Origin of the sequence: Mucilaginibacter sp. (assembly GCF_039935595.1) — a bacterium.
Taxonomy (GTDB): Bacteria; Bacteroidota; Bacteroidia; order Sphingobacteriales; family Sphingobacteriaceae; genus Mucilaginibacter.
The window spans coordinates 1-57,671 of record NZ_JBDTJZ010000216.1; the positions used below are offsets into that span (position 1 = coordinate 1).

The 57,671-nt window shown below is 41.3% G+C and carries 49 protein-coding genes, 1 other RNA gene and 1 pseudogene (1 of these 51 running past the window's edge); 23 read left to right on the forward strand and 28 right to left on the reverse strand.

The annotated features are described in order from the left end of the window. The 3 genes and pseudogenes from ABI367_RS15420 to ABI367_RS15430 all read left to right on the forward strand — a co-directional run. Window positions 1-751: pseudogene (locus ABI367_RS15420) on the forward strand (molecular chaperone HtpG); the annotation flags it as partial. 112 nt (window positions 752-863) lie between these two features. Further along, complete coding sequence (locus ABI367_RS15425; protein WP_462227722.1) at window positions 864-1,382, forward strand: DUF4251 domain-containing protein; 519 nt, start codon at window positions 864-866, stop codon at window positions 1,380-1,382. Between the two features lie 75 nt (window positions 1,383-1,457). After that, window positions 1,458-1,736 carry a hypothetical protein gene (locus ABI367_RS15430; RefSeq protein WP_462227724.1) on the forward strand — a complete coding sequence of 93 codons (279 nt, stop codon included), beginning with the start codon at window positions 1,458-1,460 and terminating at the stop codon, window positions 1,734-1,736. On the opposite strand, the gene dinB is transcribed toward ABI367_RS15430, so the two are convergent. After that, the gene (gene dinB, locus ABI367_RS15435; protein WP_462227725.1) at window positions 1,733-2,917 is read right to left on the reverse strand and encodes a DNA polymerase IV; all 1,185 of its coding nucleotides are present in this window, start codon (window positions 2,915-2,917) and stop codon (window positions 1,733-1,735) included. The two genes, ABI367_RS15430 and dinB, sit on opposite strands and share 4 nt — an antisense overlap. A 71-nt stretch (window positions 2,918-2,988) precedes the next feature. On the opposite strand from dinB, the gene ABI367_RS15440 reads away from it, so the two are divergent. The 7 genes from ABI367_RS15440 (at window position 2,989) to ABI367_RS15470 (ending at window position 11,957) form a co-directional block, all read left to right on the forward strand. After that, window positions 2,989-3,618 (forward strand): 2'-5' RNA ligase family protein, encoded by a 630-nt coding sequence (locus tag ABI367_RS15440; protein ID WP_462227726.1) that lies wholly within the window; start codon window positions 2,989-2,991, stop codon window positions 3,616-3,618. 169 nt (window positions 3,619-3,787) lie between these two features. Continuing rightward, window positions 3,788-4,879, forward strand: a complete 1,092-nt coding sequence (gene proB / locus ABI367_RS15445) for a glutamate 5-kinase (RefSeq protein ID WP_462227727.1) — start codon at window positions 3,788-3,790, stop codon at window positions 4,877-4,879. A gap of 5 nt (window positions 4,880-4,884) precedes the next feature. Then, window positions 4,885-6,129, forward strand: a complete 1,245-nt coding sequence (locus ABI367_RS15450; RefSeq protein ID WP_462227728.1) for a glutamate-5-semialdehyde dehydrogenase — start codon at window positions 4,885-4,887, stop codon at window positions 6,127-6,129. A gap of 37 nt (window positions 6,130-6,166) precedes the next feature. Next, a complete protein-coding gene (locus ABI367_RS15455) occupies window positions 6,167-7,534 on the forward strand; it encodes an NAD-dependent succinate-semialdehyde dehydrogenase (protein WP_462227730.1) in 1,368 nt (455 codons plus the stop codon). A 391-nt stretch (window positions 7,535-7,925) separates the two neighbouring features. Then, window positions 7,926-9,014, forward strand: coding sequence for a tRNA 2-thiouridine(34) synthase MnmA (gene mnmA, locus ABI367_RS15460; RefSeq protein WP_462227731.1), 1,089 nt, complete (start codon window positions 7,926-7,928; stop codon window positions 9,012-9,014). A gap of 121 nt (window positions 9,015-9,135) precedes the next feature. Next, window positions 9,136-11,475: a type I DNA topoisomerase gene (gene topA, locus ABI367_RS15465; protein ID WP_462227732.1), complete on the forward strand. Its 2,340-nt coding sequence runs from the start codon at window positions 9,136-9,138 to the stop codon at window positions 11,473-11,475. A 77-nt stretch (window positions 11,476-11,552) separates the two neighbouring features. Then, complete coding sequence (locus tag ABI367_RS15470; protein ID WP_462227733.1) at window positions 11,553-11,957, forward strand: hypothetical protein; 405 nt, start codon at window positions 11,553-11,555, stop codon at window positions 11,955-11,957. Between the two features lie 87 nt (window positions 11,958-12,044). Here ABI367_RS15470 and ABI367_RS15475 read toward each other — a convergent pair whose 3' ends face one another. Beyond that, window positions 12,045-12,764 carry an RluA family pseudouridine synthase gene (locus tag ABI367_RS15475; RefSeq protein WP_462227734.1) on the reverse strand — a complete coding sequence of 240 codons (720 nt, stop codon included), beginning with the start codon at window positions 12,762-12,764 and terminating at the stop codon, window positions 12,045-12,047. 211 nt (window positions 12,765-12,975) lie between these two features. Between ABI367_RS15475 and ABI367_RS15480 the strand changes: the two genes are divergently transcribed. Beyond that, on the forward strand, window positions 12,976-13,419 hold the full coding sequence (locus ABI367_RS15480) for a hypothetical protein (protein WP_462227735.1): 444 nt from the start codon (window positions 12,976-12,978) through the stop codon (window positions 13,417-13,419). Between the two features lie 55 nt (window positions 13,420-13,474). Here the strand turns inward: ABI367_RS15480 and ABI367_RS15485 are convergent, their stop codons facing one another. From ABI367_RS15485 to alaS, 4 genes are all read right to left on the reverse strand, one after another. Further along, complete coding sequence (locus ABI367_RS15485) at window positions 13,475-14,164, reverse strand: response regulator transcription factor (RefSeq protein WP_462227736.1); 690 nt, start codon at window positions 14,162-14,164, stop codon at window positions 13,475-13,477. 95 nt (window positions 14,165-14,259) lie between these two features. Then, on the reverse strand, window positions 14,260-15,381 hold the full coding sequence (locus ABI367_RS15490; RefSeq protein ID WP_462227738.1) for a redoxin domain-containing protein: 1,122 nt from the start codon (window positions 15,379-15,381) through the stop codon (window positions 14,260-14,262). 44 nt (window positions 15,382-15,425) lie between these two features. Further along, window positions 15,426-16,895 carry an Asp-tRNA(Asn)/Glu-tRNA(Gln) amidotransferase subunit GatB gene (gene gatB, locus ABI367_RS15495; protein WP_462227739.1) on the reverse strand — a complete coding sequence of 490 codons (1,470 nt, stop codon included), beginning with the start codon at window positions 16,893-16,895 and terminating at the stop codon, window positions 15,426-15,428. Window positions 16,896-17,704: 809 nt separating this feature from the next. Beyond that, window positions 17,705-20,578 carry an alanine--tRNA ligase gene (gene alaS, locus ABI367_RS15500; RefSeq protein WP_462227740.1) on the reverse strand — a complete coding sequence of 958 codons (2,874 nt, stop codon included), beginning with the start codon at window positions 20,576-20,578 and terminating at the stop codon, window positions 17,705-17,707. A 202-nt stretch (window positions 20,579-20,780) separates the two neighbouring features. Between alaS and ABI367_RS15505 the strand changes: the two genes are divergently transcribed. From ABI367_RS15505 to ABI367_RS15520, 4 genes are all read left to right on the forward strand, one after another. Next, window positions 20,781-21,116 (forward strand): MerR family transcriptional regulator, encoded by a 336-nt coding sequence (locus ABI367_RS15505; RefSeq protein ID WP_462227741.1) that lies wholly within the window; start codon window positions 20,781-20,783, stop codon window positions 21,114-21,116. Between the two features lie 535 nt (window positions 21,117-21,651). Beyond that, a complete protein-coding gene (locus ABI367_RS15510; protein WP_462227744.1) occupies window positions 21,652-23,751 on the forward strand; it encodes a ComEC/Rec2 family competence protein in 2,100 nt (699 codons plus the stop codon). 37 nt (window positions 23,752-23,788) lie between these two features. After that, entirely contained in the window at window positions 23,789-24,433 is a 645-nt protein-coding gene (locus tag ABI367_RS15515) for a hypothetical protein (RefSeq protein WP_462227745.1), read from the forward strand. A gap of 68 nt (window positions 24,434-24,501) precedes the next feature. Further along, window positions 24,502-26,373, forward strand: a complete 1,872-nt coding sequence (locus tag ABI367_RS15520) for an LTA synthase family protein (RefSeq protein ID WP_462227746.1) — start codon at window positions 24,502-24,504, stop codon at window positions 26,371-26,373. 13 nt (window positions 26,374-26,386) lie between these two features. Here the strand turns inward: ABI367_RS15520 and ABI367_RS15525 are convergent, their stop codons facing one another. The 6 genes from ABI367_RS15525 to ABI367_RS15550 all read right to left on the reverse strand — a co-directional run bounded on the left by ABI367_RS15525 (window position 26,387) and on the right by ABI367_RS15550 (window position 33,580). Then, a complete protein-coding gene (locus ABI367_RS15525) occupies window positions 26,387-27,787 on the reverse strand; it encodes an FAD-binding oxidoreductase (RefSeq protein WP_462227747.1) in 1,401 nt (466 codons plus the stop codon). Further along, entirely contained in the window at window positions 27,787-28,146 is a 360-nt protein-coding gene (gene folB / locus ABI367_RS15530) for a dihydroneopterin aldolase (protein ID WP_462227748.1), read from the reverse strand. The genes ABI367_RS15525 and folB overlap by 1 nt, the downstream gene beginning before the upstream one ends. Before the next feature lie 197 nt (window positions 28,147-28,343). After that, complete coding sequence (locus ABI367_RS15535; RefSeq protein ID WP_462227749.1) at window positions 28,344-29,702, reverse strand: GH1 family beta-glucosidase; 1,359 nt, start codon at window positions 29,700-29,702, stop codon at window positions 28,344-28,346. A gap of 229 nt (window positions 29,703-29,931) precedes the next feature. Then, on the reverse strand, window positions 29,932-31,215 hold the full coding sequence (locus tag ABI367_RS15540; protein WP_462227751.1) for a DNA polymerase Y family protein: 1,284 nt from the start codon (window positions 31,213-31,215) through the stop codon (window positions 29,932-29,934). A 62-nt stretch (window positions 31,216-31,277) separates the two neighbouring features. Further along, window positions 31,278-32,075 (reverse strand): hypothetical protein, encoded by a 798-nt coding sequence (locus ABI367_RS15545; protein ID WP_462227752.1) that lies wholly within the window; start codon window positions 32,073-32,075, stop codon window positions 31,278-31,280. Between the two features lie 125 nt (window positions 32,076-32,200). Next, window positions 32,201-33,580 (reverse strand): sigma-54-dependent transcriptional regulator, encoded by a 1,380-nt coding sequence (locus ABI367_RS15550; protein WP_462227753.1) that lies wholly within the window; start codon window positions 33,578-33,580, stop codon window positions 32,201-32,203. A gap of 560 nt (window positions 33,581-34,140) precedes the next feature. Between ABI367_RS15550 and ABI367_RS15555 the strand changes: the two genes are divergently transcribed. Together ABI367_RS15555 and ABI367_RS15560 are read left to right on the forward strand one after the other, a co-directional pair. Next, complete coding sequence (locus ABI367_RS15555; RefSeq protein WP_462227754.1) at window positions 34,141-35,082, forward strand: HamA C-terminal domain-containing protein; 942 nt, start codon at window positions 34,141-34,143, stop codon at window positions 35,080-35,082. Beyond that, complete coding sequence (locus tag ABI367_RS15560) at window positions 35,069-37,657, forward strand: DEAD/DEAH box helicase (protein WP_462227755.1); 2,589 nt, start codon at window positions 35,069-35,071, stop codon at window positions 37,655-37,657. The genes ABI367_RS15555 and ABI367_RS15560 overlap by 14 nt, the downstream gene beginning before the upstream one ends. 609 nt (window positions 37,658-38,266) lie before the next feature. On the opposite strand, the gene ABI367_RS15565 is transcribed toward ABI367_RS15560, so the two are convergent. The 9 genes from ABI367_RS15565 to ABI367_RS15605 all read right to left on the reverse strand — a co-directional run bounded on the left by ABI367_RS15565 (window position 38,267) and on the right by ABI367_RS15605 (window position 42,837). Further along, the gene (locus tag ABI367_RS15565; RefSeq protein ID WP_462227756.1) at window positions 38,267-38,722 is read right to left on the reverse strand and encodes a cold-shock protein; all 456 of its coding nucleotides are present in this window, start codon (window positions 38,720-38,722) and stop codon (window positions 38,267-38,269) included. Window positions 38,723-38,870: 148 nt separating this feature from the next. Continuing rightward, the gene (locus ABI367_RS15570; RefSeq protein ID WP_462227757.1) at window positions 38,871-39,062 is read right to left on the reverse strand and encodes a cold-shock protein; all 192 of its coding nucleotides are present in this window, start codon (window positions 39,060-39,062) and stop codon (window positions 38,871-38,873) included. 296 nt (window positions 39,063-39,358) lie between these two features. Beyond that, window positions 39,359-39,643 (reverse strand): GIY-YIG nuclease family protein, encoded by a 285-nt coding sequence (locus ABI367_RS15575; RefSeq protein ID WP_462227758.1) that lies wholly within the window; start codon window positions 39,641-39,643, stop codon window positions 39,359-39,361. A 145-nt stretch (window positions 39,644-39,788) separates the two neighbouring features. Continuing rightward, an RNA gene (gene rnpB / locus ABI367_RS15580) (RNase P RNA component class A) lies at window positions 39,789-40,175 on the reverse strand. A gap of 151 nt (window positions 40,176-40,326) precedes the next feature. Next, window positions 40,327-40,740 carry a c-type cytochrome gene (locus tag ABI367_RS15585; RefSeq protein ID WP_462227760.1) on the reverse strand — a complete coding sequence of 138 codons (414 nt, stop codon included), beginning with the start codon at window positions 40,738-40,740 and terminating at the stop codon, window positions 40,327-40,329. Next, a complete protein-coding gene (locus tag ABI367_RS15590; protein ID WP_462227761.1) occupies window positions 40,737-41,387 on the reverse strand; it encodes an SCO family protein in 651 nt (216 codons plus the stop codon). The genes ABI367_RS15585 and ABI367_RS15590 overlap by 4 nt, the downstream gene beginning before the upstream one ends. A gap of 1 nt (window position 41,388) precedes the next feature. Next, entirely contained in the window at window positions 41,389-41,796 is a 408-nt protein-coding gene (locus ABI367_RS15595; RefSeq protein WP_462227762.1) for a hypothetical protein, read from the reverse strand. A gap of 55 nt (window positions 41,797-41,851) precedes the next feature. Continuing rightward, window positions 41,852-42,304, reverse strand: coding sequence for a DinB family protein (locus ABI367_RS15600; RefSeq protein WP_462227764.1), 453 nt, complete (start codon window positions 42,302-42,304; stop codon window positions 41,852-41,854). A gap of 44 nt (window positions 42,305-42,348) precedes the next feature. Next, window positions 42,349-42,837 (reverse strand): SHOCT domain-containing protein, encoded by a 489-nt coding sequence (locus ABI367_RS15605; protein ID WP_462227765.1) that lies wholly within the window; start codon window positions 42,835-42,837, stop codon window positions 42,349-42,351. Window positions 42,838-42,984: 147 nt separating this feature from the next. Between ABI367_RS15605 and lepA the strand changes: the two genes are divergently transcribed. The 3 genes from lepA to ABI367_RS15620 all read left to right on the forward strand — a co-directional run bounded on the left by lepA (window position 42,985) and on the right by ABI367_RS15620 (window position 46,094). Then, window positions 42,985-44,772, forward strand: a complete 1,788-nt coding sequence (gene lepA / locus ABI367_RS15610; RefSeq protein WP_462227766.1) for a translation elongation factor 4 — start codon at window positions 42,985-42,987, stop codon at window positions 44,770-44,772. Window positions 44,773-44,850: 78 nt separating this feature from the next. Continuing rightward, window positions 44,851-45,732, forward strand: a complete 882-nt coding sequence (locus ABI367_RS15615) for a bifunctional 5,10-methylenetetrahydrofolate dehydrogenase/5,10-methenyltetrahydrofolate cyclohydrolase (RefSeq protein WP_462227767.1) — start codon at window positions 44,851-44,853, stop codon at window positions 45,730-45,732. Window positions 45,733-45,788: 56 nt separating this feature from the next. Then, the gene (locus ABI367_RS15620) at window positions 45,789-46,094 is read left to right on the forward strand and encodes a GIY-YIG nuclease family protein (RefSeq protein WP_462227768.1); all 306 of its coding nucleotides are present in this window, start codon (window positions 45,789-45,791) and stop codon (window positions 46,092-46,094) included. A gap of 71 nt (window positions 46,095-46,165) precedes the next feature. On the opposite strand, the gene ABI367_RS15625 is transcribed toward ABI367_RS15620, so the two are convergent. The 3 genes from ABI367_RS15625 to ABI367_RS15635 are packed head-to-tail and all read right to left on the reverse strand — an operon-like array spanning window position 46,166 to window position 47,562. Next, entirely contained in the window at window positions 46,166-46,504 is a 339-nt protein-coding gene (locus ABI367_RS15625) for a Rieske (2Fe-2S) protein (RefSeq protein WP_462227769.1), read from the reverse strand. Window positions 46,505-46,510: 6 nt separating this feature from the next. Beyond that, window positions 46,511-47,275, reverse strand: coding sequence for a hypothetical protein (locus ABI367_RS15630; RefSeq protein WP_462227771.1), 765 nt, complete (start codon window positions 47,273-47,275; stop codon window positions 46,511-46,513). 20 nt (window positions 47,276-47,295) lie between these two features. After that, a complete protein-coding gene (locus ABI367_RS15635) occupies window positions 47,296-47,562 on the reverse strand; it encodes a hypothetical protein (protein ID WP_462227772.1) in 267 nt (88 codons plus the stop codon). A gap of 122 nt (window positions 47,563-47,684) precedes the next feature. On the opposite strand from ABI367_RS15635, the gene ABI367_RS15640 reads away from it, so the two are divergent. Both ABI367_RS15640 and ABI367_RS15645 read left to right on the forward strand, forming a co-directional pair. Beyond that, entirely contained in the window at window positions 47,685-48,308 is a 624-nt protein-coding gene (locus ABI367_RS15640) for a 7-carboxy-7-deazaguanine synthase QueE (protein ID WP_462227773.1), read from the forward strand. 40 nt (window positions 48,309-48,348) lie between these two features. Further along, complete coding sequence (locus ABI367_RS15645) at window positions 48,349-50,247, forward strand: OmpA family protein (RefSeq protein WP_462227774.1); 1,899 nt, start codon at window positions 48,349-48,351, stop codon at window positions 50,245-50,247. A gap of 130 nt (window positions 50,248-50,377) precedes the next feature. Here the strand turns inward: ABI367_RS15645 and ABI367_RS15650 are convergent, their stop codons facing one another. After that, window positions 50,378-52,807: a hypothetical protein gene (locus ABI367_RS15650; RefSeq protein ID WP_462227775.1), complete on the reverse strand. Its 2,430-nt coding sequence runs from the start codon at window positions 52,805-52,807 to the stop codon at window positions 50,378-50,380. 39 nt (window positions 52,808-52,846) lie between these two features. Further along, window positions 52,847-55,042 carry a DNA helicase RecQ gene (gene recQ / locus ABI367_RS15655; protein ID WP_462227776.1) on the reverse strand — a complete coding sequence of 732 codons (2,196 nt, stop codon included), beginning with the start codon at window positions 55,040-55,042 and terminating at the stop codon, window positions 52,847-52,849. A gap of 244 nt (window positions 55,043-55,286) precedes the next feature. Between recQ and ABI367_RS15660 the strand changes: the two genes are divergently transcribed. Further along, window positions 55,287-56,372, forward strand: coding sequence for a mannose-1-phosphate guanylyltransferase (locus ABI367_RS15660; RefSeq protein WP_462227780.1), 1,086 nt, complete (start codon window positions 55,287-55,289; stop codon window positions 56,370-56,372). 48 nt (window positions 56,373-56,420) lie between these two features. On the opposite strand, the gene ABI367_RS15665 is transcribed toward ABI367_RS15660, so the two are convergent. Then, the gene (locus tag ABI367_RS15665) at window positions 56,421-56,786 is read right to left on the reverse strand and encodes a DUF5655 domain-containing protein (protein ID WP_462227777.1); all 366 of its coding nucleotides are present in this window, start codon (window positions 56,784-56,786) and stop codon (window positions 56,421-56,423) included. A gap of 119 nt (window positions 56,787-56,905) precedes the next feature. After that, a protein-coding gene (locus ABI367_RS15670; RefSeq protein WP_462227778.1) for a TIGR02757 family protein crosses the window boundary here: on the reverse strand, window positions 56,906-57,671 show its 3' portion. Its footprint extends 107 nt past the window's final position; only the last 766 of its 873 coding nucleotides appear in the window; the start codon falls outside the window, past its right edge — the gene reads right to left on this strand; the stop codon is at window positions 56,906-56,908.

The window sequence follows — 57,671 nt, forward strand, 5'->3', positions numbered from 1 at the left end:
GACCGACATTGGCCTGTTTGTAAAATACGGCATGGTTAGCGAAGACAAGTTTTATGATAAAGCCAAAGATTTTGTACTGGTAACCAATACCGAAAAACAAAACTTTACGCTGGATGAATACAAAGAAAAAGTAGCGCCTACACAAACCGATAAAGACGGGCAGTTAATATATCTGTATACCAACGATCCGTCAAAACAAGACGCATTTATCCAGTCTGCTAATAAAAAGAGTTATGATGTGTTGGTGATGAACTCGCCAATTGATAATCACTTCATCAGTCAGTTGGAGCAAAAGCTGGAAAAAACATCATTAAAACGTGTGGATGCTGATGTAGCTGATAAACTGATCAAAAAAGATGACGCGCCCGAGCATGTATTGACCGAAGAACAGGCCACCAAAGTAAAAGGCATATTTGATAAAGCCATTAATAAACCCGCTTATAAAGTTGAACTGGAAAGCCTTAATCCTGACGAGTTGCCGGTAACAGTAACCATGGACGAATTTATGCGCCGCATGAAAGATATGGCTGCCATGGGTGGCGGTATGAGCTTTTATGGCAGCATGCCTGATAATTACAAAGTTGTAGTGAACGGCAACCATAAACTGATAACCCGCATTTTGCAGGAGGAGAACGAAGATACGCAGGCACAATTATCTAAACAGGCATTTGACTTGGCCCTGCTTTCGCAAGGCTTGTTAACCGGTGCCGAGTTGACCGAATTTGTTAACCGAAGTGTTAATTTGATTTAAGCATTTATACTGAAAAATGTTGAGGCCGTCCTGTTAAACCAGGGCGGCTTTTTTTATATAAATAATTTGCACGAAATTTGATAATACTCCGTTGATAATAAAACCTTTAATTATGAAAAATTATATCAAGCATATAACTATTTTGTTGGTATTTGTTTGCGGTTTATTTACAGCAAATGCACAAAATACCAAAGCCGAAAAAAAAGCCGCTAAATTATCGGATATAAAAAACCTGGTAAACTCACAACGGTTTGTGTTTGTAGCAAATTATGTTTTACCGTTGGGTGGCGGCGGCAGGGCATTAACCAGCCAATATGATCTAACCATAACCAAAGATTCAGTATCGGCATTTTTGCCCTATTTTGGGCGCGCTTACATGGCTGATTTTGGCTCGATAGATGGCGGGATCAAATTTACCTCCACGCATTTTACTTATAAATTGACCGGTAAAAAAAGTAGATGGGAAATACTTATCACTTTTACAGATGCCAATATTATCAACGGCCCTAAAGGTGTAAGGCAAATGCGGTTAAATGTATCTGAAGACGGGTACGGATCATTGCAAATCACCAGTTCAAACCGCGATGCTATTTCGTTTAATGGATATATAGAAGAAATAGGCAAGAAATAGAATTTCTACATCTATTTTAATTTAGCGTAAAACATCTGTTAGCGTAAAACGTTCACTATACATAAAAATCCTACTATGCTACGCATCACAGTACCCCAAAACGGACAAGCCGAACTTACTTTTGCAAAATTTGAAAGCTACGGCCTACCAAAGCCAATCAACGGCGTTGATACAGAAGCCGACAATGTTGTGTTATTGTTTGATGACGAGCAGGATGCTATTGACTATGCAGACAGATTGATTGAATATGTAAACAACATGGACGATGATGTTTCGCCAAAAAGAGTGGCCATAAGCGACGTTATTGTTGCCATTAAAAGCGATGCCTTTGTACAAACTTACCTGGACAATTAGTCTTTTAAAAAAGGGTTGAAATTACGTGTGCCAATAGCCATCCCGGCGGCACGGCACACGGTCTTATCGCCAAATTTAAAGTTTATCTTATCCATAGCCTGGTATAGCCTGATGCGCTCTTCGTTATCTTCAAATAAATTTATCTGGTAGCTGCCGGTAGTAAGTTGGCTCAATCGTACTCCTATTAACCTGATTGGCCTGTGCTGGTTCCATACCTTATTAAGCAGGTTTTTAATGCCGGGTATTAAAATATGCTCGGCAGCGGTAAGGGATATCTTTTCCTGCTGGGTATGGGTCTCAAAATTGGCGTACCGAATTTTAATGGCCAGGCATCCGGCTACCTTATTCTCTTTACGCAGCTTTGCAGACAGTTCCTCGGTCATAGATACCAATACCGTTTCCAGTGTTTTCTTATCAGCCACATCAGTATGGAAGGTATTTTCGGTTGATATGGACTTTCTATCGCTATGCGGCACGATCTCGCTCTCATCAATCCCATTAGCTTTTTCCCAGATGTATCTGCCATGTTTACCAAAAGCTGTTTCTAAAAACCGGAGGTCGGTTTTTTGCAAATCGCCAATTTTTTCAATACCGAACTGGTATAGTTTCTGGCAGGTTTTTTCGCCCAGCATAGGTATTTTACGTATGGATAATGGGGCCATAAATTCGCGCTCCTTGCCATGCGGTATATACAACTGTCCGTTAGGTTTAGCCGCGTTGGTAGCCATTTTAGCCACTGTTTTGCCTGATGCCATGCCAAAAGAAATTGGCAACCCGGTTTCACGTATTACCCGCTGGCGCAGGTCGCCGGCCAATTTATAGCAATCGTAATAGCGGTCCATACCGGTCATATCAATATAAAACTCGTCAATAGATGTTTTTTGATAAAGCGGCACGCTATCATGGATGATCTCGGTAACCTCACGCGATGCCTCCGAATATCGCCCGTGACTGCCGCGTATCACCATAGCATGGGGGCATAAACGCATGGCCTGTTTCATGGGCATGGCCGAGTGGATACCAAATTTACGCGCTTCATAACTACAGGAAGCTACCACGCCACGCTCGGCCGATCCGCCTATTAGTACCGGTTTGCCAATAAGGTCGGGGTTAAACTTGCGCTCAACCGATACAAAAAAAGAATCGAGGTCAATATGTACAATATGACGTTTGAGTTCCATAGTACAAATATGTAAAATTTATTCAATAATACTAAAAATATTAGTAATATTGTTCCGCAATTATTTATGCTATGAAAAATTACGCCGACTTTATAATATTGCTCTCTCCTTCGGATAAAGTAAAGGCACAGGTGCGCGAGCATAAACTGTACGCTGCTGAAATTATTGGTAATTATGAGAGCATGAATTCTATTGCGCATATCTCCATTAAAAAAATGCACCGGCAAAAAAGCTTTTTAACCGAGCCGGCTATAAGGGCATTAACCCCAAAACTGGCTGCAATAGCCCCAATAACTTTAACCATTGATGGGTTTGATTATTTTAATCATGGCGAAGATTTTAAAACCATTTATGCAAAGATCCGCTCCTCGCCCGAAAACACGGCGTGGTTTAAAACACTCAAAAAGCACCTTAACCTCAAGGAGTTTATGGTACCGCATATTACCATAGCCCGCAATATCCCCATAAGTGATTTTAACCGGCTATGGCCGCATTTTAAGGCTATTAAATGGAATGAAACCTTTACCATAAGTGAGTTAACTGTACTTCAAAAAGAAACCTTTGCCCCTTTTGCCAAATGGGAGATATTTACGACATTACCGTTTAATGGTAAACCCTTGGATGTTGTACAACCTAAGCCATCATTAGTAAAACCTTTGCAAAACAGTTCATTACAGGGAAAGCAGATTAGTTTATTTTAGGTCCAGAACATTTTCAATGCATAGAACAAAAATCGTCCACTCATTGCCGCGGACGATGTCATTTCCAAGCATACAGCAATTTGTCATCCCTAAATAATTATCACTCCCAAATACCCTCCTTTCCCCATCATTTTAGTAATATTGAAGTTTTAAACTACTTTTTACTGCAATGGCTTTTAATTACCACCGCATTATTATAAAAATTGGCTCTAATGTTTTTACAGACGAGAAAGGTTTACCTAACCTGCAACGTATTGAACATTTAGTGGGCCAAATAGCGGCTATTAAAAAGCAAGGCATCGAGGTTATCCTGGTATCGTCAGGCGCGGTAGCTTCAGGTCGGAGTTTGATAACCGTTTCCGAAAAATCAGACGCTGTGGCTACCCGGCAGCTTTTAGCATCTATCGGCCAGGTAAAATTGATCAATACTTACGCCACTTTGTTTGAAAAATTTGACATCCTATGTTCGCAGGTGCTGGTTACCAAGGAAGATTTCAGGGACAGCAATTCGGGCGACCGTGCGCATCATTTTAACATGAAAAACTGTTTGGAAACCTTGCTGCATCATCAGGTTTTACCTATTGTAAATGAAAACGACGTGGTATCTATCACCGAGTTAATGTTTACCGATAATGATGAACTGGCCGGGCTAATAGCCTCGATGTTAAATGCCGAAGCGCTGATCATCTTAACCAATGTGGACGGTTTATACAATGGCGACCCCAAACTATCAACCTCAAAAGTGATTGAAGAGGTAAGTACCAATATAGATTTTTCATCCTACGTGCAGGATAGCCGGTCGCAATTTGGCCGCGGCGGTATGATTACCAAATCAAACATGGCGCAAAAAACAGCGCAGTTGGGTATTGCCGTGCACATAGCCAATGGCACCAAAGAAAATATTTTGACCGATGTTTTGGCTGATAAAGTAATACATACCCGTTTTATACCTAACAAAAAGGCATCCGGCAAAAAGAAATGGATTGCACATTCAGAAGGCTCGGCTACGGGTGTGGTGCAGGTTAACGAGGGTGCAAAAAACGCGTTAACATCTAACAAAGCAATCAGCGTACTGCCCGTAGGGGTGGTAAAAGTAATAGCCGATTTTAAAAAAGGCGATATCATTAAACTGGTTGACGAAAACGAAAAATTAATAGGTTTAGGCATAGCCGAGTATAGTGCAGATAAGGCCCGCGAAAGGATAGGGCAAAAAAATCAAAAGCCCCTTGTGCATTATGACTACCTTTATTTACAATACTAATTACAATGGATTACACCCAATATTTTGAAAATGCACAGGCAGCAGGGCGCAAAACTAACCTTACTGCCGATAAAATAAACCTGGTATTACAAGACCTGGCTGAGGCTGCTTTGGCTAATACGGACACCTTACTTGCGGAAAATCAAAAGGATCTGGACCGCATGGATCCGGCCAATCCAAATTTTGATAGGTTAAAGCTTACTCCTGCCCGTATTCAGGATATTGCCAAGGATATTGTAAATGTATCGAAGCTGGAAAATCCGCTGGGGCATATCCTTTCTGAAAAAACCATGCCTAACGGGCTGGAAATTTCAAAGATAACTGTACCACTGGGTGTTGTTGGTGTGATTTATGAAGCCAGGCCAAACGTAACTTTTGATGTATTTGCGCTATGCTTTAAAACAGGCAATATCTGCATATTAAAAGGCGGCAGCGATGCGGAGTTCTCTAACAAAGCTATCATTAAGGTTATTCATGAGGTGTTAGCCAACCATCAGATCGATGTAAATGTAGCTACCCTATTGCCTAAAGAACGCGAGGCTGCCGAAGCTTTGATGCAGGCAGTTGGTTATGTGGATGTGATCATTCCACGTGGCAGCCAGGGCTTAATAAACAGCGTGCGCAAAAACAGTAAAGTACCGGTTATTGAAACCGGCGCGGGCATTGTGCATACCTATTTTGACGAAACTGCCGATCTGGAAAAAGGCACCAACATTATATTTAACTCAAAAACCCGAAGGGTAAGCGTTTGTAACGCGTTGGATTGCGCGCTGATACATGTGGCACGATTAACTGATCTGCCTAAGCTTGCCAGACCATTGGGCGAAGCCGGTGTTGAAATATTTGCAGATGAGCGGGCTTTTGAGGCTTTAAGTGGCGATTATCCTGTGGAATTATTGCACAAAGCCGGTCCTGAACATTTTGGCACCGAGTTTTTATCCATGAAGATGGCGGTTAAAACCGTTGACAGTTTTGAAGCTGCTTTAGAGCATATAGCCGACCATAGCTCCAAACACAGCGAGGCTATAGTTACCGAAGATACGGCCAATATGGAAACCTTTTTAAACCGGGTGGATGCCGCGGCGGTATATGTTAATACCTCTACAGCCTTTACAGACGGCGCGCAATTTGGTTTAGGTGCCGAAATAGGCATCAGCACACAAAAGCTGCATGCACGCGGCCCTATGGGGCTACAGGAGCTTACCAGCTATAAGTGGCTGATTAAAGGTGACGGCCAAACACGTGCATAGCCGCTAAAACATTTTCAACCTTGCTTGTTATTTGGATATGGAAATAGTCTCAATTAACCCCGCAAACGGTAAAGTTTTAAAGAAGTATAAGGCGCATACTGCTTTAAAAGTTGAAAAGAAAATAGCGCAAACCCATAAAGCCTGGTTAAGCTGGAAAGAAACCATCTTTACCGAACGCGCAGTCCTGCTAAATAAACTATCATCAGTACTACAACAACGCAAGAACGAACTGGCGCGGTTAATGGCGCTCGAAATGGGTAAACCCATAGCTCAGGGCATCAGCGAGATAGAAAAATGCGCCGGTGTATGCGAATACTATGCTAAAAACGCCGCCACGCATTTAAAAGAACAGCTCGTGGAAACCGAAGCTTCCAAAAGCTACGTAACCTTTCAACCCATAGGCGTGGTATTAGCCATTATGCCCTGGAACTTCCCTTTTTGGCAAGTGTTTAGATTTTTGGCTCCGGCGCTTGCTGCAGGTAATTGCGGGGTGTTAAAACATGCGTCTAACGTACCCGGATGCGCCTTAGCTATCGAGGATTTGGTGGAGCAGGCCGGTTTCCCGAAAAATGTATTTAAAACGCTGTTGGTAGGTAGCAGCGAGGTAGATAAGATCATTGAGAACCCATATATACAAGCCGTAACCTTAACCGGCAGTACCAATGCAGGTAAAAAAGTTGCTGAAAAGGCAGGATCTGTATTAAAAAAGACCGTATTAGAGTTAGGCGGCAGCGATGCCTATATTGTTTTGGCTGATGCCGATTTGGGACACGCCGCGGAAACTTGTGTAAATAGTCGTTTAATCAATAGCGGGCAAAGTTGTATAGCTGCCAAACGTTTTATTGTGGTTAAAGCTGTCGAGAAAGAGTTTACACGGTTATTTAAAGAAAAGATGCAGCGAAAACCAATGGGCGACCCATTGAGTAATATAACGGCTATAGGCCCGCAGGCACGGGTTGACCTTAGGGATGAGCTGCATGAACAGGTTAAACTATCCATTGCCAAAGGCGCCAAATGTATTTTAGGAGGAGAATTGCCTGCCGGAGATAATGCTTACTATCCGGCTACTATACTCACCCAAGTAAAAAAAGGTATGCCCGCCTACGAAGAAGAACTGTTTGGCCCGGTAGCAGCCATCATATCCGCGAAAGACGAAGCCGATGCCATACGCATTGCTAATGATTCTGTTTTCGGATTGGGCGGGGCCATATTTACCAAAGACAAAAAACGCGGCGAAATGATTGCCGCTACTCAATTAGAAGCAGGCTCATGCTTTGTAAACTCACTGGTAAAGTCGGACCCGAGGCTGCCGTTTGGCGGCATTAAACAGTCAGGCTATGGCCGCGAGTTGGGTCTATTTGGCATACATGAATTTGTAAATATCAAAACGGTGTATATCGCTTAAATATAAAGTTATCATTTATATAAATTTTATAATAAATTGATTAACAATATTATTTTCTTTTAAATTAAATAAAAAATTGTATACTTTTTTAGGTTCCCTCCTGTTCGTCTCTCGCTAAACCGAACATCCTGATCTTGTATTTCAATTCATTGTTGCAATTTGAATGGGCGCCAAAACTTTGGCTAAAGCCATATGAATTAATATTGGTTCCGTCCCATAAATGGGACGGCAATGAATCTATAATATATTACCCCAATCATTGCCGTTGGTTTTAACCAACGGACTAAAAAAGGAAAACAAACTATTGGCTTCAGCCTAAATAGACATTATTACTTCGCTTTGACCAACAATTCCTCAGCATAAAAATCAAAAAAGTATCTTTGCACCTAATATGAGTAAGCACGGAAGGATATTAGTGGCCATGAGTGGTGGGGTTGATAGTTCGGTAGCGGCAGTAATGCTGCATGAGCAGGGCTATGAAGTTATTGGCCTAACCATGAAAACCTGGGACTACGCTTCATCAGGCGGCAGCTCCAAAGAAACAGGCTGCTGTAGCCTGGACAGCATTAACGATGCCCGTGCACTGGCGGTAGGTTATGGCTTCCCTCATTACATCCTGGATATCCGGAGTGAGTTTGGAGATTTTGTGATTGACAACTTTGTTGACGAATACCTTGCCGGCCGTACCCCTAACCCATGTGTGTTATGCAACACCCACATTAAATGGGAAGCATTACTAAAACGCGCTGATAAACTGGATTGTGAATTTATAGCTACCGGCCATTATGCCAATATCCGCTTACAGGACACTGGCCGGTACGTAATATCTAAAGGAAAGGATGAGCATAAGGACCAGTCGTATGTACTTTGGGGTGTATCACAAAAAAATCTGGCGCGTACTAAATTCCCGTTAGGCAATTTTTCCAAACCCGAAATACGACAAATGGCTGTGGAGATGGGCCAAATAGAATTAGCCGGAAAAAGCGAAAGCTACGAGATATGTTTTGTGCCTGATAACGACTACCGTTCGTTTTTAAGAAATAAAGTTGAGGACCTTGAAGAGCGTGTTGGCCCCGGAAATTTTGTTTTTAAAGACGGTAAAGTAGTGGGCAAACATCAGGGATATCCTTTTTATACCATAGGTCAGCGTAAAGGTCTGGGCGTGGCTTTTGGTCACCCCATGTTTGTAACCCGCATAATACCCGAAACCAATACCGTGGTATTAGGTACTGCCGACGAACTGGAACGCAAACAAGCCTGGGTACGTAATGTTAACCTGGTTAAGTACGAAAGTATAGCCGAACCTATTGAGGCCATTACTAAAATACGTTATAAAGACGCCGGCATGCAAAGCACCATTGTGCAAATGGGCGAGCATATACAGGTTGATTTTCACCACAATGTTTCGGGTATTGCACCCGGGCAATCTGCCGTATTTTATGAAGGTAGTGACCTGTTAGGTGGCGGTTTTTTGATGTAGATCTGCCGCATTTTTAATTCCGTAACTTCTCACTAAATCAACCCAATCAACAAATTAAACCTACACCAAAGTTTGCGTTTAGGGTTTCTTTATCTTTTATTTGCAGAAAATACACTTGTTAATGGCTAAGAATTTATTAATAGTTGAATCTCCGGCGAAAGCCAAAACCATAGAAGGATATCTGGGAAAAGACTTTATCGTAAAGTCAAGTTACGGCCACATCCGCGACCTGGTAAAATCAGAAGATGCTATTGATATAGCCCATAACTTTGAACAGAAGTATGAAGTTCCGGCTGATAAGAAACAGGTAGTAAGCGAATTAAAAAAATTAGCCAAAGAATCCGATGTGGTATGGTTAGCGTCCGATGAGGACCGCGAGGGTGAGGCCATATCATGGCATTTGTTTGATACGCTTAATTTAAAAGAAGAAAATACACGCCGTATAGTTTTTCATGAAATAACCAAGCCGGCTATAATGAATGCCATTGAAAACCCGCGAAAAATAGATTACAACCTGGTAAACGCCCAACAAGCGCGCCGGGTGTTGGATAGATTAGTGGGTTTTGAACTTTCGCCCGTTTTGTGGAAAAAGGTTAAACCATCGCTGTCGGCAGGTCGGGTACAATCAGTAGCCGTTAGGTTAATTGTTGACCGCGAACGCGAGATCAATAAATTTACATCAGAAGCGGCCTTTAAAATAATGGCCATATTTGGCACTGGCAAACAAGCCTTTAAAGCCGAATTGCCTGAGCGCTTCGCTCAACAGGGAGATGCCGAAAAGTTTTTAAATGACTGTATTGGCGCTGCCTTCAACGTACGGTCGTTAGAAACCAAACCCGCAAAACGCGCCCCTGCCGCGCCGTTTACCACATCAACGCTGCAACAGGAAGCCAGCCGCAAACTGGGTTATTCAGTTTCGCGTACTATGTCGGTAGCACAAAAGCTGTATGAATTGGGGTATATAACTTATATGCGTACCGATTCGGTTAACTTGTCTGATACCGCTTTGGATGCCGCCGCAAAGGAAATTACATCCGCCTACGGCGAAAAATATCATCAACAAAGAAAATACAAAACCAAAAGCGCGGGCGCTCAAGAAGCACACGAAGCCATACGGCCAACTTATTTTAACCAGCACACCATTGAAGGCGATTCGGGCGAAAAGCGCCTGTATGAGCTTATATGGAAGCGTGCGATAGCTTCGCAGATGAGCGAGGCACAGTTTGAGAAAACTACTGCTAAGATCAGCATATCAACCCGCAAAGAGGATTTGGTAGCCAATGGCGAAGTAATGCGCTTTGACGGCTTCCTTAAAGTTTACCTGGAATCAGACGACGAAGAGGAAGATACCCAGCAAGATGGCGAAAATACCATGCTGCCGCCTTTAACAAAAGACCAGTTACTTGACCTGCAGGAAATGCTGGCTATCGAACGTTTTTCGCGCCCATCGGCACGTTATACAGAAGCAAGTTTGGTAAAAAAGTTGGAAGAGTTGGGTATTGGCCGTCCGTCAACCTATGCCCCTACTATATCCACTATTCAAAACCGCGGCTATGTGGTTAAAGAAGAGCGTGAAGGCAAGCAACGCAAATTCAGGGTATTAACATTAAAAGGCGGTAGCGTTACCAAAGAAGAAAGAACCGAAAATACAGGCGCCGAGCGCAATAAGCTTTTTCCTACAGATATTGGCGCGGTAGTGAATGATTTTTTAGTACAGCATTTTAAAGGGATTGTTGATTTTAACTTTACCGCCAGTGTTGAAAAACAGTTTGACGAGATAGCACAGGGTTTAAAAGAGTGGACAGCTATGCTGCACGATTTTTATAAGCCTTTTCATAATGATGTACAAAGCACTATTGAAACTGCTGACAAAGCAACCGGCGAGCGCGACCTGGGAATACATCCCGAAAATGGCAGCAAGGTATCAGTACGTATAGGTCGTTACGGCCCATTTGTGCAAGTTGGCGAAAATGCCAGCGATGATAATAAAGACTACAAGCCTTTGTACGCAAGCTTACGCACCGGCCAAAGTATTGAAACCATTACGTTAGAAGAAGCACTTGAACTATTTAAACTGCCTAAAGTTGTTGGTGAGTTTGAAGGCAAACCTATGAAGGTTGCTATTGGCCGCTTTGGGCCATATATAAGCCATAACAGTGCTTTTGTATCCTTACCGAAAGAGATAGACCCACTGGATGTAACCGAAGAACAGGCTATTGAACTGATTGAAGCCAAACGCAAAAAAGATGCAGAAAAGCTAATTAAAGCTTTTGATGAGGACCCAACAGTTAAGGTATTGAACGGTCGCTGGGGACCATATATTGAGTTTGGCAAACAAAATGTTAAAATACCAAAGGATAAAGACCCTTTGACCCTCACCTTTGCCGAGTGTAAAACCTTAGCAGACGCTGATGCAAAAGCACCTAAAAAAGGTGGAAAGAAGTTTGCTAAGAAGAAGTAATTTAGTGAGTGGTGAATAGAGAATGGTGAGTGGTTGCTCACAATTAACTCACCACTGACAACTCACTACTCACCACTATGATCAAAGACCTCCCCGAAAATAATGTACAGGATATTGCTATCGCGGTAGCTTTAGAAAAAGAGAACGCTGAGCATAAAACATGGTATGTGTATCTTATCAACCTAAAAAAAGAACCTATTGAAACTGTACTGATCACCTCAAAAGGTTATGGCGAGAAAGATGGCGAACTGGTAAAAACCTCTACCCTACGCCATATGTTCCCGATGGTTGATGCCGGAAGTTTTAAAATTATTGAACCCATAGCCGAGGAAACTTTTGGTTTAAATAACGAATACTGGTTAAGCTATTATATAGGCACCCAGATATTTGATAAGAAATTTATATTCCTGCCTGAAAGTATTGTTGAGGGCAATTTCATTAAACTACCAGTAGTTAATAAACCGGGGGTAATGATAAAGTAGTTTGCAGTGGGCAGTTATCAGTGGGCAGTTGATTGCTCATTATATACTATATACTGCAAACTGCTAACTAAAAACTGCCAACTAAAATCAACTATCAAACTTTTCCAGCAACTTCAATAACGTTTCAAAATCTTTAGGATATGGGGCATGGATGGTGATATCGTTACCATCCATCAGCTTAAAGGTAACTTCATAAGCATGCAGGGCGAAGCGTTTCATAATAGGAAGCTCCTCCTGATCTTTGCCTAAATGGTATTTACGCTTAATCTCTGACAAAAAAACGGGTTTGCCCTTGTACATCTCATCCCCGGCAATGGAGGCCCGCTGTGTGGCTAAATGGATGCGTATCTGGTGCATGCGCCCGGTAACCGGTCGGCACTCTACCAAGGTATAATGCTTAAAGTATTTTAATGATTGAAACCAGGTTTCGGCGCGCTTGCCCTCCTGCCTGCTTATGGTAACGTTGCCTTTGCCAACATTTAAGATAGGCAGATCAATCAACAATTCATCAAACACATGTGTACCTTCAATAATAGCGTGGTACACTTTTTTAACTTTTCTTTTTTCAAACTGCATAGATACCGAGCGGTACGCCTCCGGGTTTTTAGCAATGATCAACGCGCCGGATGTTTCCTTATCCAAACGGTGGCATATCTGCGCGTCGTCGGCATAGTTTTTAGCTAATCTCAACATATTGATCTCTCCGCCCTCGCGCTCATCAAGGGAACTTATAAAGGCGGGTTTATTAACAACAATAATGTCATCGTCTTCAAATAATATAAGATCAGTAAACTTTGGAACTTTCATGTATGAGTTTAATAGGCGTCAAAAATACGGTTTTAATTTAAGTGTGTTGTTTTACAAAATGTCATTTCGACGAGGTACGAGGAGAAATCTATACACATGGCCGGGCAAGTGTATAGATTTCTCTCTATGTTCGAAATAACAGATGTCTAACATTTCAATTGGAACGGTTATTGTATTTGAAAAACAAAATACATCTAACTAAAAAACAATTATGAGTGATAAATCAACCCAACCTGTCGAAAAGGGATTTTTTGAAAAGGTTAAAGAAACAATTGAAGAATTTTGGGAAGGCACCAAAGATACGGCTGAAGACGTAAAGGATGCCGCCGAAGATACGATAGATGATATTAAGAGATCGGCCCCGGTTAAAAAGATTGCGGCGGCTGTTAAAAGTTCGCCAAAGAAAACCGCCGCTGCTGTAACTAAAGCTAAAACTGCTGCAACAAAAGTTAAAAAGGAAGCGGTAGCAAAAGCAAAAGAGGTTACCACAAAAGCCAAAAAAGAAGCCTCGGAAATAAAAGCTAAAGCTACCACCAAAGCAAAAGCGGTAACTGAAAAAGCTAAAAAAGAAGTAGCTGACAATAAAAAATCGGTCGCTTCAAAAACTGCTAAAGCTGCAACTGCAGTAAAGAAAAAAGCTGTAGCGGCTAAATAACTAACCGCATTTAATAACAAACAAAAGGGGCGGTTAATTAACTGCCCCTTTTGTTTTATCCTTCAAATTTATAGCCTACCCCTTTTACGGTCGACACACAATCGTCGCCCAGCTTTTCGCGGAGCTTGCGTACGTGTACATCAATGGTTCGGTTGGTAACTACTACAGAGTCTTCCCAAATATTTTTTAATATTACCTCGCGGGTATAAACTTTACCAGGTTTGGAGGCTAATAGATATAAAAGTTCAAATTCCTTTTTTGCTAAAACTACTTTAACACCGGCTTTATACACCAGGTAAGCTTCGCGGTCAATAACCAGGTCGCCTATTTCAAGTTTATTATCAGTAAAATCTTCGGGTGGCGCGTTTCTGCGTAGTATGGCGTTTATACGACTAACTAAAGCGCGCGGCTTTATGGGTTTAGCTATATAATCATCGGCACCAACGTTAAAGCCGGCAATTTCAGAATACTCTTCGCTGCGGGCGGTTAAAAAAACCATGAAGGTGTTTTTAAACTCGGGCATGGTACGCATAATGCGGCAAGCCTCAATACCATCCATTTTAGGCATCATAATATCCAAAACGATCAGATCAGGTAACGACCGTTTGGCCTCAGTTACTGCCTCCTGGCCGTTACGGGCTAAAAATACCTGGTAGCCTTCTTTTTTTAAATTATACTCAATCAGCTCTAAAATATCGGGCTCGTCATCAACAATAAGTATCTTTTGTTTTGTAGCGTTGCTCATCACAAATTTATTTTTGCATAAATGTATGTGCTTAAAAGAAGTAAACGGTTAAGTTAATATTAACAAATTGTTAATAGTTACTTTATTTTAACTTTCTATTGAGGACCGCTAAACGTTTTGTTTAAAAAATCTTCAAGTGATTTTCCGGTTATATTTTTGGCAATTATAACTCCTTGAGGGTCAATTATAAAATTTGATGGTATGGCATCTATTCTATACAAGCTTTCGGTAGGCCCTTCAAAGCGTTTAAGGTCCGACCCATGTTGCCATGTTAACTTATCTGCATTAATAGCCTGCTGCCAGTCTTCTTTCTTTTCATCAAGGGATATACCTAAAATATTAAACCCTTTTGAATGGAACTTAGCGTATTGCTTAACTACATTGGGGTTTTCCTGCCTGCACGGCGCGCACCATGATGCCCAAAAATCAAGCATTACATATTTTCCTTTATAGTCTGATAATTTAATGGGCTTGCCGTCAATACCGGCAATGGTGAAATCAGGTGCTTTATGGCCCAATGACACAGGTTTTACCAGCTCGATCTGGCGGATAAAATGCTGCACAGCCGGATTATCTTTAAAATCATCTTTTATAGCATCGGCATAAGCCACCATTTGCTGTTCATATTGTATCGGATCTAAACTTGTCATAGCGTAAAATGCAGCTAATGACTTTTTGTTATTGTTTATAAATGTTAAAACTTCCCCATTTGATGCATCAATATTTTTTTGAAACAACGGGCGGTATATATTGGTCAACGAATCCGTTTCATGACCAATAGCCTCTACCTTAGCCTGGTACTCATTAACCAACAGGCCATTTTTATCGCCATAAAAATTAATTATCTTATTATAATCCTTAATTTTTTCAGATTCGGGGGAACCGGTGATATCATAGGGGTGCTTCTCGTCTTTTAAGTCGGTTGTAAACTTAATGTCTTCACCATTTTTTGCAATAATATCAAATACGGCACCACCAATACGCAGCTTATACAAGTTAGCATAAGGCGCCCGGTGTTTAAAGCTGAATTCGCCGTCTTTAACCTGGGTTGAGTCCACCACATTGATGCTGCTGCTGTCGGCCTCAAGCAGGTAAGCCATTTTAAGATTTCCTGGATTTTTTAGCGTAGCCGAAATTGTAAAAGCTGCTTTATCAATACAAGAATATACAAGCACTGATAACGCTGCAAGTGCCAAAAGCGTAAAACGGTTTTTCATTTTGGTGGATTTATTAGCTATACGACAAATATAAGCGTATCCGCTTATTTTGACTCTAATTCTTTAATTAAAAGCTGGTTAGTTTTCTGTGGGTCGATCTTCCCTTTAGACAGTTTCATGATCTCGCCCATAAACAACCCTACAACGCCTTTTTTGCCTTTCTGGTATTCTTTAACCTTATCCGGAAATTTGGCTATGGCGGCGCTGATGTATTCATCAACCTCGTTGGTATTGGTACTGATGAGCAAATTAAGCTCGGCAGCCAGTTGTTCGGCAGTTTTACCGGGCGATTTTAATAGTGCATGGAACAACTTGTGGTATGCTACGGTATTATTAACCAATCCATCATCAACCAGTCTAATTAAACCGGCAAGATATTTGGGCTGCACATTAATATCAGTAATATGGGCCGAATGTTCGTTAAGGTATGATTTTACCGGACCCATTAATAAATGTACCGCGGCTTTATGGTTGGCGGTATGTTTTATCAGTTCTTCAAAAAACATGGCCAGTTCCTTATCGGCGGTAATTACCCCGGCATCGTAATCAGACAAACCTAACTGGGTAGTATATTTTTGATAAAGTTGCGCAGGCAATGCAGGCATAGCCTGTTTAACCCGATTTACATAAGCTTCATCCAAAACTATGGGCATCAAATCGGGCTCCGGGAAATAGCGGTAATCATTTGCCATCTCTTTTGACCGCAGCACCGATGTTTCGCCGGTATCGGCATTAAAGTTCAGGGTGTTTTGGTCAATATATTCACCTTTTTCAATCAGGTTGATTTGCCTTACAAATTCATGCTCAATAGCCCGCTGAACGTTGCGTATAGAGTTCAAATTTTTCACCTCGCAGCGGTTACCATAAGTAGTTTGGCCTTTTAGCCTAACGGATATATTGGCGTCACAGCGCATACTACCCTCTTCCATATTACCGTCGCAAATATCAAGGTAACGCAGGGTTTTACGTATCTCGGTTAAAAACTGCCCGGCTTCTTCGGCACTGCGCATATCCGGTTCAGATACGATCTCCAGTAACGGCACCCCTGCCCTGTTCAGATCAATAAACGAGTCGTCACACTGGCTGTCGTGCATACTTTTGCCGGCATCTTCTTCCATGTGGATATGATGGATGGCCAATTTTTTGGATGACCCATCGGCCAGTTTTACGGTGATATGGCCGCCCAGGCATACCGGGTGCTGATCCTGCGTTATCTGGTAACCTTTAGGCAGGTCAGCATAAAAATAATTTTTACGGGCAAAGGTATTTTGCATATTGATAGTGCAATTACAGGCCAGTCCCATTTTTACCGCATATTCTACCGCGGTTTTATTAATGCGCGGCAAAGTACCGGGATGCCCCAATGATATGGCGCTGATATGGTGGTTAGGCTCGGCACCAAAGGCAGCCGAATCTGAAGAAAACATTTTGCTTAAAGTTGATAGCTGCGCGTGAACCTCTAACCCAACAACTAACTCATACTTTTGCCCTATTTCTTCTGCAAGAATTGTCATAAATTATAATACAAGCTATATTTAGCCCGATGATTAAAGGTCAAATATAATATTTTAGTAACAACCTGCTAAAGTAAGTGTTAAAAGTATTGTTTTAATCGCGATTTATGTCTCTACAAACTGCTTACGTTAGTTGTCTGTTAGGACAAATATAACAGAATGCGTTTTTGGTAAAATGGTTTACAAAGGTTTACATAATTAGAATAATTAATATATTAATTAACTGATAATCAATATATTAATTATTTTATTTTCAAAAAGTGTAAACCCTAAATACACCTATATTTTTATGGTTAAATTACTTATTGGTCTAACTTCAGCACTACTTAACTTAGTTATCGTAATGTATTAGTTTTCAGCTTAATATGCGAACGTAATACTTGCCGCTTCACCGTGGTCTCACCTCCGAAGCGGTCCTACGGACCGGTCATCGCTTCGCTCTACCATCCTCTCATATCTTTTGACTATCTATGTCCCGTTAGGGACTACCTGTTTGTAGTCAAAAAAGGAGAAAAAAAATTGAGCCATCGGCTCTACCCTAAACTGCCAGGTGGGCAATTACGTTCAAAAAAGGGTAGCCACTACGTGGCACAAGCAAAAACTCAAGCTATTTTCTACAAATAGGTAGTCCCTAACGGGACATATAATCGCTTTTTTTTATTAGAAAAATAGCGTGCAGGGAGGGGTTTAGCAAAATATCAAACCCCTTCCTCCTCCTTCCCCAGGGAAGGAATCGCGCATTCCAGCGCTTTCATCGCTCTATCTAAAAGACTTACGAAGTTTTAAAAACTTCGTAAGTCTAAATGTCGTTACTTAATAAAAGTTCTCGCTTTCACCAACACATTATCCAACCCGCTCACATCACTACCACCCGCGGTAGCAAAAAACGGCTGACCACCACCGCCGCCTTTAACCTCTTTAGCCAGTTCTTTTACAATATTGCCGGCGTGTAAACCTTTTTCTTTCACCAGGTTCTCGGCAATCATTACGGTTATATTAGGTTTACCGTCGATATTGGCAGCTAAAACCAAAAACAGATCACTTACAATATCTTTTAATTGATAAGCCAGGTTTTTAATAGCATCGGCATTGGGTAACTCTACTTTTTGGGCGATGAAGTTAACACCATTTATCTGCTCGGCTTTTTGGGCCAATTCAGTTTTTAAGCCTGACGATTTTTCTAAAATAGTTTTCTCTATTTCCTTTTTAAGACGAGTATTCTCATCCAGCAAACTTTCGATACTTTTTGAAATATCCTGAGGGTTCTTTAATAACTCTTTAACCTGGTTAACCAAACGTACCTGGTTATTAATATATAACTCGGCAGCTATACCGGTAATGGCCTCAATACGCCTTACACCTGCGGCAACGGCGCTTTCGGCAATAATTTTGAAGAAGCCAATATGACCGGTAGCGGGAATATGCGTACCACCGCAAAGCTCTTTCGAGAACTTTTCATCGAAAGTGATCACCCGTACAAAATCACCATATTTTTCGCCGAACAGGGCGGTAACACCGCTGCTGATGGCTACGTCATAGGCTACATCGCGTTCCTCTTTTAAAGGGATATTCTCGCGCACTTTTTCGTTAACTATAGACTCTATCTGTGCCAGTTCCTCGTCGGTTACTTTGGCGAAGTGCGAAAAATCGAACCTTAAATACTCGGCATTAACCAATGATCCTTTTTGGTTTACATGGCTGCCCAATACCTGTTTCATAGCGGCGTGCAGCAAATGCGTAGCACTATGGTTGTTCATTATATTTTCGCGCCTTTGCCTATCAACAATGGCGGTTAGGGCATCATCAATATCATCAGGCAGTTTATCTACAAAGTGAACAATAAGTCCGTTCTCTTTCTTGGTATCTGTTACATCAATCACCTCTCCATCCGGGAAAACCAACTCACCGGTATCACCTACCTGGCCGCCGCTTTCGGCGTAGAAAGGCGTTTTATCCAGTACCACCTGGTATTGCTCCTTGCCTTTAGCGGTTACCTTGCGGTATTTAACTATATGGGCAATGGTTTCGGTTTCGTCATAGCCGGTAAACTCTACCGTTTCATCGTCTTTTAAAACTACCCAATCCTGGGTATCAATAGCAGATGCAGCGCGGGAACGGGTTTTTTGAGCTTGGAGTTCAACTTCAAAGCTTTCCATATCAATGGTAAAACCATTTTCCCGAGCAATAAGGTCTGTTAAGTCAATTGGAAATCCTGACGTATCATATAATTCAAAAGCTATATCACCAGGGATAGTTTTAAAAAATTTGAATAGGGACGCAAAGGCTTCTTCGCTGCTAGTCTTTCCATTTAATATCTCGACAATATCATTTTTATTAAAATTAATTAGGTCATTTTCGTTTTGTTCCAAAGCTAGCATAGCTACTGCATAAGCATGGTCATTTATTTTAAATCCCTCTTTGGACGGTCTGACCCATTCTTTGGCAGAAAATAGATCCTTATTATTATAAGCATTTAAAACATAATCATAGTATTTAGTCAACCCAATAATAATATCGTTTAATGTTATTAGTCCTCGATCAAGCGTCCTTAAAAAAGAAACCTCTTCTTCAAAAACAACTCTCTGCACAAAATCCTTTTGGTTATATAACTCATCAAACACCCCTTTAAACTGCTCGGCCAGTAAAGGCACCAACTGATTTATAAATGGTTCTTTAAATTCTAAGTATTGGTATGAATACCTAACCGCCCTGCGCAAAATACGGCGAATAACATAACCGGCTTTATTGTTTGATGGCAATTGCCCATCGGCAATGGCAAAGCTTACCGCGCGGATATGGTCGGCCAGTACGCGCATGGCTACGGCCACGTTCCAATCCACATCACCGGGAACGGCGGCGGCATTGTACTTTTTACCTGATTTTTGTGCGATGAAATCGATGGTATTCGAAAACACATCGCTATCATAATTACTCTGTTTACCCTGTATCACCCGCACCAAACGCTCAAAACCCATACCTGTATCCACATGCTGCGCAGGCAATGGCTGTAACGAACCATTTTTTAAGCGGTTAAACTGCATGAACACGTTGTTCCATATCTCAATAACCTGCGGGTCATCGGCATTCACCAGAGTAGCACCGCTAACTTTGGAGCGTTCGGCATCGCTCCTATTATCGTAATGTATCTCGGAACACGGACCACAGGGACCGGTTTCGCCCATTTCCCAAAAGTTATCCTTTTTGTTTCCCAAAAGAATATGATCTTCGGGTACAACTAATTTCCAAAAGTCGTACGCTTCCTGGTCTTTAGGCAGGCCCTCTTTTTCGTCACCCTCAAAAATGGTAACGTATAAGCGGCTTTTATCTATTTTATATACTTCGGTCAGCAGTTCCCAACTCCAGGCTATAGCTTCTTTTTTAAAGTAGTCGCCAAAGCTCCAGTTGCCCAGCATCTCGAACATGGTATGGTGATAGGTATCAATACCCACCTCTTCCAGGTCGTTATGCTTGCCAGATACACGTAAACAACGCTGCGTATCGGCCACGCGTGGCGATTTGGCCGGGGCCTCGCCCAAAAAAATATCTTTAAACTGGTTCATCCCCGCGTTGGTGAACATCAGTGTAGGGTCGTTTTTAACAATAATAGGTGCCGAAGGGACAATGGTATGTCCCTTACTGGCAAAAAAATCTAAAAAAGCCTGGCGTATTTGGTTAGCAGTCATGGGGCAAAGTTAATTAATAGTCGGAAAGTCCGAAAGACGGAAAGTGGGAAAGTTTGGATTATTGGATCGAAAGTCCGAAAGTCCGAAAGACGGGAAGTCCGGGAAGACCGGGAAGTCGGAAAGCTAGAACTATTTTTTTAAAGTATCTTTCGGACTTTTCGGACTTGCGGACTTCCCGACTAAATCATACATTTGAAGTATTATGCCTTACAAAGAACGCGAGATCAGTAAACTATACTACACCATGGGTGAAGTTGCGGCTATGTTTGATGTAAATACATCACTCATCAGGTTTTATGAAAAAGAGTTTGATGTACTTAAACCCAAAAAGAATAAAAAAGGCAATCGCCTGTTTACCCCCGAGGACCTGGAAAACCTGCGCATAATTTTCCACCTGATACGCGATAAAGGTTATACCCTAAACGGCGCTAAAGAACACCTTAAAAACAACCTGGGCGGTACCAAAGACAACCAACGCGTTATTGACTCGTTAGAAAACCTTAAAAAGTTTTTGTTAGAGGTTAGAGATCAGCTATAATTCTTTGAGCGTCATTGCGAGCGATAGCGTGAACAACCGACCGTAGGGAGCTCATTGATGCCATTAAAAACAATTAACTCATCAATAATCTCTGCATAGCTAAGCACAATATTATGTGGTAAATAACAACATCGTCCGCTCAATTGCCGCGGAGGCTGTTACTTTTGGCTTGATCCAAAAGTAACCAAAAGATCAAGTCAGCAAAAAGGCTTCTTTGCCGCACTTGCCTTTACCCTGCATTTCAGTCAGAACCACGGGCTGCAATCTTTTTGCCCTACTTCGTTCGCTCATTGCCTGCACTTCAGCAAAAAGTTGCCATGCCCCTCCCTTCGCACAATCCACCACATTCTGACTGCTCTCACCCGAAGCTGCTTTGCTGACGTTTTCTCCACAAACGTTCATTTCACACCAAATACTACCTAAGCTTTTTTTCGGAATTACTTCCCCCGTTCATATCCTGCAAATCCGTTCTTAATGACATGCTGATTTTGTGGATTAATTTGTAATTTGGTTTTGTTAAACCAACCCTGTCACCATGCTTGCCAATCATAAAGGCGAAATTCCTTTTGTAGTATTGATCATTCCTTTTTTATTGGGAATTACTATTGGCTTAAATTTTTCTTCAGGGGTTTATACTACCCTTCTTACTACTGCATTTGCTGTTTTAAGTGTGGTTTTTATCGCTTTAAACATCAGCTATAACAAACTTAATTTATATAAATTAAAATGGATTGGTGGCTTGCTGATGGCGCTGATATTACTATTAGCCGGATGGATAAGCGTTGTAAACTATAACGAACTGAACAGCAAAAATCATTTCGCAAAAACTCCCTCACAATATCTGATAGTCAATATTAATAACGAGCCCGTTTTAAAAAATGAGTTGGTACGCTTTACCGCAAAAGTTGAACAAGAAGTGGCTAACCAACAAGCAACAAATACCACCGGTACTTTACTCATAGCTATAAAAGATAGTGCAGCCACCCGGCTTAGCTATGGTGATGAATTGCTTATCCCCGCCAAATACAACGCGGTTGAACCACCCTTTAACCCGGCTGAGTTTAATTATAAGAAATACCTGGCGCATCAAAACATTTATTACCAGTCGTTTCTATATCCTAAACAATATGCGGTACTAAGCAAAAACAAAGGTAATCCCATTGTGGCTTTTGCTTTAAACTTACGGCAAACATTGGTACAAAAATTAAAAACCAATATGCACGATACCACGGCTATAGCCGTAGCATCAACACTGATATTAGGTTATAAGGCGGATTTGAGTGAGGATGTGCTGCAAGCCTATTCCAAAACAGGTACTATACATGTACTTTCGGTATCGGGTGCGCATGTGGCTATTTTATACCTGCTGCTGAATTTTGTTTTGATCTTTTTAGATGGGCGCAAATATGGAAAGCTGGTTAAAGCAATGATCATTATAGCGGCTATAAACTACTATGCTTTATTAAGCGGCTTCTCTCCTGCTGTTTGCCGGGCAGCGGTCATGTTATCGCTTATTATTATTGGTAAAACTTATAGCCGGTATATTAATACGCTTAATATATTGGCTATATCGGCATTTGTATTACTGCTATACAACCCGCTTTTTATAACCGATGTAGGCTTTCAGCTCTCGTACCTGGCGGTTGGCGGACTGGTGGTATTTCAACCCATTATTTACAAACTGCTGGAGTTTAAAAACAAATGGGCCGATAAATTATGGATGCTATGCTCTATATCCGTAGCAGCACAGGTAATTACCTTTCCGTTAAGCGCTTTTTACTTTCATCAGTTCCCGGTTTATTTTTTGATAAGTAACCTGTTTATTACTATACCTGTGCTGGCAATTATGTATAGCGGGTTGCTTTACTTACTGCTGCCGCAATTGCCCTATTTATCCAAAGCATTAGCGTATGTGCTGGAACAATCTATACTTATCATGAATAAAGTATTGGCTGCCATTGAACATTCGCCCATGGCAGGCATCAACAAAATATGGCTGACTACTACCGAGTATGTATTGCTCTATGTACTCATAATTTGCGTGTTTTATTATTGGTTTAATAAACGCAACCTATTCATAAAAATAGCTTTGGGCTGCCTGCTTTTATTAAGTATTAGTCTGACTTATAAAAGAATAAAAACTTTTAACAGCAATACCATTACCTATTTAAACCTGAAGAAGCATCCGGCTATTATATTTAAAGATGGTAGCGAAGCGATCGTATTAACTGATTTGCCCGCCATCGATAAAAATTACAGGTATAGTATACAACCCTATCTGGATAGCTGTAAAATAGCTAAGGCCACCATTTATAATTTAGATCAGGACATCAACACCACGTTTTTAAAGAAAAAAAATAACCTTATCCAATTTCAAAATAAAAAACTGCTCATTTATAATACCATGGTAAAAAGCCTGTCAGCACAAAAAATAAAAATTGACTATCTTTATATAACCGGCAACCCCAAACCTGATATAACGGTGTTGAAGAAAAGCTTCGATAATAACTTATTAGTGATTGATGGCAGTAATAGTGACGCTTCTATAAACGATATAATCAGCCAGGCGCGGGAAAACCATTTAGATTACCGGGTGTTAAAACGTAACAATTCATTTAGCGTAGTATCTAATTAGTATTAAACCATAGCATATATTTTTTATCTATAACAACATGAATATTAAACACACCGTAACATCATTAATATTGGCATTAAGCTGCTTAAGCATAACTGCCAGCGCGCAAAAAAATTATACAGAGGGATCGGCCATATATACCGTTAATACCCAGGCAGGTGATGCAGAGGCCAAAGTTGCTTTTAATAGCGACTCGAGCGAGGTAAGTGTACAACAGGGCCCGGCATTAATTAAAATGCTGGCCAATAATAAAGGCACCTATATGGCTATTTTAGTGGATGTACCTTTAGCCTCCATAAAAAAGGCGGCAGTTTTAACCCCCGATGAATTAGGGCAGACCGAAAATGCCGCGCCTAAATTTACTTTTATCCCAACTACTGAAACCAAAGTAATAAATGGTTTTAACTGCAAAAAAGTTGTTGCCAAAGATGCCAAAAGCGGTACAAGTACCGATGTTTGGGTAACTACGGATATTACAGCCCCGCAGAATCTGCTTAGCAGATATTTTGTTGCTGCGGGTGGTTTCCCGGTTCAGTTTGTGGGTAAACAAATGGGGCAATCAGCAACCATGACCTTGAAATCAATAGATAGTAATAAACCGGTAGCCGGCACTTTTGGTATACCGGCAGGTTTTGACAGAATAAGTGTTGCTGATCTAAATTCATTAGGCGGCGCGCGATAGTCAACCCCGCGTCCTATTTATTTAAAGGCTTCTTAAGCTCCATGTAAAATAACTATTTTTGCCACCCGATGTTAAGAAGCCTTTTTGCATTTATAAGATTTTTTATTTTCTGGCTATTGTTCTTCGCAATAACCAGGGCAATATTTGAGCTGTATTTTCACTCCAAACTTCATAGTGTATCTTTTATTGATATATTAAAAACATTTCTTTATGGTATCCGCATGGATGCCTCGGCCGCGGCCTATATTGCTATAATTCCGCTACTGGTGTTTTTTATTAATTGGTTTACAGGTAATAAACCTGTTAAGCCTATATGGTTTAAAGCGTACACCTGGATTTGCCTGTTCTTTATCAGTTTTATAGCTATTATTGACCTGGGCATATTTACAGAATGGGGTGCAAAAGTTAATTTCAGAGCATTTGACACCTTGTATATGGCACCAGCCGAATCCATGTCGTCTACAGCGTCAACACCCATCGCGTTGAATATAACCATTGGTATTTTGTTAGTCTTGGGCGGCATTATATTATCGCACTTTATATTGGACCATAGTTACGAACGGCCGCCGGTAGTTAGCGCCAAAAATAAGATGATACTTACTGCACTCATCATACTTGTTAACTTTATAATACTTAGAGGTAGCTTGCAACGTACCCCTATTAATCAAAGTGCCGGCTATTTTTCAAACAACCAATTGCTTGATCTATCTGCTCAAAACACCGAGTGGAACCTGGCGAATAATGTTTTTGAAAACTTACGGGCGCCATATAACCCTTACCTATTTATGCAGCCCCAAAAGGCGAAAAGTTTAGTAAACCAATTATTTACGGTAGAGAAGGACACTACAGTAAGTATATTAACCACGAAAAGGCCCAACGTAGTTGTTATACAGTTAGAAAGTTTTACAGCCGATCTGATCGCGTCATTAGGAGGCGAAAAAGGCGACGCGCCAAATTTTGAAAAATTTATTAAACAAGGGCTGCTATTTGATAATATATACGCCGCTGGCGACCGTACGGATAAAGGTATTGTTGCTATTTTAAGTGGCTTCCCATCGCAGGCAATACGTACCATTATTATTGATACCACCAAGCAACGGCAATTACCATCGTTAATAACCGATTTTAAAAATAATGGTTATAATACCACCTATTTTTATGGCGGCGGTGCCGATTATATGAACTTTGACACCTATATGAATGATCATAAAATTGATAAGATCATTGATAAACGGAGTATTCCGGCAAAAGATATCCTCTCTACCTGGGGAGCGCATGATGACGTGCTGCTAAAAAAACATGCGGCGTATTTTGATGACCAGCCAAAACCTTTTTTCAGCTATATTGAAACGCTTACCAACCATGAACCATTTGTATTGCCGGTAAAACCGCATTTTAGCGGTGAGGACGTTGCAGACAAGTTCAGAAGCACCGCTTATTTTACAGATTCATGCCTGAATGATTATTTTGAAGCAGCTAAAAAGCACGACTGGTATAAAAATACGTTGTTTATTTTAGTGGCCGATCATGGTCACCGGTTGCCGTTGGATACACATGCTGCTTATGACCCTGGGAAATACCATATTCCATTGCTGTTTTTTGGTGATGTTATAAAACCGGAGTATCGGGGTAAAACAATTACTAAACTCGGCAACCAAACCGACATTGCTGCAACCGTACTGGCACAGTTGAATCTGCCGCATCAGCATTATAAATGGTCTAAAGATCTGTTAAGCCCATACAGTAAGTCATTCGCCTTTTTTGATTGGGACAATGGTTTTGGCTTTTTGTTGCCACAACAGGCGGTTTCGTACGATAACTCCGGGCAACGGGTGATATATATAAGGGATAAGAACGCCCCTAAAAATGTAACGGATAGCGCGTTGCTGTACGGTAAGGCATTTATGCAGGAGATATTTACGGAGTATCTGGCGTATTAACAGCCCCCTGTTTTTAATTAAAAATCTTTCCCGGGTTTAGTATCCCGTTTTTATCAAATACCTGTTTAATACCTCTCCAAAGGGCAAAATGTACTTCGCTGTATTTTATGGGCATATACTCTTTTTGTACCAGGCCAATACCATGCTCGCCGGATATGGTGCCACCCAGGGCTACAGTCAGTTCAAATATTTCGCTTACGCCGTCTTTCAGTTTGGTATTCCAGTCCTCATCACTCATGGAGGCTTTAAGGATGTTTAAATGCACGTTGCCATCTCCGGCATGACCGTAACATAACGAATCAAAACCATATTTTACGCCAATATCCTTAATACCCTTTATCAGTTGCGGTAAAGCGGCGCGGGGCACTACACAATCTTCCTCCTTATAAATGGAGTTTGATTTTACCGATACCGCCATAGTTCGCCTGATACGCCAAAGTTCTTCCTTTTGCGCGGCCGTATCGCCAAACAAAACATCAATGCAATTAAACTCCTCTAAAACGGTATTTATCTTTTCGCAATCGGCAAATATTACATCCATATTAGTGCCGTCAACCTCTATCAACAAAAAGGCTTCAACCCCATCTTTTAAGTCAAAAACAATATTGTCCTTCTCCATTACCCACTCTACCCCTCTCCTTTCCATAAACTCCAGTGCCGATGGCACAACACCCGCCCTGAATATAGCCGACACCGCTGCGGAAGCCGCGTCATTAGACGGGAAAGAAGCCAGCATCAATGCGCTTTGGGTTGGAAGCGGAATCAATTTAACCACAATTTTAGTAATAATGCCCAGCGTACCCTCCGAGCCGATCATCAGTTGAGTTAAATTATAGCCCGATGCATATTTAAGCGTATTGGCACCTGTCCAAATAATATCGCCGCAGGGTAATACCACCTGCAGGTTTAACACGTACTCGCGTATGGTACCATACTTTACCACCCTTGGCCCACCCGAACCGTGGGATACATTGCCACCAATAAAACAACTGCCTTTACTTGCCGGGTCAATGGGATATAATAAACCCTTTTCTGCAGCTGCGTTTATAAAATCTTCGGTAATAACACCCGGCTCAACAGTAGCCTGCAGGTTTTGCTCGTCAATGGTAATAATTTTATTGAAGCGTTCCATAGCTATCAGCAAACCACCCATAACCGGCAACGCACCGCCGCTTAAACCGGTGCCTGCGCCACGCGGGGTAACGGGAATTAAGTTTTCGTTACATAACTTCATCAGCGCCGAAACTTCTTCGGGTGTTTTGGGTTTGGCAACAACCTCGGGATAATAAGTAAGGTCCTCGGTTTCGTCGTGGCTGTATTTTTCAAGTGCTGGTTGCGCGGTTAAAATAGCGTCATCACCCACAATAGCCTTAATGGCGGCAAGTTTATCCGGTGTTATTTTATTAAATGTCATTATGCTTTGCTATAGTTTATTACCACATTTGAGTAGGCCACTTTACACCCTAACGGCGGATTTAGCTTTTTAATACTTACCTCAATCCGCTCAACGTTGGGGTATTTAGTTTTCACCTGGTCAAGTATGCCTTGTGCAACCGTTTCAATCAATTTTTTAGGTTGCTGCATTTCGGCACAGGCAATCTCGTATAGATCCTCGTAGTTAACCGTATGCGCAATTTTATCATCTATAAGATCGCCTGATGGTTCAAAACTTACATCAATATCAACCAAATAACTATTACCTAATTGTTGCTCCTGCGGATAAAACCCATGAAAAGCGAAAAACTCAGCTCCATGTAAAGCTATTTTAATCATGTACCAAATGTAATTAAGAATATTAAAACGCCCAATTAACTTGTTTGGCTAAAGCCCTTTTATGCATTTTTTCTATCCGCCCCATAAATGGGACGGCAATGAATTAATTAACATTATTATCGATTTTAATTAACTGTTCATTGCCGTTGACTTTAGTCAACGGAACTAATAGTAATAAGACTTGGCTTTAGCCAAATTCAATCCCCTAAAAAATCAGCATACCACTGCCCGGATGCTTTTACGGTGCGCTGTTGCGTTTCAAAATCAACGTGGATGATGCCAAAGCGGGGGTTATAGCCTTCGGCCCATTCAAAATTATCAGTCAGCGTCCATATAAAATAACCGCTTACTTCGTAGCCATCGCTTTTGGCGCGCGCAACTTGTTGCAAAAAGTCCTGCAGATACTGCGCACGCTTAGTATCATTAATTACGCCATCTACCACCTCATCAGGAAAAGCCGAACCACTTTCGGTAAGGTATATCTTTTTGATCTGAGGATAAGCGTTAAACTGTTTCAGCATGTGATATATCGATTCCGGGTAAACTTCCCAGCCCATTGCAGTTGTGGGTACGTTCCGTTTTTCGGCCTTTACCAGTTTAGCGTGAATATAGGGCGTAAATAGCGAGTATTTAACAATTTCTCGGGTGTAGTTTTGTACACCAATAAAATCAAAATCAAAAATTAGATTGGCTTCATCGCCGGGCAAAATATACTTCTCCATCCCCTTTAAAACCGAAAGTTCGGGATAGCCCATGCCCAATATCGGCTCAATAAATAAGCGGTTTAACAATGCATCTACCCGTTTAGCCGCAGCCACATCGCGCGGTTTGTTGGAATAAGGTTCAATATACGAGCAAGAAAATGTAGTGCCTATCTGTGTAGTTTTCGGCAATAATTTACGCAGCGTCTTCCCTCCTGCTACCATACATAATACCGCATGGTGTACGGCAGGTAAAAAATTCTTTAGCCCGGTTTTACCCGGCGCGTGGATGCCAAAAAAGTACCCCGCACCCGTAAATACTGTAGGCTCGTTCATTACCATCCAGTGCTTTACCCTATCGCCAAAACTTTGGGCACAAAGTGTTGTGTAGTTGGTAAACCAATCAACAATAGCCCGGTTTGTCCAGCCGCCCTGTAGTTCCAGCGCGTGCGGCAGGTCCCAGTGGTAAATAGTTACCCAGGGTTCCACACCTTGCTGCAGACAGTAGTCAATAACGCGGTTATAATAATCAATACCGGCCTGGTTAACGCGGCCGGTGCCATCAGGCAATAAACGCGACCACGAAATAGAAAACCGGAAAGCCTTTATATTTAGTTGTTTAATGAGGTCGATGTCCGCTTCATAGCGGTTATAAAAATCGCAGGCGATATGGTGGTGATGGCCGCCAAATATCTTTCCTTTTTTTGTTGAAAAAACATCCCATACTGATTCACCCTTGCCATCGGCATCATGGGCACCTTCAATTTGCAGGGCAGCCGTAGAAACTCCCCAAACAAAGTCATCACCAAAAAGTTGCTTATTAAGCGGTATATCCTGAATATTAGTAGATTTCATTAAGTTGAGCTAACGCAGGGCTCAAAAGTAGTACAATTAGCTAAAAGAAACGTTTTATTAAATAGCTTAATGAATAAATGAAGACCTCATGCTTTTCAAGATCATCCACTCGCATAAATGACTGAATAAATTTAATATCGCTTTCATAACTTTATGTTTTATGTTGATACTAAGGTAATGAGGATATGTGTGGTTATGGTGTTGTTTGTGTTATGTTATTGTAAACCAATTATCCCATCGTTTTGTAATCCAGGTCAGTCAAATCCTTTACCGAGCCAAAGCCAATCACATCTTTAACCACCTGCCCGTCGGTCATTTCAACAGCGCGGATAAGTTTGTCTGAGCCAAATTTATCTTTTATTTCATGCATGGTTTTAAATGCGGTTTCCTTGCGGTCCATATCTTCAAATAAACTGTACAGCATATTACCATTGTTTACAAAGTTGGTTACACCCACGCGCATACTGGTTATTTCTGTAGTCATTACAGGGCCGGTTTGGGTTAGTTGTTCAAATTTATCAATACGTACACGTATCATACGCATAATACTTATGGCATCCTGCACAGGGGTAGTTATGGTAAAGGCATCATCCCAACGTGTACCATCTTCATAACGGGCAGTAAACGCTACCGACTTACAATAAAACTTATGTTTTACCATGCGCTTTTCCAGGGTAAGGCAAAGCGTCATAAACAACTGGTCAATATAGGTAATGTGTTGCCTTTTTTCTGCGGATATCTGCCGCATGGCCTGCATACCCCTATAATCGTGCGCGGCAATATTGGTTTCGATAAAATTGAGGCGATAATGCCAGTAAATACCTTCAATCCCTTTAAAAATAGCTTTCAATTTATCGGGGCCGGCGTACCGCATTTGCAATGGAGTATTTATCCCTGCCCGCTCAAGCCGATAGCTCATATTGCCGCCAATACCGGGCATATCACCTAATTTTAACGGGCGTAGTATGTCGTCAATATTTTGCGGGGTTATCAATAGCAGCCCATCCAGTTTTTTGCCGCGTACCGATCCCAGTTTGGCTAAAAAAGCATTTGGCGCAATACCGACGGAACAGGTGAGCCAATCGCCCACTTTTTCTAAAATATCACGTTTTATTTTTTTGGCGATAGTTACCGGATCAAGATAGTCATAGTTGGTAAGGTTGATAATGGCCTCGTCAATACTTTTGGCTACCACGTCCTTACTGTATTGGAGTAATACATTAATAATTTTGGTGTGGTACTCGCGGTAACGGGCGGGGTTGCTCTCAACCGGCACCAGGTCAGGGCAAACCGCCATGGCATCATTTAACCGCATCCCCGCTTTTAAACCACGTGCTTTTGCCTCTTTTGAAAGTGAAATAACGCAGCCATACTTACCCGTATACACGCAAACCCCCACGGGCCGATGGCGTAGCCAGTAATTGGCCTGCTGCTCGCAACGGGCAAAGTAGCTGTCCATATCAACAAACAGCACCTTCGATTCGGTTTTTACTTCAATGGAGTTTTGATTCACTTTGTAAATTTGCTAATAATATTAGCAAAAAACAAAACTAAATCCTATTATAATTTAATATATTATTTCGGGCGACGATCCTCTGAGAAAAGCACACTCATTAAAATCGGCTGTTTAATTATCTGGCCATGACTATAATAGGCATTCCAAGGCATAAGACCTATTACCCTTATCGCTTCATCATTAAGTATTTTGTCATCACTGGGCTTAAATAAACTTATGTTTTCGGGTTTCCCTAATTTGCCAGGTTGAAAAACGATGTTAATTCTTTTTGCCCCGCTTTTAAGATTGGGGATAATTAACCAATTAATATGATCATTTATAAATTTTGTACGCGCATTGCTGTCCTCATTATAAACCGCATCTTTAACGAACGGATAAACAAATTCCTTAACCCCGGTAACTTTTCCGTTTAAAACAACGACACGAGTTTCGGCAGCATAAACAGGGCTCATGTAAGTATAAGTATAAATTGGTTTTCCTTGAGCCGCCCAAATATCCCCCTTAAACCACACGGCTTTTACCATTCCATTTTTAACTGTTACCGATCCATCATTAAACAAAGGTGTAAGGTCTGTTTTGTGTTGAAATTTTGTATCGTTACAACTATAAATATTGATTAGGTACAGTTCATTATTAACTACTGTCCATTCCGCATTATAGCTGTCGCATGGGTCATCATAAGAAGTGGTACGATAGCTAACCAGTTTTTCTTTAATAGTTTTTACTAAAGGATATTTATTTAGCGGACTTTCGGAAGTTAGCGGAAAGGTTTTTCCGTTGATGATGATAATATCGCTTTTAGCTTTGAAACTAAAAATCAACATAAAAACAATATACAGGATAAGGAGACGGTTCATGAATTAAATATACAAAAAAGCCCCACGAATTTTCGTAAGGCTCTATATATTGAGGTTAATTTCTTTAGTTTCGAAATGAGAAAAACATTCACTCACTCACTAATTCACTCAATCACTAATTAAAACTACTCCCCCCTTTTCAACCCGTACTTCTCAATTTTACTGTACAGGTGGCTGCGTTGTATATCAATATCGTCGGCGGTTTTTGATACGTTCCAGTTGTTTTTTTCGAGTTTGAATTTAATATACTCGCGCTCGGCATAGTCCTTATAGTCCTGGAAGTTTTTAAACTGGTTAAAATCGGTTTCCGCAGCGCCATTGCCATTTGTGGCGGCAGCTACCGGCGCCGACGGGTTGGCAAACGCCTTCACATCCGCATCCGTAATGGTTTTATCGCTTAGAATAATTAAGCGCTCCACCATATTACGCAGCTCGCGGATGTTACCCGTCCACGGCAGGGCTTTAAGGGCCTCCAGCGCCGCTTCTGATATCTTTTTAACCGGCATACCGTAGTCATTGCATATCTCCTCTAAAAAGCTTTGCGTTAGCAGGCTTATATCGTCCCTGCGCTCGGTTAGTGGTGGTACGTGTATCAGTATCACACTCAAGCGGTGGTAAAGGTCCATACGGAAGTTACCCGCCTCAATTTCTTTCAGCAGATCTTTATTGGTTGCGGCAACTACGCGCACATTCACCTCAATTTCCTTTTCGCCGCCTACGCGGGTTATTTTGTGCTCCTGCAGGGCGCGCAATACTTTGGCCTGGGCCGACAGGCTCATGTCGCCTATCTCATCCATAAACAGGGTACCGCCCGATGCGGATTCAAACTTGCCTATGCGCTGTTTGATGGCCGAGGTAAACGACCCCTTCTCGTGCCCAAACAACTCGCTCTCTATCAACTCCGACGGGATGGCCGCGCAGTTAACCTCTATCAGCGGGGCGTTGGCACGGCTTGATTTTTCATGCAGCCAGCGGGCCACCAGCTCCTTGCCGCTGCCGTTGGCACCGGTTATCAGTACGCGGGCATCGGTCGGGGCCACGCGCTCAATGGTTTCTTTTATTTTGCCTATGGCCTGGCTCTCGCCCAGTATGGGGCGAACTTTGGATACCTTACGTTTTAACGTTTTGGTCTCTACCACCAGACTGCCCCTGTCCAGCGCGTTACGCACGGTTATCAGGAGGCGGTTTAGGTCGGGTGGTTTGGAGATGAAATCGAAAGCGCCTTTTTTGCTGGCCTCCACAGCGGTCTCCACCGTACCGTGACCGGATATCATAATAAACGGCAGATCGGGTTTTATGGCCAGACCCTCGCTTAAAACCTCCATGCCGTCCATGCGGTTCATTTTAATATCGCATAGCACCAGGTCAAAATCTTCCTTGCGGATCAGCTCCAACCCGTCGACGCCGTTATCTATATCAACAACTTCATAATCTTCATATTCCAGTATCTCGCGCAGGGTACTGCGTATGGCGCGTTCGTCGTCAATAATTAAAATTTTAGCCATGTTTATTTGTTAGGTAGTTACGTATTTGCTAATATATGCTTTTGTATATTAAACTAAACACTTTTGGAGGGATGTTGTTTTGGGTTTGGTTAAATTTGTTGATTGGGTTGATTGGGTGAGTGGTTGGGGCTGAGTGTCTGAACCGCTGATTATGGTGATTGTTGGATTGCGCTGATGCCCGATTAGCAGCAGCGAAATTTAAGCATGATTTTTTGGGTTAACAGGGTTAACACAACTTAACATATTTCGGCAAAAAAATGAGTTAATTAATTGATAATCAATTTGTTAATAAAAAAAGGTGTTAACCATGATTTTATTTTTACAACACATTGTCTTTCAGTATTTTATACCAATAAAGTGGTTTTTTTGTATTTAAGGGTGAAATTGAAACTTTTTCACTTAGTCACGAGTACGCAACCCGCTGGCCGGCGCTGGATACTCGCGCCAGCATTGGGGCAATAAGATAATTTATGTATTTAGTGAGGTATAACCTATTGATAGTAAGTTAATTTGTAACTTAGACTTTATTTAATAGTTTTCACAACCTTATCAAATCTATTATGATTCAAAATCAGGCTGAACAAATCGGTTTAGAAGATGGCTTTGACGTTTCAGAAGATAGTTATAATGCGCTGATCGACGTAATTCATCAAGATATAAAAGTAAATGAACGGGTTGATGCCAGTTTTCATTTTTTAAAATATCATGATTGTATTGACCGCGAGGGAGATTTTTTAAAAAGCCTCCGCAAACATCTTGTATACTATTGTTTTCCAAAAGCAAGATACAAAGGTAAAACAGTTGATGAAATAACCGAGTTGGTTTTTGAAGGGCGGGATAAATTCTTTAATGCTAAGGATTCAGCGAATGGCCGCAAAGGCTCCAGCAGGTCGGGTGAACTTGGAGAAATAGCCCTATATTTTTTACTGGAATCTTATCTAAAAGCTCCCCAAATCATCAGTAAAATGTCCCTAAAAACGACACAAGGAGAAAATTTCAAAGGTTCAGACGGCATTCATTTAGGTATTCAGGGCGATAAGAAATGTATCTTTTATTGTGAATCAAAACTTAACAAAAAGCGTGATGCTGCTTTTGACGATTGTGTTAAATCTGTTTTAGATTTTCAAGGAAAGAAAAAGGATTTTGAAATATCAATCATCAACAATCATATTGATGTATCAAATGCAGAATTGCGTGAAGCTATTATAGAGTTTTTAGATCCCACCAAACCAAAGGGTGATGATTGGCTTGAAGTGCACGCTTGTTTTATAGGGTTCAATTGGGACAAGTTTGTTGACATCGAAACTTGTTTACCTAATGATAAGTTAATGGGCGAACTAAAAAAACAACTTACAGCAGAAATCTCTGTGATGAAAGATTATTTGAATAAGAAAATAGTTTATCCTTCCATAAAACAACGTTTTTTTTTCTTCGTAATGCCTTTTAAGGACATTGACACGTTAAGGACTACCTTTCTAACCTTGTTATATGGAAACAAATAGCGAATCCATTTATGACACACTTTCTGAACGAATCAGCAAGTCTGATAAGTTTAAAGTCTATAACAGGCTTGTTCAGAATGAAATATTAGGGAGTTTAAACTTGCAGGGCATTTCCGGAATAAACCTACAGGTAGATGATATACAATTTCTGATTCAGTCTGCATCTATCTTCGCCTGTTCCACTAAAGATGAATACAAACAAATTGGTTACAGTATCGGTACGTTGTTGTATATCTATTATAAAGAAGAATATCCGGAAATTATAGATATCTGTTCCTTTTTATTGGTTCGATTGGGTAATTTCCCGGCACATCAATTATTGATGAAAAAATGTGCCATAACTGAATCGGAGAAATTTTCAGAAATGCCTTTTGATTTACAGATTGAATCAGCCAGCAAAAGCGTTGAAAACAAAGTACATATTGGTGAAGTCGAACTTCTATTAACTGATTTCCAGCGAGATTTATTAGAATCTCTAACCAAGGGGATTGACTCCAGTTTTTCAGCACCTACTTCCGCAGGAAAATCCTTTTTGCTAATTCTCTATATTATTAACTTAATTAAAACAAGGGATCAGGTTAATATTGTTTATGTGGTACCGACAAAAGCTCTTATCAATCAGGTTAAAAATGACATCCGCGAAAGCTTTAGGAGATATGACATAGATGATGTACGGGTGCTCTCTTCAACTATCTCTTTTGAATTTGAAGATATATACACTCAAATCAAACAGGAAAAGCACATTTTGATCTTAACACAGGAAAGATTAAGCAATTTTTTATCAAAATCAGAATTGGATATAAATCTTGACGTACTTATCGTGGATGAGGCGCAAAAAATCAACGACGGCAATAGAGGAATTATCCTAGAACGCGTGATACGACAGACTATAAAGAGATTTCCACTATTAAAAGTCGTATTTTCTTCACCGCTTGCTTCAAATCCTGAATTTTTTCAAAAGTATAAAGTATCAGTTCAAAAATTCCAGACAAACTATTCACAAGTACACCAAAATGTTATTTTTCTTAATTCGAATAAAAAACTGGAGTTCCTTGCATGTCTGGGTGTGACACAAATGCCAATATTAAAAGAATCTACATTGCAAAAACAGTGTCCTACTACAAATAAAGCTAAAATGGCTTTTTGGGCGTTCCACCTTGGAAAAAATCAATCAAATATCTTATACGCAAACGGAGCGTCCGATACTGAGCAGTTAGCGAGCGAATTGTGTAAATATTTGCCGGATGTACAGCATGAAGCCATAAGCATTTTTTCAGAATTTATAAAGGATAATATACACACAGATTATACATTGATCGACTGTCTAAAGAAGGGTGTGGTTTTTCACTATTCGACTATGCCCCGTGAACTCAAGGAAAAGATCGAAGAGCTATTTGCAAATGAAAGCATTCCGGTAAACTATCTTTGTTGCACAAGTACCTTATTGGAGGGTATGAATTTACCCGCACGAAATGTATTCATCCATAAGCCAACAAAAGGCCGAGGAACCAAAATGGGTAAATTTGACTTTTGGAACTTGGCAGGAAGAGCGGGGAGATTATTAAAAGATTTTTATGGAAACATTTATTGTATAGATGTACGGGAATGGGGCATCGAGGGCTATATTCCCGAGAGATCAATTGAAAACTACACCATAGAAAGTGCTACCGAAGATTCCTTAAGTACCCGAAGTGCCGACCTGTCGGCTTATTTGCAAAACGCCAAAGAGCCCTTTCCGGCAAAAGAAAAAGACATTTTAGAACAGGCAACATCAACATTTATACTCGATTTCTTAGAAGATAATGCCAATACGGTTGAACGATTTGTAAGTGAGAATCAAATGGTGCTTAACTCTCTGGACAACATATTAAAAATAGACGGAGCCATTAAAACTATTGCAACGAAAAATGTCTTGCCAAAAGAGATATTACGAAAAAACTCGGGAATAGACCCGCGGTTTCAAAATGACCTTTTTTTATTGTTTCACACAAAAATATACACTTACTTTTTGCCTAAATATCCAGCATCCGGCACGGAATTTTATAACTCCTTAGTAGCAATTTATCAGATAATTGATGATTTGTTTTTGGGAGGAACTGACAAAAACATATTAAGACATTATGCAGTAATTTCCTCCCAATGGATAAATGAAAAATCTATTGGATTTTTAATTCAGGAGCGAATCGATTACGAAAAAAAAGAAAATAAATTTGTTTCAGTTAATAGATGTGTCCGGTCGATTGTAGACGAAATCGAACGCATCGTCACATTTAAGTATTCCAAATACTTAAAGTGCTACACAGATATTCTTCAACATTTCTTATTGACATCTGGCAGAGAGATCAATGTTATAAATTTGTCGGCTTATTTAGAACTTGGAGCTTATCATCCTACAACTTTAAGTTTATTATCGTTTGGTGTATCAAGGACAACTGCGATACGATTAAGAATAATTATAGGTAACAACAATTTGGACAGAGCTGAATGTCGAAAGTGGATAGATGACAATATGGAAAGGAAAAAGTCCGAGTTACCTAAAGTCTGTCAGGATGACTATGAAAAGAATTTTGAATAATACCCCTCACCTGCTGGCGCACGCGTGTCGCGTGTGATAAATTATGATTTGTTTGAATGTCCTATGTAGTTGAATGTCCTATGTAGAGATTGCCACGCTACCGCTCGCAATGACGCGCGGAGAGTGGTAGGCGGGCTACACACTACCCGTTCGCAATGACATAAAAGGAAATGTGGGCACCCGTCAGCCAAGCAACTTCGGGCGAAATCAGGTACAAACAATGGTGGGTGGTGCGGCTGCAGGGTATAGTAAATATTTGCCGGAGGGTTGGGCAAGCGCGACGCGGGGCAACTGTTTGCGGCCCAGGTTTTACCTGATTTGCAGGGCAAAGGCCCAGTGCGGCAGAGAAGCCTTTTGGCTGACTTGATCTTTTGTTACTTTTTCATCAAGGAAAAAGTAATAGGCCTCCGCGGCTATGAGCGGCGGATGTTGTCGTTTTCCACATAACACATTCTTGTCCTATGTAGAGGTTGCCACGCTACCGCTCGCAATGACGCGCAGAAATAGAAGCAATGACAATGTGGAGAGATGACATTGAGAAGAACGTAAATTGATGGTGATTGGTACAGTTGTAATTAACCAAACCAATCACTTAATCAACCCAAAAAACTACTTAACGGTTTTTTTAACCTTAATGGCGTTTAAGCCCTTTTGCCCCTGCTCGGTTTCAAAAGTAACTTTATCGTTTTCGCCAATTTGCTCTAGCAAGCCGTTAACGTGCACAAAAATGCTTTCCTGGCTTAGCAGGTCCTTAATAAACCCAAAACCTTTTGACTCGTTAAAGAAAGATACCACGCCATTACGCACCACCTCAACTTCAATATCTTCCTGTTTGGAGGTACTTATCTGTATGCTTTCTACAGCAACCTGCTTGCGTTTGGTTGCGTCGGGCGGTGTTGAGGTAATGTTGCCGTTCTCGTCAACATAGGCCATCATTTCTTCTAAACCTTTACCCTTATCGCCATTGGCTTTACGCTCTTCGGCTTTTTCTTTTTTGTCCAGTTGTTTTTTGAGCTTCTTTTTTTCGCGCTCTTTTTTACTAAATGTTTCTGTGGATCTACCCATTATATTAATTAAGTGTAACATTAAACTTCGTTCACCCGAAGTTGCGGTTTTTATCAATTAGCTAAGGCTATTTGCCCTGGTCTTAAAAATTACGTACAAAAAAAGCATCTCCCATAAAGGAAGATGCTTTTAAATGATTTATAGTGTGTTAAGCTACTTTTACATTTACTGCGTTAGGTCCTTTACGGCCTTGCTCAACTTCAAAACTAACAGAATCGTTTTCGCGAATGTTGTCAATTAAGCCTGTTGAATGTACAAAGATTTCGCTTCCACCATTAGCAGGTGTGATAAATCCGAAACCTTTTGTTTCATTAAAAAATTTTACTGTTCCTTCTTGCATTATATTGTTATTAAATAAATTATATACAAAGGTACGCATAAATAACGGTTATTTTACTTTTGGTGTAATTATTTAATTGTGTTTAAGGGTGTGGGGAATAAATTTAAAAAGAGCGCTGTCATGGTGAGCCGCGTCGAACCATAGCGGGTAAGGGCCATTACGCACATCCTTCGACGAAGCTCAGGATGACAGCCCACTGTTTGTTTAAGAGGGTTGTCATGGTGAGCCGCGTCGAACCATGGCGGGTAAAGGCCATTACGCACATCATTCGACGAAGCTCAGGATGACACCCTGTTTTATTTCTTTTTTGATAATTGTGGCAAATGATGCCAATTACCATTTATGATCGCTTCCTTTTTTGCTCTTCTCCATCCTTTAACTTGTTTTTCAAAAGCTATGGCCTGGTTAACATCTGAAAACAATTCATTAAAAACTAACTTTAAAGGTCGGCGTTTATAAGTATAACATCCTACATTAAACCCGGTTTCATGTTCAAAAAGTCGCCTATCCAAATCATTAGTTATTCCGGTGTAATATGACCCATCATTACATAGCAAAATATAGACGTGATATAGTTTCATTTTATACCAAGATACAAAAAAGCGCTGTCATGGTGAGCCCGTCGAACCACAGCGGGCAAGGGCCATTACGCGCATCCTTCGACGAAGCTCAGGATGACAGCCCGCTATTTAACAAAAAACCCCTTCCGTTTAACCGAAAGGGGTATACAGCAGCAAACCTGTAAGCCGGGTTCTGTACCGTCCCGATAGCTATCGGGACGGCTTCTATCATTAATCTGGTATTGCCGTTGCCGGCAATCTTAAACAACCTACCCATCCTAACGATCCGCTTGCGCAGATACGGGAGCGAGCAGCTCCGCTTTCAGGACCTATTTGGTTTTTCAACTCCTGAGGTTTACCGCAATTACGGTTACCCGTAAAGGCCGTGAGCTCTTACCTCACGTTTTCACCCTTACCCCGGGGGGCGGTTTATTTTCTGTGGCACTTGCTGTCGCCGGCTGTCGGCGCCTTCCCGTTAGGAAGCAGGATGCTCTATGTTGCCCGGACTTTCCTCCGTCCACTTGAGATGAACAGCGATAGAACGTTTTGCAATTACAAAGGTAACTAAGATTTATAAGATAAAAGGATTATAAGATGAACACGGGTAAATCAGGGTGTCATCTCGAGCATAGCGAGAGAAATCTATACATATGCTACGCCGGGTTATGTATAGATTTCTCTCTCCGTTCGAAATGACAGAGGGATTATTTACAGTTTTTCAAATCACCCTCCGCCATGGCGGTAGTAACCACCCCCATTTTATTCCCGAACGAGTTATTTACATAGGTTAGCACCTCGGCAATCTCTACCGGGGCGAGGTCGGTAAGGGGCATTTTATTGTAAAACGCTTTTTTATTGATGGTAATGGGCGCATTCATGCCGTATTTTACCATACAGGCCAGTTGCTGTTTATTGGCTTTAAGATAAACCGAGTCGGTAAGCGGTGGTATCAGGGCGGATAGTCCCTCGCCCTTGTCGCCATGGCAGTTTTGGCAACGGCTTTGGTAAACTACCTTGCCGCTGGAATAATAACGGCTAAACTCCAGCGCGTCCTCGCTTTGGCAGGCAACCAGCACCGCCAGCAATAAGCCAATTATGCAAATGGCGCGTATTTTCACTTGGTGGGGTTTTGGTCGGCTTCGGTACGCAGGGTTTTAATATCGGCTATTAAATTTTCAACTTCCTGGGGCTTGGTGCCGTCGTACGTTCCGCGTATGCGCTGCTGTTTATCTACCAAAATAAAATAACCATCGTGTATAAACATTTGCTTGGCATCCTCCTGCGGTTTGGTAACCAGATAGCTTTCAGATAGTTTATAAGTATCCTCTTTCTTACCCTGCAAAAAATACCAGGTGTTACCGGTGATGTCCAGCTTAGTGGCGTAATTTTTTAATACATTAACGCTATCGTGCTTAGGGTCAATGCTGTAGGATATAATTTTAACATCAGTAGCATCCTTAAATTGTTTATATACACTAAGCATATTGCGGTGCATAACCGGGCAGATAGACGGGCACGAGGTAAAGAAAAAATCGGCCACGTAAATATCGCCATTAAGGCTTTTGTTGGTTATGCTGTCGCCATACTGGTTTATAAATTTAAATGCCGGTATGGTATGGTAAATGGTATCTACAACGGTTTGGCCATTTACGTTTTTAGCAGCCACTTCGCGTTCGCCATAAATGGGTAATGTTTTTTTGCTGCCTGTTAAATTACACGCGCTGTATAAAAGCAATATAGCGGCCGCACCCAATAACTTTTTCATATTACTTTTTTAACTGGTTAAGGTATTCTGTAGATTTTTGAATAGCTACGTTTATTTGCGAATCAATAACGGTTACCTGTCTTTTTTGGCCGGTAAGATAAGCCACCTTTTCATCGTGCGATTTATCCTTTTGTTCGGGGTCAAACCGCTGCATCCAGTTCTCCATCGCCTGTTCAGACACTATCAAACCCGCATTAAGTTTAATCAGCTGATTTTTTTGAGCCGTATCCTTAACCGTAGTAAGCAAGGTATCTATCTTCATTTTGTTCTTCATCAGCTGCTCGTCCTTGCCCATTACTTTATCGTGTGCTTTAATAACATCATCAAGCAGGGCTTTTTCCTGATCGCTGCTACTGTTACAGGCAGCAAGGGCCAATGCGGCAGCGGCTATAATAAATAACTTTTTCATGTTTGGTGTTGTAGGCTTCAAAATTAACAATTAATGCGGCAGCATCGGTTAGTTTTTATTGTCTTAAATAAAAAATAAAATCAGTATTGGGCAGGTTTTCATTCCCCGCCTGTTTTAAAAGCTGACCTATTTGAGCGCGGTGATGCGTGCCATGGTTAATAACATGGGTTAATATATCAGCCAGTTTGTTTTTAAATTCAACGCCCTGCGAGTTTTTGTAGATTATTTCTTTGTCGAAATCCGCCTCATCTAACCCTCCCAGGTAGTTTAGCCATTGCTGATGGTTATCATTTATCGCCTGGTCAAATGTTTCAACCGCAGCTTCGGGCCAGACGGTATAATCAGTACCGCTTGTTCCATTACATCTGCTAAGCCATACCTGCTGAGCGGCCAGCAAATGCGCCATTAACTGCACCGGCTTGTTTAACGGGGTTGCCTTAACAATGGTTGAAATTAGTTGGTTGGCATAGATATCGTAATTAAAAAGTTGCGTAAAATAGGCTTTCATTTTTTACAGGATTAAATCCTGTAAAAATAAGTGTATTCTACATATTATTGCCCCAATAATTTCTTCTTCTGACTATCATACTCTGCCTGTGTAATGGCTTTGGAGTCGAGCAATGCTTTTAGTTTTTTGATCTCATCGGCAACAGAGTTTACCGGTGCTGCACCAGTTTCTGGTGTGCATGGTTTAACCTCGCAGGCGGCAATGGCGTCGTCGATAAATACGGTATATCGCATGGGGCCGCCCGGGTTTACGCTAAAAATATATTTATCAACACCGTTAATGCGCATGGTTCTTATATTTTTGATAACGGCGCCAACATTGGCAAACTCCTTGGGTAGGTTACGTACGCTACGCGGGTTAGGTATCAGGCCATGATCTTCTAAATACAAAAACGACCCATCTGATTTTGACCCACGACCCAGCTTTACGGTATCGCCAACGTGATAGGTAACACCATTTGAAGCTTTGTACTGGGTTTGTGCCTGCGTTATGAAGGGAAACAGCAGTGAAAATATAAATAATACCTTTTTCATAGTTATTTAATTTGATCCTGGTAAAAAATTCAAATATACATAACAGCTTTGCCTGTAGTAAAGTTTTTAGACATAGCTTTATAAACACCTTTAAACCCTTAAAATCACACTTAAAAATATCGCCTAAAAAACCTATTTTTGCGGCGAATGAAGCACATACGCAATTTTTGTATTATAGCACATATTGACCACGGCAAAAGTACCCTTGCCGATAGGTTGTTAGAATATACCAATACCATTACCCAGCGCGAAAGCCAGGCCCAATTGCTGGACGATATGGACCTTGAGCGCGAACGCGGCATCACCATAAAAAGCCATGCCATACAAATGGATTATGAGCTGGATGGCCAGAAATATGTATTGAACCTGATTGATACCCCCGGCCACGTGGATTTCTCGTACGAAGTTTCGCGGTCTATTGCTGCCTGCGAGGGCGCTTTGCTGATTGTGGATGCGGCGCAGGGCATACAGGCACAAACTATATCAAACCTTTATCTGGCTTTGGAGAATAACCTGGAGATCATCCCGGTACTGAACAAAATGGACCTGCCCGGCGCTATGCCCGAGGAAGTAAAGGACCAGATTGTAGAATTAATAGGCTGCAAACGCGAAGAGATTTTAGCCGCATCGGGTAAAACCGGTATGGGCGTGCATGATATATTACGCGCTATTGTTGACCGTGTACCCGCCCCTGTTGGCGACCCCGAAGCACCTTTACAGGCGTTGATATTCGACTCGGTTTACAACTCGTTTCGCGGTATTGTGGCTTACTTTAAAGTGGTTAACGGCGAGATACGTAAAGGCGATAAAGTAAAATTCTTCGCTACCGAAAAGCAGTATATAGCAGAGGAAGTGGGCACGCTTAAATTAAAGCAGTTGCCTAAAGACGTTATAAAAACGGGTGATGTAGGTTATATCATTTCCGGCATTAAAGAATCGCGCGAGGTGAAGGTTGGCGATACCATTACCACCATTACCCGTCCCTGCGAAACCGGCATACAAGGTTTTGAAGAGGTTAAGCCGATGGTTTTTGCGGGTATTTACCCTGTAGATACTGAGGATTACGAAGAGTTGCGTGAATCAATGGCGAAGCTACAGCTTAATGATGCCTCGCTGGTTTTTGAGCCGGAATCATCCGCGGCTTTAGGCTTTGGTTTCCGTTGCGGTTTCCTGGGGATGCTGCACATGGAAATTATCCAGGAGCGCTTGGAGCGCGAATTTAACATGACGGTGATTACCACCGTACCCAACGTGTCATACCTGGCCTATTCAACCAAAGGGGTCGAGATAGTGGTAAATAACCCATCAGACCTGCCCGACCCCAGTAAAATTGACCGGGTTGAGGAACCATACATTAAAGCTACGATCATTACCAAATCCGAATTTGTGGGGCCGGTAATGTCGCTTTGTATACAAAAACGGGGGTTTATAAAAAATCAATCGTATTTAACATCCGACCGTGTGGAGCTGGTATTCGAGATGCCGATGGGCGAGATCGTTTTTGATTTTTATGATAAGCTGAAAACTATTTCAAAAGGCTATGCCTCGTTTGATTACCACCAGATAGGCTACCGCCCGAGTGATTTGGTACGTTTGGATATTAAATTAAACTCGGAGCCTGTTGATGCTTTATCATCATTGATATTCCGCGGTAACTCGTACGACTTTGGTAAAAAGATATGCGAGAAGCTGAAAGAGCTTTTACCGCGCCAGCAGTTTGAAATTATTATACAAGCATCCATAGGTGCTAAAATTATAGCCCGCGAAACGGTGAAAGCCATGCGTAAGGATGTTACCGCCAAATGTTATGGTGGTGATATATCGCGTAAGCGTAAACTATTGGAGAAACAAAAAGCCGGTAAAAAACGGATGCGCCAGGTAGGTAACGTAGAGATACCTCAAAGCGCGTTTATGGCGGTTTTGAAATTAGACTAATATTAGACCCAAGAGTCAAGAATCAAGAGTTAAGACAAAGCTTATCTTGATTCTTGACTCTTAATTCTTGAATCTATAATGCAATTACTCGACGGAAAATACGTATCAGAAAAACTTAAAGGAGAAATAGCCGAGCAGGCTGCTTCTTATTTGGCAAAAACAGGCCGCAAACCACATTTGGTAGCCGTATTGGTGGGCCACGATGGCGGCAGCGAAACTTATGTAGCCAGCAAGATAAAAAACTGCGAAAAGGTAGGTTTTCAGTCTACTTTGGTGAGGTATGAGGATACGGTTAGTGAAGCTGAATTGCTTAAAAAAGTAGAGGAATTAAACGCCGACGCGGATATCGACGGCATCATCGTACAACTACCCCTACCTAAACACATCGATCCTGAAAAAGTAACCGAGCGTATTGATTACCGCAAGGATGTAGATGGCTTTCACCCGGTTAATTTGGGCAGGATGCAGCGTAACCTACCCTCATTTATCCCCGCTACGCCTTATGGCATTACCTTAATGCTTAAAGAATACGGTATTGATACCGCAGGCAAACATTGCGTGGTGGTGGGTCGGAGTAATATTGTAGGCTCGCCCATGAGTATTTTAATGGCGAGGAATACACAGCCGGGCAATTGCACCGTTACCATTTGCCATAGCCGCACCCCTGATATTAAAAAATTTACGCTGGATGCCGATATCCTGATCGTAGCCATCGGCAAAAAGAATTTTATTACTGCTGACATGGTTAAAGATGGCGTTGTTGTAATTGACGTAGGCATGAACCGCGAAACATCAACCACCACCAAATCGGGCTTTAAGCTTTATGGCGATGTTGACTTTGATAACGTGGCCCCAAAAGCTTCATGGATAACACCTGTACCCGGTGGGGTGGGGTTAATGACCATCATAGGGTTGTTAAAGAATACGTTAGCTTCGGCTAAGAAGGAAGTTTATTTATAGCAACCAATGTCATTTCGACCAACGGGAGAAATCTATACATTGACAGGCTATACCGTATGTGGAACTATAACTTTTATATTTACATTACTACCAATCCTACAAAAACGGTCCTGTATGTTGGCGTAACCAATGATTTAAGCAGACGCATACAAGAACATACCGAAAACAAAGGCAACAAAAATTCATTTGCCGGAAAATATTATTGCCATAACCTGATTTATTATGAGCATTTTAATGATATTAACTATGCTATAGAACGCGAAAAAGAAATCAAGAAGTGGAGCAGAAAAAAGAAGAACTTATTAATAGAATCCTTTAATCCTGATTGGAGGTTTTTAAATAACGAGATCAATCAGGAATAACATTGCATAGCCAATGGTCTACTTAGTGAGTGTATAGATCTCTCACTTTGTTCGAGATGACAGAGAGGGGCTCACCCAAACATCTCCCTCCACTTATCCCCAAACGACGCTATCCCAACATAAACCCCATCCTCCCTTATTTCCACCGGGTAGGTATCTACATAATCATGCTGGCCCGGGTCGCCTTTGCCGGTTTGCAGGTTATAGCTATAGCGGTGAAACGGACAAATGATCTTGCCCTCCCTGCACCAGCCGCCACTTAGTTCGGCACCGGCATGGGGGCAGGTTGCCGATAGGGCATAAATACGCCCCTCATACCCTACCAGGCAAACGCTTTTGCCGCCTGCTTTAACTTTTTTAATAAATGGTTTGTTATGATCTGTAAGCTCGCCTACCTTGTACCAATTCATTATATATTAAAAATCGATCTTGAGGTTCATCACCGAAGGGTCCTTTATCACCTCGTTCATATCGGTTATCAGGGTAACGGTGCGCCTGTCGGCAGATACGATGGCTTTGGGATTGGTTACTTTTTTTACGGGTTTGGCAAAATTAAGCACCAGTTTATAGGGCATATCAATCAGCATAGCCTTGGCCATGGCAAAGGTTGATGATGTTTTTTTCAGAAAAGCGTTAAACTTAGCTTTATCAATAATGCGGTAAAATTTATGCGGGGTAACGTCGTAATCATAATAATCCTGCCCGGCAACCAGTTGCTGCGCGTCAAAACCCTTAATATTTTTGCCGGTTTTAGCCACATTATTTACCTGGTCGCCCAATGATATTTTAGAGATATGGTCCAGGTAATACTCCAGTTCGTTGCTGTTTTTAGCCAGGTGACTAATGTTTACCTTCATGATGTTTTTACTCAGGTCCATCTTAACATTCAGGTCGCTGCCTTTGGCCATTTGATATTCCTCGGTACTCATTTTTAGCTGGGTAGTATCGGGCAGGGCGCTGTAAAAGTTAAGCGTGGTGTCCTTTTTCATACTGAATTGCGGGGTTTCGCGCACGGAGTCGGTCATTAAATTCATCAGCACCGATACCGCCTTACTCATGTCAAAACCGTACACCACCTTAACCGATCCATCCGCTTTAAAATCATAATGCTCCTCAATATCCACACATGACGTGAAGCAAAGCATTATAAAAAGCAGGAAAAGTAGATATGGCCTTTTCATAGAGTAAAGCTAACTAATAATTAAGCCTTATTATTATGCTTTAATGATATTTTAAATCTTTGATAAATATTTTCATAGGCTTCGTCTTCATTATAAAATATATCTTCATTCCACCTGTTGCCTCTTTCTTGTTCAAACACGCGCCATTCTTCATATTTTTTATTATCGCCATAATAATTGAAGTTACGTTCCATATTTGTTCCTTCAATAATTCTATCGTCCAAAGAATACCATGTTGGTTTAACGCCTAAGGTGTCAAGTTTTTCAATCAACTCTTGTTTTGTCATATAAATTCCAAACTTACTATAAAGTTATATTTTTTAGTTTTATCTATTTAAAAAATCACCCAAATCTCACCTTTACACCTTAACCTTTAACCTTTCCCCTCAAAACCGTACCTTTGCCGCCTATGGCACACCAGGTTCCGGAAGATGGCACATTGCTTCCTTTAATGGAAGAGTTTTATACGATACAGGGCGAGGGATTTAATACCGGTAAGGCGGCTTATTTTATTCGCCTGGGCGGCTGCGATGTGGGCTGCCATTGGTGCGATGTTAAAGAAAGCTGGGATGCCGAAATACACCCGCTTACCCCCGCCGACCGGATAGTTGCAAATGCCTTACCACACCCCGGCAAAGCCGTAGTAGTAACCGGCGGCGAACCTTTAATTTATAATTTAGATTACCTGACCACCCAGCTACAGCAACAAGGCATTAAAACATTTATTGAAACATCGGGCGCTTACCCGCTATCGGGGCATTGGGACTGGATATGCCTGTCGCCCAAAAAGTTTAAGGCACCCATGTTGAGTGTGGCCGAAAAGGCTGACGAGTTAAAGGTGATCGTTTTTAATAAGTCCGACTTTCAGTTTGCCGAAGAAAACGCCAAACTGGTAACTGCAAACTGCAAACTATATTTACAGCCCGAATGGTCAAAGTCAAAAGAAATGACGCCGCTTATTATTGATTATGTGATGAACAACCCTAAATGGGAAATCTCCTTACAAACGCATAAGTATTTAAATATCCCCTGATTTTTGTAACTTAGGATATATACCCTACGTACCATACGGAATGAGCAGGTTAACTTTCCTCGTTTTATTATTGGTGTTATCTATTACCGGCTTTGCGCAGGCACCCTACAGCACTACGGATAAAGACGCGTTAAAATATTTTAGCGATGCCAACCGCGCCATTGACGATCATGTATATGAGGAGGCCATCCAACTGCTGCAAAAAGCAATAGCGACCGATGGCAAGTTTATTGAAGCCTATGCCCAGTTGGCCGACGTTTACCGGTTAAGAAAATACAATACCCAAGCCATTGCAACTTATAAAAAGGTTATAGCATTAGATGCCGATTTTAACCGGGGTGTTTACGTTAAACTGGGCGAAACAGAACTTAATGAAGGTAAGTATACCGATGCTTTGCAACATCTGGAAAAATACCTGACCTACCCCAACATCAACGCGGCAAACACAGCCGCGGCAAATAAAATGATAACCGATTGTAAGTTTAGCATCAATGCCATGCAACACCCGGTTAGCTTTACTCCGGTAAATATAGGCCCTGAAATTAATACCGCCGACGATGAGTATTCGCCCATTGCTACTGCTGATGAAAAGACCCTGATTTTTACCCGCCAGATAAACGGTAACGAAGATTTTTATCAATCAATCCGTCAGGATAATAAATGGCAAAAAGCCACCTATTTAAGCGACAAAATAAATACACCCACCAATAACGAAGGGGCGCAATCCATATCGCAGGATGGCAAGTACCTGTTTTTTACAGGTTGTAACCGTCCGGATGGCTTGGGCAGGTGCGATATCTACATCTCGCAAAAAAAAGGCGATGAATGGGGCAAACCGTTTGATTTGAGTCCGCCGGTAAATACTTCGGGTTGGGAATCGCAGCCATCTATTAGTGCCGATGGGCGCACGCTGTATTTTGTAAGCAACCGCAAAGGTGGTTATGGCGGTTATGATATCTGGAAATCAAAACTTACCGATAAAGGCTGGGGAGAGCCGGAAAACCTGGGACCAAACATTAATACGGCTTTTAACGAGCAGTCGCCATATATCCATGCGGATGACAGTACGCTGTACTTTTGCTCAAACGGTTGGCCGGGCATGGGTAACCAGGATTTGTTTGTGAGCCGTTTAGGTACCGATGGCAAATGGCAGAAGCCGGAAAACCTGGGCTATCCCATTAATACAAACCGCGACGAGAACGCGCTTACTTTAACAGCAGATGGGATGACAGCGTTTTTCTCGTCAAACAGTTTAAAAGGTTTTGGCGGTTTTGACATTTACACCTTTGAAATGCCGGTAAAACTACGCCCTCATGTAGTAACTTATGTAAAAGGCACCGTAGCTGATGCCAAAACCAAACAACCGCTTGAATCGGCGGTTGAGATACTGGACCTGCAAAACAACCAACCGGTTTACCAGAATTATAGCTCGCCGGAACAAGGGGACTTTTTGGCGACACTTACAGCCGGTAAAAACTACGGCCTCAATATTTCAAAAACGGGTTATTTGTTTTATTCAGAGAACTTCTCGCTCGTAGGTCATCAGCCAAACAACCCATTTAACATTGCCATATTGTTAGAACCTATTGAGATAGGCAATAAAGTAATATTAAAAAACATATTTTTTGATACCAATAAGTTCGACCTGAAGCCCGAGTCAATGGCGGAGTTGCAAAAGCTGATCGAATTTTTGCAGGTAAACCCAACTATCCATATTGAAATATCCGGCCATACCGATAATGTGGGTAACGACCAGTTGAACCAAACGTTATCACAAAACCGGGCAAAAGCAGTATTCGGATATCTTGTTAATAACCAAGTTGATGCCGCCAGACTGGTATTTAAAGGTTATGGCAAAACCCAACCCATAGCGCCGAACGACAACGACGATAACCGCGCCAAAAACCGCAGAACAGAGTTTAAAATAACCGCTAAATAGGCGGAAAGGTTAAAGCTGAAAGCAGAAAGCTAAAGATTTGACAGGTAAGATATTTGGTTTTGCAGCTTATTGCTTTCTGCTTTTCGCTTTCAGCTTTCGGCTTTTACCTTTATGCTTTCCGCTCTAAATCCTACTTGGCTTTAACTACATTAAAGGTTTTCTCGCCATAAACCACATCATTGCTGGTTATACCTTGTACAATTATTTTAAACCTGCCGGTGATATCGCTGGTATAAAATGAAAATTCGGCATCGCCGGTTGATTTGATCTGCGAAAGATGGTTCCAATAAATAGTCGAAACATAATCAGGTTGTGAGGGGTTTAATTGCGAATAATCAGCCGGATAAAACTCAACAGAATTATAGATACCTTTAAACATTACCCTGTAACTTGTATTTGGTGGCAATTTTATCGGACAATCTGTTATGTAAACATTATCGCGTTCGTTTCGATGATTTGGACAATTTAATATGCCGTATCTGCATATATAATCGCCGCACTTAGCATTTACATAAAGCTTTCCGACACCAAAAAACTGGTCGTCTTTCTTATCAATAATTTTAACTTCATTTAATTTAATAGACCGTTGAAAACCATCAAGCTGAGCATTAGCTGTGTTTTGCTGGGCCGTTGTGTTATAGTCTTTATAGGTTAGCCAATCCAGTATTTTGGGGTCAATTAAACTATATGGATCGACTATCTGCACTTTATAACTATCAGGGTTATCGCCCCCAACCATGGCTAATAATTTTTTTTCGGGTTCGGTTACCAGGTCATTATTATCAAAAATAATATTCCCTGTGCTATCAGTTTCAACCTGTGTAACACCTGCCCCGTTCATTAACATAACTTGTACCGGTTTTTTTAAAGGTTTATTATTAACTGTGCTAACCAGTCCACTAAAAACAGGCGTTGTAAACTGGCGAACCGTATCTGCTTCTTTTACCTTCAGCACATCCGTCCATTTATATCTCGACCATCCCTTTATCAATAAAACGTCCTCTAAAAAACCCTTATCGGCCTCCTCATTGCCTAAATAATTGTCTTTTAGGGGTAGTTCGCCCAATTCGTTTTTTAAATAGAAATAGCTTTCAATATCGCTCTTCTTTTTTGCTTCCACACGGTTATCCTGCACACAGGCAATGGATACCAGCGCCATAGCCGAAGTATCAGCAGCGGGCTTATTGAGCCTTATTTTAACATTAACCTTTTGTCGTGTAGTATACTCGGGCAAGCCTGTATTAATTTGCAACGTTTCGCGCCGGTTATAATGTGCAAAAAATGTACGTTGCAAAAAGGGTCTGCCCAGGCTGTCGGTAATCGTTAGCTGGGTAATACCCTTGGGTACATCAACCAAAAGTACTTTTACACGTTTATTGGCCCCTGTCATTAGTATGGGCATTGCTGCAAACAGTTGCTTGTAATTATGCACCAGCAATAACAGCTTTTCGGGCTTATTATCAAACAGCATAACAGACAATGTATCATTTGCCAACGCATGTTGTGTGGTTAAAGACGGCCCCACCGATAATACTACAGGCAATTCATACTGCTTTTCGGCATTAAATAATTTAACATAATACCGGGTGCCGGCCCGGGGAGTTATTAAAAATTTACCCATGCCGTAACCATTTGTTTCAATGGTATCAACGGGTTTATCGTTTTGGTAAAGCACAGCGGTTGCTTTAATGGGACTACCATTTGCCGCCTTAGTTTCCCAGCCAACATGGGTTTGTAAATTGTTTACCAGGTTACCGCCTTCTGGATAAAAGTTTACCACATCAGGCTGTTTGGCAACCGGCAGCACCATGCTTACTTCTTTTTCCTCTTTATTATATTGAATATTGACATAGAGTTTATTATTACCCTCGCTCAAAATTTTTGACGGGATGTTAAAAATATACTCGCCTATTACACTTGTTTTAACCACGCCCGATAATACATGACTGGCCGGGCTGCCCACATAATAACTTACCTGTGCATTAGCCAAGGGCTGTATCGATATATTGGCCAATAACCGCACTTTTCTTTCTGCCGAGGTTATTGCGGTATCAATAGGGCTAAGATAGGCGTTAAACGTTTGCTGTCCGGATGTTTTAATAGTAATTGACTGTTTAAATATAACCCAGGGCCTGCCTTGCTTCATTACATTAGTATACGCTACTAATGTGTAATTACCGGCACTGATTGAATCAGGAATAAACATATTGCCAAAAGCCAACCCTTTTTGTATCAAAAATTTATCTTCCAACACTACTTTACGGCTATCATCCTTTACCAGGTTAACCAACAATACTGTATGATCATTTTCTCTTTTTGGGTTGATCAAATAAGCGGTAAACCAAACATTCTCATTATTGGAGTATACGGTTTTATCAAAATGAACAAACATGGCCGGTATTTGCTGTTTTATGCCATACAGTTCGACATGAGTTTTTGAGCTATCAATATATGCGGACGCTGTTTGCGAAAAACAATTGCCCGCGTATAGGCACCCCAAACAAAAAAAAGCAACCATTTTAAAATAGCTGCTTTTATATGTTTTTAATATTGAAGGCATTAGTTTCAGGTTTGAATAACTAAGGTCTTCTTTTTTAATCTAATTTCCTAATTCAGACATAAACTTTATCCGCATCAGTTGTATTTCTTCGCGGGTATAATCATCGCTGCCTAATTCAACCAATGCATCGTCTATAGAGTCTATCTCGGCGGTGCGGAAATAATCAAATACTTCATCTTGTTTATCCTCGTCAATAACCTCATCAATATAATAGTTAAGGTTAAGCTTGGTGCCCGAGTTTACTATAGTTTCTACCTCTTTTAAAACTTCTTCGTAGGTTAAGCCTTTTGAAGCGGCAATGTCGTCCAGGTTTAAATGGCGGTCAATATTCTGGATAATGAATACTTTAAGCGCCGATTTATTGGCCGCGCTCTTGATCACCATATCAACGGGGCGGTCAATATCATTGTCCTCCACATATTTTTTGATAAGATCAATAAACTGAGCACCAAATTTTTGCGCCTTGCCAGCTCCCACACCCGAAATTTGCTTTAGCTCATCCTGTGTTATTGGGTAATGCGTACACATTTCTTCGAGTGATGGATCCTGAAACAATACAAACGGCGGCAAACCTTTTTGCTTGGCCATTTTTTTGCGCAGGTCCTTCAGCATTTGCAGCAGTTCGGTATCTAACGCGCCGCCACCTTGTTTAGGGCCATCCTCGCTATCGTCATCATCAGCAGCCTCAATAACCCGGTTCATAATAAACCGGATGCTATGCGGGTTATCTAAAAAGGCGTTACCGCTTTTGGTTAAGCGCAATAAACCGTACTGGTCAATATCTTTTGAAAGATAATTGTTTAACAATGCCTGCCTTAACAACGAGTTCCATAAAATAGCCCCTTGCTCCTTGCCCGATCCAAACATATCCAGCAAATGATGTTCGTAATTATGTATCAGCTGGTTATCCTCGCCCATTAATATGCTGATGATATGGTGATCGTCAAACTTCTCACCTATCTGTTTTATCAAACTAAGGGCTTTATGCAGGTATTCCTCGCCGTCAAAATATTGCTTTGGCGAACTGCAGTTATCGCACATGCTGTTACAACCGGCCTCGTTAAAGTTCTCTCCAAAGTAATGCAATAGCTGCTTACGGCGACAAACCGACGACTCGGCGTAGTCAATTACTTCTTTTAATATCTGCGTACCAATTTCCCTTTCGGCAACCGGCTTATCCTTCATAAACTTTTGCAGCTTATCAATATCCTTTTGCGAATAAAAAGCTACACATACCCCCTCACCGCCATCGCGCCCGGCGCGTCCGGTTTCCTGGTAATAGCCTTCCATACTTTTAGGCACATCGTGGTGTATCACATAGCGCACATCAGGTTTATCAATACCCATACCAAAGGCTATGGTGGCTACAATAACATCCACATCTTCCATCAGGAATTTGTCCTGCGTATCAGCCCTTAGCTTAGGCTCCAAACCGGCATGATAAGGTAAAGCCTTGATGCCATTAAGCGATAAAGCCTCGGCAACCTCTTCTACCTTTTTACGGCTAAGGCAATATATAATGCCCGATTTACCCGTGTTTTGTTTAACAAACTTTACAATCTCTTTGATAACATTACGCTTGGCGCGTACCTCGTAATAAAGGTTTGAACGGTTAAATGACGACTTGTAGATGGTGGCATTATTCATCTGCAGGTTTTTCTGTATATCCTGCTGCACCTTTGGCGTGGCTGTAGCCGTTAAGGCTATAATAGGTATATTATCGCCTATGTTACTGATAACCTGGCGTATTTTACGGTACTCGGGCCTAAAATCATGGCCCCACTCTGATATACAGTGTGCCTCGTCAACCGCTACAAATGATACCTGGTTAAGGCGCAAAAAATCAATGTTTTCCTGCTTGGTCAATGATTCGGGTGCAACGTATAATAATTTGGTTTTGCCGCCCAGCACATCCTCTTTAACCCTGGCAATATCTGACTTTGTTAATGATGAATTTAAAAAATGCGCAATGCTGTCTGATCCGCCAAATGCCCTTAACTGGTCAACCTGGTTTTTCATTAAAGCAATTAAAGGCGATATTACAATAGCTGTACCTTCGCTCATTAAAGCCGGCAGCTGGTAGCACATAGATTTGCCCCCACCGGTAGGCATGATCACGAAAGTGTCATTGCCTGATAATATGTTTGTTATGATCGCTTCTTGCTCGCCTTTGAAATTATCAAATCCAAAAAAGTTCTGAAGATTATCAAAAAGCGATTTTTGGGCTTCTACCATTATGTATTTTTATGCTTATTTTATTAATATAAAAGTTAAAGTAACAAAAATTTATGAATTAACGCAGTATTTACATTAAAATTTTACGTAAAAACTATTAATGCCCAAAAAACAATTTGTTTATTTATGCATTTAAACAAAACGCTTGCGCAAGGGCTTAATTATTTCACACCCTTAGTGTTTATTTATCATATTAAATATACAAATTTGCTGCAAGTATTTTATACATTTTTTCCATCAAATGATGAACAAAAATCATTACGCTATTATAATGGCTGGCGGCATCGGAAGCCGCTTTTGGCCCATAAGCCGAACATCTCATCCAAAACAATTTATTGATATACTGGGAACAGGAAAAACACTGATACAAAACACTTACGAGCGTTTTTTAAAGGTTTGCCCTAAAGAAAATATATATGTAGTTACCAACGAAAACTACACCAGCCTGGTAAAAACACAATTACCAGACATGGCCGACGGACAAATATTAACCGAACCGGTAATGCGCAACACGGCGCCTTGTGTGGCTTATGGCTGTTTTAAAATAGAAAGCATGAACCCCGACGCGGCTATTGTTGTGGCACCGTCTGACCATTTGATACTGGATGAGGCCGCATTTGTAGCCACCATTGAAAAATCATTGAAAACAGCTACCGAAAACAAATGCCTGATAACCCTGGGTATTAAACCATCAAGGCCCGATACTGGCTATGGCTATATACAGTTTACGGATAAAACCATAAACAACGATTTTCATAAAGTAAAAACCTTTACCGAAAAACCTACGCTGGAGATTGCCAAAACTTTTATTCAAAGCGGCGATTTTTTATGGAACGCGGGGATATTTGTATGGTCAGCAAAGGCTATTGTTGATGCCTTTAGCGCCTACCTGCCTGATATGTATGAAATTTTTGCAGATGCCCGTGCACATTATAACACCGATACCGAACGTGTGCATGTTAACCAGGCCTACCAGCAGTGTACCAATATATCTATTGATTATGGTATTATGGAAAAGGCTGATAATGTGTACGTGTTGCCATCAGAGTTTGGGTGGTCTGACCTGGGTACCTGGGCATCTATTTACGACCTTGCTGATAAAGATTATGTTGGTAATGCCGTGATACCATCAGAAAAGGTAATTATGTACGACTCGTCAAACTGTATGGTTAATGTACCTCATGATAAACTGGTGATATTACAGGGCCTGCATGATTTTATTGTGGTAGAATCAAATAACACCTTGCTGATATGCCCACGCGACCAGGAGCAAAACGTTAAAAAGGTGGTTGCCGACGTGAAACAAAAGTTTGGAACTAAGTATATTTAACCCCCCGGCCCCCTGAAGGGGGAGTAACTAACATACGCGTCATTGCCTTTAGACATTCTCATCATCATACGCCAACCGCATAAATCCCAGCACCTCATTATTAATATCATCAACATGGTAAATCCGTAAATGGTGGTTGCATTGCTGGTCGCCGGGTACCTGGGCTATTTTTTGGAAACAAAGGTTATCTTCATACCGTTGCTTAAACGGGAAAACCACGTGAATAAAGTTTTTGCCTAATTGCGTAATATAAGCTACCCGCTTATGCGAGTTAGCTATACCAATCATGGTTTTAGCCGGATGCAGGGTTACCGGGGCCAATTTTTGGTATTCATCCACAAAATGATGAAACAGCATCAGTGTATGTTCTGATTTGCCGGTTAGAAAACGGGATAGGGTATATTCTTCGCTCATAAAATAAACAGCTGATTGTCATTTCGAACGAGGTACGAGGAGAAATCTTATACGCTCTGCTATAAAGCGCTTATATAAGATTCTCACTTCGTTTCGAAATGACAATAGAGTATCAAATTCTAAATATCCGAAATTAACGCGTCAATTCCCCAGCGTTCTTCAATACCTAAACCAAATAGGGCAAAATCATATTTAACCGGGTCGGCAGGGTCAAGTTCCCGAAGTTTTTCGGTTAGTTCAACAGCGGTTTGCCAGTCGGTTTGTTTGCGGGTGATGAGTTTAAGTTGGCGGGCCACACGGTCAACATGTAAGTCGCAGGGGCATATCAGGTCGGCGGGTTTTATTTGGTTCCAAATACCGAAATCAACACCGCAATCATCCTTGCGTACCATCCAGCGTAAAAACATATTCAAGCGCTTACAGGTTGATTTTTGCGAGGGCGAGGATACATGCTTTTGGGTACGATGAGGAAAGTCTGGCAGAGAAAAAAAGTAACCTCTAAAATGATTAAGATAAGTTTCTATCGAAGATATATTTTCTACCTGTAGCTTCATAGATTTCTCGCTATCGCTCGAAATGACAAGAGGGGATTTAGAGGGAATAAAAGCATCTTCTAATGAATCATGATTTGTGTAATGATGCCTAAAAAACGCTATAAAGTACAGTGTATCAATATCATTGAAAGTGCGGTGTTTAAAGTGCAATAGCTTTTTCAGGTCGATATCCTGGTGGTTCATGATGAAATCATACGGCGCGCCATCCATCAGGGCGATTAGCTCCCGGCATTTGTTGATGATAGTAACCCGCTGCCCCCAGGCCAGCGTTGCCGCCCAAAAACCCATAATCTCGATATCCTGCTTTTTGGTGAACAGATGCGGGATGCAA

Bases quoted from the DNA above. Each gene is read 5' to 3' on its own strand.
- ABI367_RS15605 (WP_462227765.1), bottom strand. From the start codon at position 42,837: ATGAAAAAGGTATTATTTATATTTTCACTGCTGTTTCCCTTCATAACG.
- ABI367_RS15480 (WP_462227735.1), top strand. From the start codon at position 12,976: ATGAGTGATAAATCAACCCAACCTGTCGAAAAGGGATTTTTTGAAAAG.
- ABI367_RS15590 (WP_462227761.1), bottom strand. From the start codon at position 41,387: ATGAAAAAGTTATTGGGTGCGGCCGCTATATTGCTTTTATACAGCGCG.
- ABI367_RS15565 (WP_462227756.1), bottom strand. From the start codon at position 38,722: ATGGGTAGATCCACAGAAACATTTAGTAAAAAAGAGCGCGAAAAAAAG.
- ABI367_RS15570 (WP_462227757.1), bottom strand. From the start codon at position 39,062: ATGCAAGAAGGAACAGTAAAATTTTTTAATGAAACAAAAGGTTTCGGA.
- gatB (WP_462227739.1), bottom strand. From the start codon at position 16,895: ATGACAATTCTTGCAGAAGAAATAGGGCAAAAGTATGAGTTAGTTGTT.
- dinB (WP_462227725.1), bottom strand. From the start codon at position 2,917: ATGGAACTCAAACGTCATATTGTACATATTGACCTCGATTCTTTTTTT.
- ABI367_RS15535 (WP_462227749.1), bottom strand. From the start codon at position 29,702: ATGAAATCTACTAATATTCAGGATATACCGCTTAATAAGCAACTTTTT.
- ABI367_RS15620 (WP_462227768.1), top strand. From the start codon at position 45,789: ATGTGGAACTATAACTTTTATATTTACATTACTACCAATCCTACAAAA.
- ABI367_RS15635 (WP_462227772.1), bottom strand. From the start codon at position 47,562: ATGACAAAACAAGAGTTGATTGAAAAACTTGACACCTTAGGCGTTAAA.
- ABI367_RS15485 (WP_462227736.1), bottom strand. From the start codon at position 14,164: ATGAGCAACGCTACAAAACAAAAGATACTTATTGTTGATGACGAGCCC.
- folB (WP_462227748.1), bottom strand. From the start codon at position 28,146: ATGATTAAAATAGCTTTACATGGAGCTGAGTTTTTCGCTTTTCATGGG.
- ABI367_RS15455 (WP_462227730.1), top strand. From the start codon at position 6,167: ATGGAAATAGTCTCAATTAACCCCGCAAACGGTAAAGTTTTAAAGAAG.
- ABI367_RS15505 (WP_462227741.1), top strand. From the start codon at position 20,781: ATGCCTTACAAAGAACGCGAGATCAGTAAACTATACTACACCATGGGT.
- ABI367_RS15450 (WP_462227728.1), top strand. From the start codon at position 4,885: ATGGATTACACCCAATATTTTGAAAATGCACAGGCAGCAGGGCGCAAA.
- ABI367_RS15665 (WP_462227777.1), bottom strand. From the start codon at position 56,786: ATGAGCGAAGAATATACCCTATCCCGTTTTCTAACCGGCAAATCAGAA.
- alaS (WP_462227740.1), bottom strand. From the start codon at position 20,578: ATGACTGCTAACCAAATACGCCAGGCTTTTTTAGATTTTTTTGCCAGT.
- ABI367_RS15475 (WP_462227734.1), bottom strand. From the start codon at position 12,764: ATGAAAGTTCCAAAGTTTACTGATCTTATATTATTTGAAGACGATGAC.
- ABI367_RS15425 (WP_462227722.1), top strand. From the start codon at position 864: ATGAAAAATTATATCAAGCATATAACTATTTTGTTGGTATTTGTTTGC.
- ABI367_RS15625 (WP_462227769.1), bottom strand. From the start codon at position 46,504: ATGAATTGGTACAAGGTAGGCGAGCTTACAGATCATAACAAACCATTT.
- ABI367_RS15545 (WP_462227752.1), bottom strand. From the start codon at position 32,075: ATGAACCGTCTCCTTATCCTGTATATTGTTTTTATGTTGATTTTTAGT.
- ABI367_RS15520 (WP_462227746.1), top strand. From the start codon at position 24,502: ATGTTAAGAAGCCTTTTTGCATTTATAAGATTTTTTATTTTCTGGCTA.
- ABI367_RS15560 (WP_462227755.1), top strand. From the start codon at position 35,069: ATGGAAACAAATAGCGAATCCATTTATGACACACTTTCTGAACGAATC.
- ABI367_RS15575 (WP_462227758.1), bottom strand. From the start codon at position 39,643: ATGAAACTATATCACGTCTATATTTTGCTATGTAATGATGGGTCATAT.
- ABI367_RS15660 (WP_462227780.1), top strand. From the start codon at position 55,287: ATGAACAAAAATCATTACGCTATTATAATGGCTGGCGGCATCGGAAGC.
- ABI367_RS15510 (WP_462227744.1), top strand. From the start codon at position 21,652: ATGCTTGCCAATCATAAAGGCGAAATTCCTTTTGTAGTATTGATCATT.
- proB (WP_462227727.1), top strand. From the start codon at position 3,788: ATGGCTTTTAATTACCACCGCATTATTATAAAAATTGGCTCTAATGTT.
- lepA (WP_462227766.1), top strand. From the start codon at position 42,985: ATGAAGCACATACGCAATTTTTGTATTATAGCACATATTGACCACGGC.
- ABI367_RS15650 (WP_462227775.1), bottom strand. From the start codon at position 52,807: ATGCCTTCAATATTAAAAACATATAAAAGCAGCTATTTTAAAATGGTT.
- ABI367_RS15470 (WP_462227733.1), top strand. From the start codon at position 11,553: ATGATCAAAGACCTCCCCGAAAATAATGTACAGGATATTGCTATCGCG.
- ABI367_RS15640 (WP_462227773.1), top strand. From the start codon at position 47,685: ATGGCACACCAGGTTCCGGAAGATGGCACATTGCTTCCTTTAATGGAA.
- mnmA (WP_462227731.1), top strand. From the start codon at position 7,926: ATGAGTAAGCACGGAAGGATATTAGTGGCCATGAGTGGTGGGGTTGAT.
- ABI367_RS15600 (WP_462227764.1), bottom strand. From the start codon at position 42,304: ATGAAAGCCTATTTTACGCAACTTTTTAATTACGATATCTATGCCAAC.
- ABI367_RS15440 (WP_462227726.1), top strand. From the start codon at position 2,989: ATGAAAAATTACGCCGACTTTATAATATTGCTCTCTCCTTCGGATAAA.
- ABI367_RS15630 (WP_462227771.1), bottom strand. From the start codon at position 47,275: ATGAAAAGGCCATATCTACTTTTCCTGCTTTTTATAATGCTTTGCTTC.
- topA (WP_462227732.1), top strand. From the start codon at position 9,136: ATGGCTAAGAATTTATTAATAGTTGAATCTCCGGCGAAAGCCAAAACC.
- ABI367_RS15515 (WP_462227745.1), top strand. From the start codon at position 23,789: ATGAATATTAAACACACCGTAACATCATTAATATTGGCATTAAGCTGC.
- recQ (WP_462227776.1), bottom strand. From the start codon at position 55,042: ATGGTAGAAGCCCAAAAATCGCTTTTTGATAATCTTCAGAACTTTTTT.
- ABI367_RS15430 (WP_462227724.1), top strand. From the start codon at position 1,458: ATGCTACGCATCACAGTACCCCAAAACGGACAAGCCGAACTTACTTTT.
- ABI367_RS15615 (WP_462227767.1), top strand. From the start codon at position 44,851: ATGCAATTACTCGACGGAAAATACGTATCAGAAAAACTTAAAGGAGAA.
- ABI367_RS15550 (WP_462227753.1), bottom strand. From the start codon at position 33,580: ATGGCTAAAATTTTAATTATTGACGACGAACGCGCCATACGCAGTACC.
- ABI367_RS15595 (WP_462227762.1), bottom strand. From the start codon at position 41,796: ATGAAAAAGTTATTTATTATAGCCGCTGCCGCATTGGCCCTTGCTGCC.
- ABI367_RS15525 (WP_462227747.1), bottom strand. From the start codon at position 27,787: ATGACATTTAATAAAATAACACCGGATAAACTTGCCGCCATTAAGGCT.
- ABI367_RS15490 (WP_462227738.1), bottom strand. From the start codon at position 15,381: ATGAAAAACCGTTTTACGCTTTTGGCACTTGCAGCGTTATCAGTGCTT.
- ABI367_RS15555 (WP_462227754.1), top strand. From the start codon at position 34,141: ATGATTCAAAATCAGGCTGAACAAATCGGTTTAGAAGATGGCTTTGAC.
- ABI367_RS15645 (WP_462227774.1), top strand. From the start codon at position 48,349: ATGAGCAGGTTAACTTTCCTCGTTTTATTATTGGTGTTATCTATTACC.